Annotated in this window: 54 protein-coding genes (1 of these 54 running past the window's edge); 37 read left to right on the plus strand and 17 right to left on the minus strand. The window is 59.8% G+C overall.

What is annotated here, in order from left to right; all coding sequences use genetic code 11:
- Positions 1–171: 171 nt before the first annotated feature.
- From yncE to ACTJJ1_RS12015, 3 genes are all read right to left on the minus strand, one after another.
- Positions 172–1,248 carry a 7-bladed beta-propeller protein YncE gene (yncE, locus tag ACTJJ1_RS12005; protein WP_440833824.1) on the minus strand — a complete coding sequence of 359 codons (1,077 nt, stop codon included), beginning with the start codon at positions 1,246–1,248 and terminating at the stop codon, positions 172–174.
- A gap of 356 nt (positions 1,249–1,604) precedes the next feature.
- The gene (locus ACTJJ1_RS12010) at positions 1,605–2,156 is read right to left on the minus strand and encodes an NADPH-dependent FMN reductase (RefSeq protein ID WP_004949810.1); all 552 of its coding nucleotides are present in this window, start codon (positions 2,154–2,156) and stop codon (positions 1,605–1,607) included.
- Between the two features lie 264 nt (positions 2,157–2,420).
- Positions 2,421–3,239 (minus strand): AraC family transcriptional regulator, encoded by an 819-nt coding sequence (locus tag ACTJJ1_RS12015; RefSeq protein ID WP_172458751.1) that lies wholly within the window; start codon positions 3,237–3,239, stop codon positions 2,421–2,423.
- Between the two features lie 114 nt (positions 3,240–3,353).
- Between ACTJJ1_RS12015 and ACTJJ1_RS12020 the strand changes: the two genes are divergently transcribed.
- The 8 genes from ACTJJ1_RS12020 to ACTJJ1_RS12055 all read left to right on the plus strand — a co-directional run bounded on the left by ACTJJ1_RS12020 (position 3,354) and on the right by ACTJJ1_RS12055 (position 11,532).
- The gene (locus ACTJJ1_RS12020; RefSeq protein ID WP_440833826.1) at positions 3,354–4,232 is read left to right on the plus strand and encodes a helix-turn-helix domain-containing protein; all 879 of its coding nucleotides are present in this window, start codon (positions 3,354–3,356) and stop codon (positions 4,230–4,232) included.
- 174 nt (positions 4,233–4,406) lie between these two features.
- Positions 4,407–5,327 (plus strand): L,D-transpeptidase family protein, encoded by a 921-nt coding sequence (locus ACTJJ1_RS12025; protein ID WP_004949814.1) that lies wholly within the window; start codon positions 4,407–4,409, stop codon positions 5,325–5,327.
- Positions 5,328–5,620: 293 nt separating this feature from the next.
- A complete protein-coding gene (locus ACTJJ1_RS12030; protein ID WP_110605903.1) occupies positions 5,621–5,944 on the plus strand; it encodes a helix-turn-helix domain-containing protein in 324 nt (107 codons plus the stop codon).
- A gap of 234 nt (positions 5,945–6,178) precedes the next feature.
- Positions 6,179–6,586 (plus strand): ExbD/TolR family protein, encoded by a 408-nt coding sequence (locus ACTJJ1_RS12035; protein ID WP_004949818.1) that lies wholly within the window; start codon positions 6,179–6,181, stop codon positions 6,584–6,586.
- A gap of 1 nt (position 6,587) precedes the next feature.
- Complete coding sequence (locus ACTJJ1_RS12040; RefSeq protein WP_440833829.1) at positions 6,588–7,334, plus strand: energy transducer TonB; 747 nt, start codon at positions 6,588–6,590, stop codon at positions 7,332–7,334.
- 41 nt (positions 7,335–7,375) lie between these two features.
- Positions 7,376–9,619 carry a TonB-dependent receptor family protein gene (locus ACTJJ1_RS12045; RefSeq protein WP_006323436.1) on the plus strand — a complete coding sequence of 748 codons (2,244 nt, stop codon included), beginning with the start codon at positions 7,376–7,378 and terminating at the stop codon, positions 9,617–9,619.
- A 19-nt stretch (positions 9,620–9,638) separates the two neighbouring features.
- Positions 9,639–10,289 carry a MotA/TolQ/ExbB proton channel family protein gene (locus ACTJJ1_RS12050; RefSeq protein ID WP_004949824.1) on the plus strand — a complete coding sequence of 217 codons (651 nt, stop codon included), beginning with the start codon at positions 9,639–9,641 and terminating at the stop codon, positions 10,287–10,289.
- Positions 10,282–11,532, plus strand: a complete 1,251-nt coding sequence (locus tag ACTJJ1_RS12055) for a phospholipase D-like domain-containing protein (protein ID WP_440833832.1) — start codon at positions 10,282–10,284, stop codon at positions 11,530–11,532. The genes ACTJJ1_RS12050 and ACTJJ1_RS12055 overlap by 8 nt, the downstream gene beginning before the upstream one ends.
- 40 nt (positions 11,533–11,572) lie before the next feature.
- Here ACTJJ1_RS12055 and ACTJJ1_RS12060 read toward each other — a convergent pair whose 3' ends face one another.
- The 4 genes from ACTJJ1_RS12060 to ACTJJ1_RS12075 form a co-directional block, all read right to left on the minus strand.
- Positions 11,573–12,682: a DmpA family aminopeptidase gene (locus ACTJJ1_RS12060; protein ID WP_208904595.1), complete on the minus strand. Its 1,110-nt coding sequence runs from the start codon at positions 12,680–12,682 to the stop codon at positions 11,573–11,575.
- A 2-nt stretch (positions 12,683–12,684) separates the two neighbouring features.
- Positions 12,685–14,061 carry an APC family permease gene (locus ACTJJ1_RS12065; protein ID WP_062869496.1) on the minus strand — a complete coding sequence of 459 codons (1,377 nt, stop codon included), beginning with the start codon at positions 14,059–14,061 and terminating at the stop codon, positions 12,685–12,687.
- Positions 14,062–14,224: 163 nt separating this feature from the next.
- Positions 14,225–15,733, minus strand: coding sequence for a CoA-acylating methylmalonate-semialdehyde dehydrogenase (locus ACTJJ1_RS12070; protein ID WP_440833835.1), 1,509 nt, complete (start codon positions 15,731–15,733; stop codon positions 14,225–14,227).
- Between the two features lie 12 nt (positions 15,734–15,745).
- Complete coding sequence (locus tag ACTJJ1_RS12075; RefSeq protein WP_006323443.1) at positions 15,746–17,086, minus strand: aspartate aminotransferase family protein; 1,341 nt, start codon at positions 17,084–17,086, stop codon at positions 15,746–15,748.
- Between the two features lie 259 nt (positions 17,087–17,345).
- Between ACTJJ1_RS12075 and ACTJJ1_RS12080 the strand changes: the two genes are divergently transcribed.
- Entirely contained in the window at positions 17,346–18,275 is a 930-nt protein-coding gene (locus ACTJJ1_RS12080) for a LysR family transcriptional regulator (protein ID WP_440833837.1), read from the plus strand.
- 258 nt (positions 18,276–18,533) lie between these two features.
- On the opposite strand, the gene ACTJJ1_RS12085 is transcribed toward ACTJJ1_RS12080, so the two are convergent.
- Positions 18,534–19,661, minus strand: coding sequence for an iron-containing alcohol dehydrogenase (locus ACTJJ1_RS12085; RefSeq protein WP_440833839.1), 1,128 nt, complete (start codon positions 19,659–19,661; stop codon positions 18,534–18,536).
- A 276-nt stretch (positions 19,662–19,937) separates the two neighbouring features.
- Here ACTJJ1_RS12085 and ACTJJ1_RS12090 point away from each other — a divergent pair, with 276 nt between their 5' ends.
- From ACTJJ1_RS12090 to ACTJJ1_RS12100, 3 genes are all read left to right on the plus strand, one after another.
- On the plus strand, positions 19,938–20,696 hold the full coding sequence (locus tag ACTJJ1_RS12090) for a response regulator transcription factor (RefSeq protein ID WP_004949839.1): 759 nt from the start codon (positions 19,938–19,940) through the stop codon (positions 20,694–20,696).
- 100 nt (positions 20,697–20,796) lie between these two features.
- Positions 20,797–22,098, plus strand: coding sequence for an NAD(P)/FAD-dependent oxidoreductase (locus ACTJJ1_RS12095; protein WP_325987327.1), 1,302 nt, complete (start codon positions 20,797–20,799; stop codon positions 22,096–22,098).
- A gap of 21 nt (positions 22,099–22,119) precedes the next feature.
- A complete protein-coding gene (locus ACTJJ1_RS12100; RefSeq protein WP_004949842.1) occupies positions 22,120–22,485 on the plus strand; it encodes a cupin domain-containing protein in 366 nt (121 codons plus the stop codon).
- A 41-nt stretch (positions 22,486–22,526) separates the two neighbouring features.
- Here ACTJJ1_RS12100 and ACTJJ1_RS12105 read toward each other — a convergent pair whose 3' ends face one another.
- From ACTJJ1_RS12105 to ACTJJ1_RS12120, 4 genes are all read right to left on the minus strand, one after another.
- Positions 22,527–23,333, minus strand: coding sequence for an alpha/beta fold hydrolase (locus tag ACTJJ1_RS12105; protein WP_208904604.1), 807 nt, complete (start codon positions 23,331–23,333; stop codon positions 22,527–22,529).
- An 89-nt stretch (positions 23,334–23,422) separates the two neighbouring features.
- Complete coding sequence (locus tag ACTJJ1_RS12110; RefSeq protein ID WP_440833843.1) at positions 23,423–24,535, minus strand: class II histone deacetylase; 1,113 nt, start codon at positions 24,533–24,535, stop codon at positions 23,423–23,425.
- Positions 24,536–24,549: 14 nt separating this feature from the next.
- The gene (locus tag ACTJJ1_RS12115; protein ID WP_440833844.1) at positions 24,550–25,719 is read right to left on the minus strand and encodes an MFS transporter; all 1,170 of its coding nucleotides are present in this window, start codon (positions 25,717–25,719) and stop codon (positions 24,550–24,552) included.
- Between the two features lie 141 nt (positions 25,720–25,860).
- Complete coding sequence (locus ACTJJ1_RS12120; RefSeq protein ID WP_006323452.1) at positions 25,861–26,508, minus strand: response regulator transcription factor; 648 nt, start codon at positions 26,506–26,508, stop codon at positions 25,861–25,863.
- Positions 26,509–27,071: 563 nt separating this feature from the next.
- On the opposite strand from ACTJJ1_RS12120, the gene ACTJJ1_RS12125 reads away from it, so the two are divergent.
- The 5 genes from ACTJJ1_RS12125 to ACTJJ1_RS12145 are packed head-to-tail and all read left to right on the plus strand — an operon-like array spanning position 27,072 to position 31,502.
- A complete protein-coding gene (locus ACTJJ1_RS12125; RefSeq protein ID WP_004949851.1) occupies positions 27,072–28,565 on the plus strand; it encodes an APC family permease in 1,494 nt (497 codons plus the stop codon).
- Positions 28,540–29,127, plus strand: coding sequence for a DUF3156 family protein (locus tag ACTJJ1_RS12130; protein WP_440833847.1), 588 nt, complete (start codon positions 28,540–28,542; stop codon positions 29,125–29,127). Before ACTJJ1_RS12125 ends, ACTJJ1_RS12130 begins: the two co-directional genes overlap by 26 nt.
- Positions 29,120–29,902: an SDR family NAD(P)-dependent oxidoreductase gene (locus ACTJJ1_RS12135; RefSeq protein ID WP_409443567.1), complete on the plus strand. Its 783-nt coding sequence runs from the start codon at positions 29,120–29,122 to the stop codon at positions 29,900–29,902. The genes ACTJJ1_RS12130 and ACTJJ1_RS12135 overlap by 8 nt, the downstream gene beginning before the upstream one ends.
- A gap of 10 nt (positions 29,903–29,912) precedes the next feature.
- Complete coding sequence (locus tag ACTJJ1_RS12140; RefSeq protein WP_440833849.1) at positions 29,913–30,710, plus strand: MoaF C-terminal domain-containing protein; 798 nt, start codon at positions 29,913–29,915, stop codon at positions 30,708–30,710.
- Positions 30,711–30,713: 3 nt separating this feature from the next.
- Positions 30,714–31,502 (plus strand): SDR family oxidoreductase, encoded by a 789-nt coding sequence (locus ACTJJ1_RS12145; protein ID WP_421415117.1) that lies wholly within the window; start codon positions 30,714–30,716, stop codon positions 31,500–31,502.
- 239 nt (positions 31,503–31,741) lie between these two features.
- On the opposite strand, the gene hpaR is transcribed toward ACTJJ1_RS12145, so the two are convergent.
- Positions 31,742–32,194, minus strand: coding sequence for a homoprotocatechuate degradation operon regulator HpaR (gene hpaR / locus ACTJJ1_RS12150; RefSeq protein ID WP_006323464.1), 453 nt, complete (start codon positions 32,192–32,194; stop codon positions 31,742–31,744).
- 357 nt (positions 32,195–32,551) lie between these two features.
- Between hpaR and ACTJJ1_RS12155 the strand changes: the two genes are divergently transcribed.
- The 11 genes from ACTJJ1_RS12155 to hpaC all read left to right on the plus strand — a co-directional run bounded on the left by ACTJJ1_RS12155 (position 32,552) and on the right by hpaC (position 43,386).
- Positions 32,552–33,184 (plus strand): fumarylacetoacetate hydrolase family protein, encoded by a 633-nt coding sequence (locus ACTJJ1_RS12155; protein ID WP_440833852.1) that lies wholly within the window; start codon positions 32,552–32,554, stop codon positions 33,182–33,184.
- A complete protein-coding gene (locus tag ACTJJ1_RS12160) occupies positions 33,181–33,945 on the plus strand; it encodes a fumarylacetoacetate hydrolase family protein (RefSeq protein WP_004949862.1) in 765 nt (254 codons plus the stop codon). The genes ACTJJ1_RS12155 and ACTJJ1_RS12160 overlap by 4 nt, the downstream gene beginning before the upstream one ends.
- The gene (hpaE, locus tag ACTJJ1_RS12165) at positions 33,942–35,396 is read left to right on the plus strand and encodes a 5-carboxymethyl-2-hydroxymuconate semialdehyde dehydrogenase (protein ID WP_440833854.1); all 1,455 of its coding nucleotides are present in this window, start codon (positions 33,942–33,944) and stop codon (positions 35,394–35,396) included. Before ACTJJ1_RS12160 ends, hpaE begins: the two co-directional genes overlap by 4 nt.
- Positions 35,397–35,433: 37 nt before the next feature.
- Entirely contained in the window at positions 35,434–36,507 is a 1,074-nt protein-coding gene (gene hpaD / locus ACTJJ1_RS12170) for a 3,4-dihydroxyphenylacetate 2,3-dioxygenase (protein ID WP_095559005.1), read from the plus strand.
- A gap of 52 nt (positions 36,508–36,559) precedes the next feature.
- On the plus strand, positions 36,560–36,946 hold the full coding sequence (locus ACTJJ1_RS12175) for a 5-carboxymethyl-2-hydroxymuconate Delta-isomerase (protein WP_004949865.1): 387 nt from the start codon (positions 36,560–36,562) through the stop codon (positions 36,944–36,946).
- 10 nt (positions 36,947–36,956) lie between these two features.
- Positions 36,957–37,760, plus strand: a complete 804-nt coding sequence (gene hpaH, locus ACTJJ1_RS12180; protein ID WP_440833857.1) for a 2-oxo-hept-4-ene-1,7-dioate hydratase — start codon at positions 36,957–36,959, stop codon at positions 37,758–37,760.
- Positions 37,761–37,769: 9 nt separating this feature from the next.
- The gene (gene hpaI, locus ACTJJ1_RS12185; protein ID WP_020438406.1) at positions 37,770–38,570 is read left to right on the plus strand and encodes a 4-hydroxy-2-oxoheptanedioate aldolase; all 801 of its coding nucleotides are present in this window, start codon (positions 37,770–37,772) and stop codon (positions 38,568–38,570) included.
- 11 nt (positions 38,571–38,581) lie between these two features.
- On the plus strand, positions 38,582–39,952 hold the full coding sequence (hpaX, locus tag ACTJJ1_RS12190) for a 4-hydroxyphenylacetate permease (protein WP_004949869.1): 1,371 nt from the start codon (positions 38,582–38,584) through the stop codon (positions 39,950–39,952).
- 265 nt (positions 39,953–40,217) lie between these two features.
- On the plus strand, positions 40,218–41,114 hold the full coding sequence (gene hpaA, locus ACTJJ1_RS12195; protein ID WP_409443563.1) for a 4-hydroxyphenylacetate catabolism regulatory protein HpaA: 897 nt from the start codon (positions 40,218–40,220) through the stop codon (positions 41,112–41,114).
- A 179-nt stretch (positions 41,115–41,293) separates the two neighbouring features.
- Positions 41,294–42,856, plus strand: coding sequence for a 4-hydroxyphenylacetate 3-monooxygenase, oxygenase component (gene hpaB, locus ACTJJ1_RS12200; RefSeq protein WP_440833860.1), 1,563 nt, complete (start codon positions 41,294–41,296; stop codon positions 42,854–42,856).
- Between the two features lie 17 nt (positions 42,857–42,873).
- Entirely contained in the window at positions 42,874–43,386 is a 513-nt protein-coding gene (gene hpaC / locus ACTJJ1_RS12205) for a 4-hydroxyphenylacetate 3-monooxygenase, reductase component (RefSeq protein WP_004949872.1), read from the plus strand.
- Between the two features lie 32 nt (positions 43,387–43,418).
- On the opposite strand, the gene ampH is transcribed toward hpaC, so the two are convergent.
- Together ampH and ACTJJ1_RS12215 are read right to left on the minus strand one after the other, a co-directional pair.
- Entirely contained in the window at positions 43,419–44,561 is a 1,143-nt protein-coding gene (gene ampH, locus ACTJJ1_RS12210) for a D-alanyl-D-alanine-carboxypeptidase/endopeptidase AmpH (protein WP_122289173.1), read from the minus strand.
- Positions 44,562–44,791: 230 nt separating this feature from the next.
- Positions 44,792–45,550, minus strand: coding sequence for a FadR/GntR family transcriptional regulator (locus ACTJJ1_RS12215; protein ID WP_004949875.1), 759 nt, complete (start codon positions 45,548–45,550; stop codon positions 44,792–44,794).
- Between the two features lie 236 nt (positions 45,551–45,786).
- Between ACTJJ1_RS12215 and ACTJJ1_RS12220 the strand changes: the two genes are divergently transcribed.
- From ACTJJ1_RS12220 to fucP, 7 genes are read left to right on the plus strand one after another with little or no spacing between them, the layout of a single operon-like run.
- On the plus strand, positions 45,787–46,527 hold the full coding sequence (locus tag ACTJJ1_RS12220) for an SDR family oxidoreductase (RefSeq protein WP_004949876.1): 741 nt from the start codon (positions 45,787–45,789) through the stop codon (positions 46,525–46,527).
- A gap of 54 nt (positions 46,528–46,581) precedes the next feature.
- Positions 46,582–47,427, plus strand: coding sequence for a fumarylacetoacetate hydrolase family protein (locus tag ACTJJ1_RS12225; protein WP_004949879.1), 846 nt, complete (start codon positions 46,582–46,584; stop codon positions 47,425–47,427).
- Between the two features lie 14 nt (positions 47,428–47,441).
- Positions 47,442–48,719: an L-fuconate dehydratase gene (locus ACTJJ1_RS12230; RefSeq protein ID WP_122289174.1), complete on the plus strand. Its 1,278-nt coding sequence runs from the start codon at positions 47,442–47,444 to the stop codon at positions 48,717–48,719.
- A 14-nt stretch (positions 48,720–48,733) separates the two neighbouring features.
- Positions 48,734–49,573: an amidohydrolase family protein gene (locus tag ACTJJ1_RS12235; protein WP_004949883.1), complete on the plus strand. Its 840-nt coding sequence runs from the start codon at positions 48,734–48,736 to the stop codon at positions 49,571–49,573.
- Positions 49,574–49,596: 23 nt separating this feature from the next.
- The gene (locus ACTJJ1_RS12240; protein ID WP_004949885.1) at positions 49,597–50,373 is read left to right on the plus strand and encodes an SDR family oxidoreductase; all 777 of its coding nucleotides are present in this window, start codon (positions 49,597–49,599) and stop codon (positions 50,371–50,373) included.
- A complete protein-coding gene (locus ACTJJ1_RS12245; protein ID WP_004949887.1) occupies positions 50,370–50,729 on the plus strand; it encodes an L-rhamnose mutarotase in 360 nt (119 codons plus the stop codon). Before ACTJJ1_RS12240 ends, ACTJJ1_RS12245 begins: the two co-directional genes overlap by 4 nt.
- Positions 50,730–50,762: 33 nt before the next feature.
- The gene (fucP, locus tag ACTJJ1_RS12250; RefSeq protein ID WP_006323480.1) at positions 50,763–51,992 is read left to right on the plus strand and encodes an L-fucose:H+ symporter permease; all 1,230 of its coding nucleotides are present in this window, start codon (positions 50,763–50,765) and stop codon (positions 51,990–51,992) included.
- A gap of 45 nt (positions 51,993–52,037) precedes the next feature.
- Here fucP and ACTJJ1_RS12255 read toward each other — a convergent pair whose 3' ends face one another.
- Positions 52,038–53,231: an MFS transporter gene (locus ACTJJ1_RS12255; RefSeq protein ID WP_440833865.1), complete on the minus strand. Its 1,194-nt coding sequence runs from the start codon at positions 53,229–53,231 to the stop codon at positions 52,038–52,040.
- A 131-nt stretch (positions 53,232–53,362) separates the two neighbouring features.
- On the opposite strand from ACTJJ1_RS12255, the gene ACTJJ1_RS12260 reads away from it, so the two are divergent.
- Positions 53,363–54,274, plus strand: coding sequence for a LysR family transcriptional regulator (locus ACTJJ1_RS12260; protein WP_440834024.1), 912 nt, complete (start codon positions 53,363–53,365; stop codon positions 54,272–54,274).
- A 20-nt stretch (positions 54,275–54,294) separates the two neighbouring features.
- Here ACTJJ1_RS12260 and ACTJJ1_RS12265 read toward each other — a convergent pair whose 3' ends face one another.
- Complete coding sequence (locus ACTJJ1_RS12265; RefSeq protein WP_440833867.1) at positions 54,295–55,485, minus strand: MFS transporter; 1,191 nt, start codon at positions 55,483–55,485, stop codon at positions 54,295–54,297.
- A gap of 123 nt (positions 55,486–55,608) precedes the next feature.
- On the opposite strand from ACTJJ1_RS12265, the gene ACTJJ1_RS12270 reads away from it, so the two are divergent.
- Positions 55,609–55,962 carry the 5' portion of a TetR/AcrR family transcriptional regulator gene (locus ACTJJ1_RS12270; protein ID WP_440833869.1) on the plus strand. Its footprint extends 258 nt past the window's final position, so only the first 354 of its 612 coding nucleotides appear in the window; its start codon is at positions 55,609–55,611; the stop codon falls past the right edge of the window.

Here is a 55,962-nt window from a genome sequence, read left to right on the forward strand (position 1 = left end):
AAGCGCCCCTCCAGACGGCTGACCAAGCCCGTTATTAGGGAGAGCGTGCCGGAGGGGTCGTAACGGCCTTGGCCGTCGGAGCGCCCCTCGGTGCGCTAGGCCCGGGTATCTCGGGCTCAAAGACAACTTTGTCATCAACCTCAAGGGGCGCCGAAGCACCCCCGTTCTTGATTATTTCAATGCTATGCGAATCACGTCATCCGGATCCGTGGCTTCTTTTTCGCGGCTGGAAGCCTGTTTGACGCTGACATACAGCGTCTGGCCATCCGGTGAAAGCGCCAGGCTGTTCGGGTGGGTCGGCGTCTTGAGGGTGTTCAGCAGCTTGTAACTTTTGGCGTCGATCACGCTCACTTCGCCCGCCTTGCGGTGGGTCACGTAAACTTCATTGCGCGCCGGGTTGAACAGCACCGCCAGCGATTCCGGCACATCGATTTTGCTCAGGATAGCGCCGTTGCGGGTGTCGACGACCAACACCTGCGCCTGCTTGGAGTCGGTGATAAAGGCGCGGTGGGTGGTCGGATCCAGGCTGATGTTCAGGAAGAAGTGCTCTTTGGATTCATCCAGCTTTTTGCGGGTGAGCACTTTGTTGGTTTTGGTGTCGATAGTCACCAGCTCGCCGTCGGCGTTGGTCACATACAGGCGGCCGGCTGCGGCGTCCAGCGCCAGGCCGGTGCCGTATTTGCCGGTATCGGTGATGGTGGTGCGCAGGGTGAGATCTTTACCGTCTACCACCCAGACCACGCTGGATTCGCCCAGCCCGGTAATGTACAGCGTGTCGGTCGTGGCATCGGCCACCAACTCACGCGGCGCCAGCGGTTTTACCGTCTCGGTGCGTTGGCGGGCATCCAGCACCAGGCGGCCTTTCACTTCGCCGCTCTTGGCGTCGATAGCGGTCACCGAGTTGTTTACCGTGTTGCCGAAGAACAGCGTATCGGTCTTGCCGTTCATCGCGGCGCCGAAGGGTTTGATGTCGTTGTGAATCACCTGGGTGATGTCCAGCGTCTTGGGATCCAGCCGATAAACCACGCCGCCCTTGTCCAGCTTACGGCTTTGCGAGGTCGCCAGATACAGCGCGTTTTCGCCCTGGCTGTACACCATCTCGTAAGCGCCTTTACCGACCGGTTTGCGCAGCAGCTCAGGCTCGCTCTGGGCCAGCAGCGGGGCGGAAAACAGCATTGACGTGAGCAACAGCAGCGGGAAGGTGGCGCGTGCGCCAAAGCGGCGGCTGGTGGTGGTTGCAGAATTCATAACCTCTCCATGGAGTTAAAAAAGCCTATCGCCACAGGGCGGTTGCCCTGGAGCCAGGAACGCTCAACATTGAATAAAGGGAAAATCCGAAATCCGGCCGGTCGCGTCGTGGCGCGCCGATCCTTTTAGTTGCGAATAATAATCATTATTCATGCCGGAGGGGAGCTATTTCGGCAGGGGGTGGGGGGAAAATCACAATGTGGAGGGGGGAGGGGCCGTCATTGAGCATCTTCCCCGGTTACCTGTTAATCCCCCGTTCGCCTCATTAATGCAAATGCAGCGGCGTTATTGCCTGCCCGGCGCAGGAATAAAGTGCGTTGGTTATCCGTTATCATCGTCCCTCGCACCCTGTCGTTTTAGTGCGATTCGGACAGACTGAGTTCAATGTTGCGCCACAGAGCCTTTAGCCGTGGACCTATGTCGGGATGGTCGACCAAAGTGCGTTCATCGGCCTCCGACAAGACATAAGGCGCTGCGAGGGTAGCGCAGGGGATGCAGGATTCGATCAGGCGGCAGCCCATGATTTGCAACGTTTCCGCCAACTGCGACTGCGCCAGCTGTGCGCGTACGGAAATATTGGGGAAAGCCAGTGGCTTGTCCATGAGTTCTCCACTGCCGACGATCCAGTCCAACGCATTCTTCATCACGCCGCTCACGCCGTGCGCGTATTCCGGGCTGGCCAACAGCACCAGATCTGCCTGCGCCAGTGCGGATTGCCAGTGGGCGACGGCCGGATGGCCCAGTTGTTCATGGTCTGGGTTGAATAAGGGGATGGCGCCCAGGTGCGAGTAAATCTCGAACTGCACGCTGTCGGGGCTCACCAGCGCCATGGCGCGTAAAAACAGGCTGTTCAACGACGCGGCGCGCAAGCTGCCGGAAATGCCCAAAATGCGAAATTTGTGTGCCATAAAATTATACTTTCCAACCCGCTAGCGGGCATTGCGGTGAAGCTGAGGTGCTACACGAAAGATACCGATCGGTTGGCACGTTCATGACGGCTGCCGGGAAGCGCGTTTCCGCTGCCAATAGCCAGAAAAATTCCTCCCCGAAGCGGCTAAAGTAAAAAAGGCGGTGATCGCCATCGGCGCGAATATAAAGATCGGCGCCGCCACTATTGAAGTTAAAGCTATTTTTACCGCCGCAATTAGAATTTAGTGCTTAACCGCCGCCCGCTACATGGCAATGCCGCTCCCTGCCGCCTGCCCCGCGGCGCTTCTCTCCGCCAGATAGCGCGCCGGCGGTTTGCCCACCGCTTTGCGGAACATGGTGACAAAGCCGCTGGCGCTCTCATAGCCCAGATCCAGCGCTACCTTCTGCACGCTGTCGCCCTTGGTCAGCCGTTGCAACGCCAGCATCACGTGCAACTGCCGCCGCCAATGGCCGAAGCTCATGCCCATTTGTTGTTGCAGGGTGCGATTGAGAGAGCGCTCGCTCATGCCGATGCGCTGCGCCCATTGGTTCAGGGTGGCTTTGTCCGCCGGATTGGCCAGCAGGCGTTCGGTCAGTTGGCGAATGCGCGCGTCCTGAGAGACCGGCAAATGCAGGTTTTCGATCGGCGCATTAACCACCTGATCCAGCAGCACGGTGGTCAGCCGTCCTTCCGGGCCCTGTTCGTCATAGAGCGGATCGAACCCGCTGGCCTGCAACAGCAGCTCGCGCAGCAACGGCGACACCGCCAGCGTGCAGCAATGGGTGGGCAGGCCGGCGATAGCGTCCTGATCGACAAACAGGCAATAGCATTCGGTGTCGCCGGCCCCCTGGGCGTTATGCAGCACGTTGCCCGGCATCCAAAGCGCGCATTGCGGCGGCACCAGCCACAGGCCGTTTTCCGCCTCGCAGCGGATCATGCCGCGGACCGTATAAATCAGCTGCGCCTTGCGGTGCCGGTGAGGGGCCATCTCCCAATCGCTGCTGATGGTGGAGCCCTGTACGGCAAAAATCGCCCGCGGTACCTGATCGATATCGAAACGCGGTTCGGTGATAACTGGCATGAGAATTATTCTCAATTTGGCGTGATTGAAAAACATTATGTCCTGATTGTGCAATGTGGTCTAGCGCGTTAGTCGATAAAGTAAGCGCCAGATTTAGCACTCTGAGGGGGCGCAATGTATCAGCAACAGGTAATCACTCAACTGCTGGCCTGGATTGAGCAAAACCTCGACCAGCCGCTGACGCTGGACGATATCGCCGCCAAATCCGGCTATTCCAAATGGCATTTGCAGCGGCTGTTCAAGCAGTTAACCGGCCACGTTCTGGGGACCTACGCCCGGCGCAGAAGGTTGAGCGCCGCCGCGCGCGAGTTGCGGCTCACCCACATCAGCGTGGCCTGCATTGCCGATAAGTACCAGTTTGATTCCCAGCAGACCTTCACCCGCTGCTTCAAGAAGCAGTTCGGTTTGCCGCCGGCCGGCTATCGCCGCAGCCCGGATTGGGCCAGCCACGGCATGCAGCCGCCGCTGCGTTTGAGCGAAGGGCCGTTGCCGCAGGCGGACATCGTTACCCTGCCTGCCATGCAACTGGTGGGGCGCTCCCAGCGGGGCAACTGCACTCTGGGGCAACTGCCGCATTCTAAACACGAGCTGCGTCAACACGCCTGGCGCCAGATGGTGCGCACGCAAGCCGAGCCGCCGGCGGTGGTGTACGGCCTCACCAGCCTGGAGGCGGACAGCCGCCAACGCGGCGGCAAGCGCATTGTCTATACCGTGGCGCTGGCGGATGAACAGGCGGAAGGCGAGAGGGTGCTCATCGAGCAAGGCGACTACGCCAGTTTTGTTTATCAGGGCAGGGTGGAGGAATTACAAAACTTTATCGCCCGCCTGTACGATACCGCGATCCCGATGATGAAAGCGGTGCGGCGGCCGGGGCAGGATATCGAGCGCTTTTACCCGGCGGCGGGCGGCGTTTGCAACGGAGCAAGCACGGCGATCCGTTGTGAATACCTGATCCCCATACGCCGAATTACGCCGCCAGACGTCGCGCTTTAGCGGCATTTTTTACAGTAAGTCATCTTCATACCGCAGCAGGTTACAAAAAAGTGCGTCATGACACAGGGAATGTTTCGCACTTAGGTCAATGTGCACATATAATGCGCATCCGGTCATTTATGGCCGAAAATAACCTATATCAATAATCTGCCAGTGGCCACGACCAACACGAAGATGAAAATGAACATTCGCGCGTTATTAACCCTGTGTACGGCGCTGGTTGCATTCAGCCAGTCTGCCTTCGCCGTCGTATACCCTTTGCCAGCCAAAGACAGCCGTCTGGTCGGTGAAAACATCCAAATCACCGTACCCGAAGACAGCAAGCTGCCGCTGGAGAGCTTTGCCGCTCAATACCAGATGGGCCTGAGCAATATGCTGGAAGCCAACCCGGGCGTGGATCCGTTCCTGCCGAAAGCGGGCAGCACCATGACCATCCCGCAGCAGTTGATCCTGCCGGACGCACCGCGTGAAGGCATCATCATCAACAGCGCCGAGATGCGTCTGTACTACTACCCGAAAGGCAGCAACACCGTGGTCGTGCTGCCAATCGGTATCGGCCAGTTGGGTAAAGACACCCCGCTGAACTGGATTACCTCGGTGCAGCGCAAAAAAGACGGCCCAACCTGGACGCCAACCGCCAAGATGCGTGAAGAATACGCGGCAGACGGCGAGATCCTGCCAGCGGTGTTCCCGGCCGGTCCGGACAACCCGATGGGCCTGTATGCGCTGTACGTTGGCCGCCTGTATGCGATCCACGGCACCAACGCCAACTTCGGTATCGGCCTGCGCGTGAGCCACGGCTGTGTGCGTCTGCGTGCTGACGACATCAAATACCTGTTCGACAACGTGCCGGTCGGCACCCGCGTGCAGTTTATCAACGAGCCGGTGAAAGCCACCGTCGAGCCGGACGGTTCCCGTTACGTGGAAGTGCACAACCCGCTTTCCGCTAACGAAGAAGAGCTGAAGTCCAAAGATCCGGTGCCGTTAACCATTTCTGCGCCAGTGGGCAAAGTGGTGATGGATCCTGCCGTTAACCAGAGCGAAGTGGACGCGGCGATCAAAGCCCGTTCCGGTATGCCGGTTAAAGTGAACTGATTGATTCAGTGATCTGAAAAAGACGCCTTGGGGCGTCTTTTTTTTGGCTGAAAATCGCTATTTTGCGTACTGCGCCGCAACTATTTTTTTCTCGTTACTTCTACGGATTTCAACGCTCGACACCTCAGGCAATTCTAGATTTTACTCGTTGCCGTCATCCGGTATTGCGACGATTTTGGTAAACCCGGTTGCACTTGGGAAGTCTATCACTAAGTGCTATATTTTTTATGACCAACTGAGCGTTGGAACCATCGCCACACGGATAGAACAAAACGAATGGGTGGAGATTTGCCATGAAAAAAAAATCTGATTTTCGCAGCACTGCCTTTGAGGCTATCCATCGCGCCGCTGAAGGTTTACATCAGGTTGGGGCTATTTCACAGGAAACCATGCGCAGTTTCGATGAGTCTTGTCTGGTCCCGCTGGAAGAGTTGCAACCGAAAGAGATCAAGGCGCTTCGTGAACAGTTGCATCTGAGCCAACCGGTTTTTGCCCGCTATTTAAATACCAGTCTTTCAACCATTCAAAAATGGGAGTCCGGTGCGAAACTACCGGGAGGCCCATCCCTTAAACTGCTCTCCATCGTGCAAAAACACGGCCTGAAGATCTTGCTGTAATCTGTTAGGTTAATTACATTCATCCCCCGTTATTTTTCCTGCCTCTCATGCACATTTGCGACAGATTAATAAAAAATATCAGTTAATTAATTGGTTATATAACCAGTCTGGCCAGTTGCTGTCTGAAACAATTCTCGCAAAATACCCTCTCTGTGATAATAAGATCACAAAAGCGTAACGAAAGGTAAACAAAGGCCTCCTATATTGGCTGCTTTGCTTTTGGGAGGGAGTGCCATGCGTAACTGGAACGAACCGAAAAAGAACAAGGCGCACATCGAGTTGATCCCCATGATCGACGTGATGATGTTTTTGCTGGTGTTTTTTGTGCTGATTAGCCTGAACGTGATCCCGGCGCTGGGGCTGAAAACCCAGTTGCCGTCTGCCGGCAGCGCTCAGCAACTGAAGCCGCAGAAGAAAGCGATCATCACGCTGGGGGCTGAAGAACAATTGCAGTTGGACGGCCAACCGGTGGCGCTTAACGCGCTGGTCAGCACGCTCAAACAGCAGCAGCAGGAAAACCAGACCACCACCATTATCGTCAACAGCGACAAGGGCGTTGCGGTGGAGCGACTGGTGGCGGTGATGGATAACCTGCGCCAGGGCGGATTCTATTCCGTCTCGATCGCTACACGGAAGCTGTGACATGTATCTGCTCTATCGTTCACGTCACCTTTTCAGCTGGCTGCCGGCGCTGATCGTGGCGGGCTGTTTACTGTTCGCCAGCCAGCAGGCTGCGCTGAAAATCCAGCCACGCTATGACGACACTACCATGGAACTGGCGCTGGTCGAGCCGGAGCCTGAACCTCAGCCTCAGCCGGAACCGCCGGTGGAAATCCCGCCGCAACCCGAACCCCCGCCACCGGAGCCGCAACCCGTTCCTGAACCCGTGGTGCCGGCCCCGGAGCCGATTATCGAGGCCAAGCCGGTTCCCAAACCGCAGCCCAAACCCAAGCCCAAACCGGTGAAAGAGAAAGCCAAACCGGTAGAAAAGGCCAAACCGGTATCCGCACAGCCTGCGCCGAAAGCGCTGGTCAGCAAGCCTGTACCCACGCCGGCCGCACCTGCCGCGCCGAAGGTCAACGCCCAGGCGATCGAAAACGGTTATTTGCAGGCACTGCGCCGCGAACTGGAACAGCGCAAGCGCTACCCGAGCGGACGGCAGGCATCGCTCGAACGGCCGCAGGGCAATGTCGAGGTCTGGCTGGAGGTCGATCGCAGCGGCCGCGTGCTCTCTTCCGGCATCGCCAACAAGGCTGCCAGCATGCTGCTGAACCGCGCGGCGATGGGCAGTTTACAAAGCATCAGCCAGGTGAAGGCGTTCCCGAGCGACGCTTTTGCCGGGCAAGCAACCAAACGATTTTCAGCCACGTTCAATTATCAGGCGCCGTAGCGACCTGGCATAACAGTTTGATTTTTTAGGGGATGGAAACAATGAAGTCTTTCAATCGATCTGGGATTTATCTGGCGGTGATGTCGGCGATGCTGCCGGGCGCGGCGCTGGCGGCGGACACCACCGACGTCGGTACCATCAGCGTGAAGGGGCAGTCGCTGGGCGGCGGCATGATGGTGCAGGACGACAGCGCCAAGGCGCGCTCCACCGTCACCAAAGAGGCGATGGACAAAATGCCCGCAGCGGCCAATGCCATCGACAAGCTGAAATACACGCCAGGCCTGAACGTCAACAGCAACGACGCCAGCGGCCTGAGCGGCGTCGATTACACCATGCGCGGCATGAACTCGGATCAGATCGGCCTGTCGATGGACGGTATCCCGATCAACGACTCCGGCAACTATGCCGTCTATCCGAACCTGCTGGGCGATTCGGAGAACCTGGAGGAAGTGTTCGTCACCCAGGGATCATCCGAGGCGGACGGCCCGCACATCGGCTCCAGCGGCGGCAATATCGGCATGGTGACGCGCCGCCCGGCAAAAGATTTCGGCGGCTTCGTCAAGCAGACGCTGGGCAGCAACAACCTGAGCAAAACCTTTGCCCGTTTGGAAACCGGCGAGTACAACGGTTTCAGCAACTGGCTCTCCTACTCACACACCGAGGCGAAAAAGTGGCGCGGGGAAGGGCGCGAATATTCCAACAAGTTCGAAATGAACTCGCTGTACGAAGACGGCAACGGCAACAGCAGTAACCTGATCATGAAGTACAACCGCCAGCAGAACGTCAACTACAACACCCTGAGCAAGGCGCAGTTCGAAAACGACGGGCGCGATACCGACTACGCCACCACGCCGGAATACAACAGCAAGGGCCAGTTGAACAAGTACTACAAACTCAACCGCAACCCGTTCGATACCTTCACGCTGTCATTCACCCAGAAGCTGCAACTGCGCGACAATCTGTCGCTGACCCTGCAGCCGTATTACTACTGGGGCAACGGCGGCAGCTTTACCGGCCAGACGGCGTCGGTGCTGTCCAATACGTCGGACAAGGCCGGGCAGTACGATCTGAGCAATCTGAAGTCCAACACCTATTACCGCCCTTCCTGGACCCAGACCTGGCGCCCCGGCATTACCACCAAGCTGAAGTGGGACATCAACGATCAGCACAGCCTGGATATCGGCTACTGGTATGAACGTGCGCGTCAGCTACAGACCCAGCCGTTTATCGGCATCAAGGACGACGGCAACCCGGCGCAGATTTCGGGCAAACCGGGCGGTTCCGATCAGGTGCAGGACGCCAACGGCAAGACCGTGCAGGGGCGTAACCAATACACCATCACCCCGGCGCAGAAAGTGTGGCTGCAGGACACCTGGTACGCCACGCCGGACTGGACCTTCGTCGGCGGGCTGGCCTATCAGTACGTGGAGCGTAAAGGGGACAACCGCGGCAGCCTGTACAACGTGCCGGAGAAGCGCGATGCCACTTACCACGAATTCCTGCCTAACTTCAGCGCCAGCTACAAGCTGAACCAGGAAAATCAGGTGTTCTATAACCTGACGCGCAACATGCGCACCCCACCGAACTACGTGCTGTACAACGTCGGCGACTCGATCAGCACCAAGCCGGAGCTGAGCTGGAACCACGAGCTGGGCTGGCGTTTCCAGCAGGAAGACATGCTGATGAGCGCCACGTTGTTCTATATGCGCTACAGCGATCGTCAAGTCTCCACCACCAACTCGTCCGGCGATTACGAGATGATGAACATCGGCAACGTGGAGAACAAAGGGCTGGAGCTGGAGTGGAGCGGCCAACTGCCGCACAACTTTAACTACTACACCTCATACACCTATACCCAGTCGAAGCAGAAGAACGACATTGTCAGCAACGGCGGGCTGCCGCTGCCGACGTCCGGCAAAGAGGTGCCGAACGTGCCGAAAAACCTGCTGAACATGACGCTGGGCTACGACGACGGCCTGTATTACGGCAGCGTCAGCGGCAAATACGTCAGCTCGTTCTACGGCGATCTGACCAACGACGAGAAGATCGGCGGCCGCACGGTGTTCGATCTGGCGGCGGGGGTGCATTTGCCGGTGGACAAGAAAATCATCAAAAGCGCAGCGCTGCGCTTTGGCGTCAGCAACCTGTTTGACAAGGAATACCTGACCTCGGTGCGTACCACCACCTTCAACGCCGCGCCTTATGGCGGCGTGAAAGCCAGCACGCCGTATTACAACGTCGGGGAAGAGCGCACCTTTAGCGTGTCGCTGGAAGCCACCTTTTAACTAATCTGAGGGGTATGTTATGAATGCCAATTTATTGCACGACATTATTTTCTACGTAATGTACGCCGCGCTGGCGATTGCGCTGGTGATCATTATCGAACGCGCGCTGTATTTCGCTTACACCCAGCGCCAGGCCCGTCGGTTGGAGCAGGCGCTGACGCCGGACGTGCACCGCGCCGCCGATCTGCCGGACGAACTGACCCAGCGCAACAGCCTGCCGCTGGCGGTGATCGCGCCGGTACTGGAGCAGAAGCACCGCGCCGGTGACCGCGAAGCGATAGGCGATTTGGTCGACGCGCAGTACCTGTTGAGCAAACCGCTGATGGCGCGTGGCCTGTGGCTGTTGGAAACCATCGTCACCGCCGCCCCGCTGCTGGGGCTGCTGGGCACGGTAATGGGGATTATCGAAACCTTTAAGGCGCTGGCCGCTTCCGGGGTGTCGGAGCCGAGTTTGGTGTCTGCCGGCATGGGCACCGCGCTGTACGCCACCGGGCTGGGGATCGCCATTGCGCTGCTGTGCCTGGTGGGCAACAACTACCTGCAAAGCCGCATGGAGCGCATCAACGAACTGCTGAAGGTGCTGTTGATCCGCGCCGGTGCGCCGGCCAGCCGCCCGGAAAACGGCAGCCGCGAGCAATGGGTTGACAGTGAGGCACCGCGCTATGCCTAATGGCCGTCAACCACGGCGGCCATTAGGCCGCCTTTACACTGCGTTATGGGGTGGCTGTCTGTTGATGTTGAGCCAGAGTGCGGCGGCGCGTTTTGCTATTCCCGGCTACGAGCTGGTGTATACCGCGCCGGTGGAAACCGCGTTGCAGGCGGATGACCTGCGTAACACCGCCGAGGTGTGGCAGCAGATGTTCGATGCGGCGAAAACCCGCATCGATCTGGGTCAGTTCTATGTGGCGAACCAACAGGGCTCGCTGCTGGACGGCGTGCTGCAACACCTGAAAGCGGCGGGCGAGCGCGGGGTGAAAATCCGTTTTCTGATGGAAGAGAAGGGGATTCGTATATCCACCCCGGAGACGCTGGAACAGCTGAAGGCGATCCCCAACCTGGAGCTGCGGATTATTCCTTACCAGCGGTTGAGTGGCGGCATTCTGCATGCCAAATACCTGCTGGTGGACGGCGAGCAGGCGTTTGTCGGCAGCCAGAACTTCGACTGGCGGGCGCTGGAGCATATTCATGAAACCGGGCTGCGCATCAGCGATGCCGGGGTTGTCGGGCAGATCCAGGCGATCTTCGAGCAGGACTGGCGGGCGCAGGCGTTGCTGACGGCGGATAAACCGGTGCCGCAGCTGGCGTATCAGCCCACGGCGGCAACGCCGCAGGGCAACTATCTGATCGCCAGCCCGCGCGCCTATAACCCGGCCGGCGTGATTGACTCGCAGGTTGAGTTGCCGCGTCTGCTGGCGAGCGCCAAACAGCGGGTGCGGGTGCAGGTGATGGACTATGCGCCGTTGTCTTACGGCCCCGAACGCAGCCGGCCTTATTACGCGGTCATCGACAATGCCCTGCGCAGCGCCGCCGCGCGCGGCGTGCAGATCGAGCTGATGGTGGCCAACTGGAACACCAAAAAGCCCGATATCGCCTGGCTGAAAAGCCTGGCGCTGGTGCCGAACGTGCAGATAAAGGTGGTGACCATTCCGCCGGCCAGCCAGGGGTTTATCCCGTTCGCGCGGGTGATCCACAGCAAGCTGATGACTATCGACGGCGAAACCGCCTGGGTGGGCACCAGCAACTGGACCGGCGGCTATCTGGATAACTCGCGCAATCTGGAACTGGTGCTGCACAGCCCGGCGATGAGCCAGCGGCTGGACACACTCTACAGCCAGCTGTGGGACAGTGTTTACGCCGAACCGCTGAAACTGGATTACGACTATCCGGCACCCAAACCGGGCGGCGAATCCTGATTTATCGTGGGCGCGGGCAACCCGCGCCCAGGATACCCTTTCACCGCCGCCAGCCGGCCTTCTCCAGGGCGATAAGCAACTGCTCCGCGCTTAGCCCTTCCGCCCGATGGCCATTGCCGGAAACGGTATTCGCCGCCAGCAGGGCATTGATAATCGCCTCTTCCACCGCTTCGGCCGCCGCCGCAAACAGATCGGAAATGTAATCGTTATTCACCATGCGCAACGGGGTAGTGAACGCGCCCTTGTTGGCATAGTCGGCGGGGGGCAGGCCGTCGTTGCCGGTGGCGAAGGCGAGAAAGATATCGCCGCTCGAGTCCTCGGTGCCGCCGCCGGTACGGGCGATGCCGATACTGGCGCGTTGGGCCAGGCGGGTACACTGATGCGGTAACAACGGCGCGTCGGTAGCCAGCGTGACGACGATCGACCCCATGCCCGGATGCGGCAGTTGTGGGGTGAACGGCGAGGAGATATGGTCCAGATGGCGGCCTACCGGGTAGCCGCCGACCAGCAGCGACTGGCGTTTACCGTGGTTGGCCTGCACGATGGCGCCAACCGTCCAGCCGCCGCGTTCGGCGGGCAGGCGGCGCGAAGCGGTGCCGATGCCGCCTTTGAACTCATGGCAGATCATGCCGCTGCCGCCACCTACCGCTCCTTCCTGCGGCAGCCCGTCATGCGCTGCCTGCAAGGCCTGCCGAACGTGATCGGGTTTGACGTGAAAACCGTTGATGTCGTTCAGTAGGCCGTCGAAGGTTTCCATTACCACCGGCATGCTCCAGTACACCGCGTCGTCGCCCGGCGGCAAGGCTTCGCGCTCCAGCGCGATCAGGCTGTCGCGCACGACGCCGACGCTGTGGGTGTTGGTGAAGGCGATCGGGCTGGTGAGCAGGCCGGCTTCGCGGATCCACTCCAGGCCGGTGGCGTCGCCGTTGCCGTTAAGCACGTGAACGCCGGCAAAGCAGGGAGACTGCCGCGCCTGGCCGGGACGGGGTTCTATCACCGTGACGCCGGTACGGACGCTGCGTCCATCGGCCAGATCGGCGTGGATGCCGGCGTGGCCTACGCGCACGCCGGGCACGTCGGTGATGGCGTTCAGCGGACCGGGTGTGCCGTGGCCGATGTTAATACCCAACTCCTGAGCGCGTTGCGACATGGCTATTCTCCTTCAATCGAGGGTTCAACAAGGGGGGCGGCCTGCCGGTTGCGCATATAGCTCAGCGTCAGACCAAAACAGAGGATGCCGGCAATGATAATAAAGTCTTTCAGGCTGCTGGCGATTAAAATTGTCCACAGTACATACAGGCAACCGATCAGGGCGATCGCCACCGGCAACGGCCACAGCGGCATCAGGTACGGGTGGTGGAAGCGCGTCCGGCGGCGGCTGATCAGCGCGGCTACCGCCATGATGATGTACACCAGCAGCAGCAGGATCACGGTAAAGGAGGTCAGATCGCCAAGGTTGGAGCAAAAGGCCAGCAGCGCCGAGGGGATGCCGAACAGCAGGGTGGCGATCCACGGCGTACCGAAGCGAGGATGGATTTTTTTCAGGGCCCGATTCACCTGCGGCAGCCAAAAACCGTCACGCCCGCTGGAGAACATCATGCGGCTGAACTGCGCCACGATGGCGATAATGGCGTTGAACACCGACAGGTAAATGGCGCCGCTGACCACCCGCGCCAGCGTCGGCCCACCCAGTTGGCTGACCACATAGCCGACCGGATCGGCCTGTTTGGCCATGTCGGCTAACGAGGGGGCGCCGATCAGCAGGGCGGTGAAGGGCAACAGTTCGACCAGCACCACGATCGCCAGCGTCAGCATGATGGCGGTTGCCATAGGTTTCCCTTGTTCGCGCATATCCTCCGCCATATACACCGCCGCCCCGTAGCCGTTGTAGGAAAACAGCGCGACGCCGACCATGGCGACGATCAAGGGCATGGAGACCGGCGCCAGCACGCCTTGCGGGTCCAGCATGACCGGTGCGGTGAAGATCTCCGTGCTTTGGTGCGGGTGACTGAACCCCAGCCAGGCGATTAAACCCAGCACCGCGATCTCGACCACCAGGAAGGTGCCGGTCAGCAGGGCGTTGGCTTTGATATTGAAAATAGCGCAGCCGCCGCCGATCAAGATGGTGATCATGCCGGCGGTGGAGGCGTCAAATTGGGTACCCAAGGCGGTGTTCAGATAGGGCACTGCGCCGGTGGCCAGCACTGCCGGCACAAACAGCGCGGCGCTGAGGATAAACAAATAGGTTTGCAGCCCGCACAAGGTGCCGAACAGCCGTTTGATAATACTGTATTCGCCGCCGGCGCTGGGATGGGCGGCACCCAGCTCGGCATAACACAGGGCGATGGTCGCGGCGATAAAGGCGGCGATCAGGAATGAGATAAAGGCACCGCTGCCGGCGCTGGCGATCGCCAGGGGGGCAATGACGAAGATCGAGCTGGCCGGCGTGACGCCGGAAGCGGTAATCATCACCACGTCGAGGACGCTGAGATTGCCTTTGAATTTATGTTCTGGTGTGGGCTCTTTCATTCAATACCCCATTAACAACGCGTAAGTGAGTGATGTTGCGGGCGGCGATCGTGCGATAGAACATTGCGATGGCATGCCGCTGCCCGGGCCTGATTAAATGGAGCGCGTGGAAAAAGAGGGCGAATGTCTTCGCCCCCATAACATCATTATTTTTATGATGAAATTACCCCTGCCCGGACGGGAAGCTGAAGGTGGCATGTTGGGCTTCGCTGGACGAAGGCCAGCGCTGGGTGATGGTTTTGCGTTTGGTGTAAAACCGGACGGCATCCGGGCCGTAGGCGTGCAGATCGCCAAACAGCGATCGCTTCCACCCCCCAAACGAGTGGTAGGCCACCGGCACCGGCAGCGCGACGTTGATTCCTACCATGCCGACCTGAATATGGCTGGAAAAATAACGCGCCGCCTCGCCGTCGCGGGTGAACAGGCAGGTGCCGTTGCCGTATTCGTGGGCGTCAATCATCGCCATCGCCTCCTGCAGCGTGCCGACGCGCACCACGCCCAGCACCGGGCCAAAGATCTCCTCCTGGTAAATCCGCATGCCGGGGCGCACGTTATCGAACAGTGTGGGGCCGAGGAAATAGCCCTGGCTGATTTGCCCGTCGTCATCCCGCACCGCCAACGTACGGCCATCGACCACCAGGGTTGCGCCTTCGTCAACGCCTTGTTCGATATAGCCTTTCACTTTCTGATAATGCTGTTGAGTGACCAATGGCCCCATGTCGTTGCGGTTGTCGCTGCCGATGCCGACACGCATGGCGGACATGTGCTGCCGCAGCCCGGCAATCAATGCGTCGGCGGTATCATCCCCCACGGCGACCACCAGCGGGATGGCCATGCAGCGCTGGCCGCAGGAGCCGAATGCCGCTCCCATCAAGGCGTTGACGCTGCCTGCGATGTCGGCGTCCGGCAGCACTACCGCGTGGTTTTTCGCGCCGCCCAGTGCCTGCACCCGTTTATTTTGGCCGCAGCCGGTATGGTAGATGTGCTCCGCTACCGGTGTCGAACCGACAAAGCTCACCGCCTTGACGCGCGCATCGTGCAGCAGGGTGTCTACCGCTTCGCGATCGCCGTTGACGACGTTCAGCACCCCAGGCGGCAGCCCGGCTTCGGAAGCCAACTGGGCGATATACAGCGTGGAGGAGGGCACGCGTTCGGACGGTTTCAGCACAAAGGTATTGCCGCACACGACCGCCATCGGCCACATCCACAGCGGCACCATTGCCGGGAAGTTGAACGGCGTGATGCCCGCCACCACCCCCAGCGGCTGGAACTCGCTCCAGCTGTCGATACCCGGTCCGGCGTCCTTGCTGTGCTCGCCTTTCAGCAATTCCGGCGCATAGCTGGCGTATTCGATATTCTCGATGCCGCGCTGCAATTCGCCCATGGCATCGCTGAGTACCTTGCCGTGTTCAGCGGTAATCAGCCGGCAGATATGCTCTGCGTGCTGTTCCAGCAGCGCTTTCAGGCGAATCATGATCCTGGCGCGCTTCAGCGGCGGGGTGTCTCGCCAGGCTGGGTAGGCCCGTTCTGCGGCGTCGATGGCGCTTTCCACCGTGGCGGGGTCCGCCAGCAGCACCTGCCGGTGCGACAGCCCGGTAGCCGGATCGAACACCGATTGGCTGCGGGTGCCGCCGGCGGCGGGCTGGCCGTTGATCCAATGTGAAATGGGCATGGCATTCGCTCCTTATTCGGTTGCGTTGAGGGCGTCGCCCAGGGCGTTGATCAGCGAGTCGATCTGCGCCTCGCTGCTGATAAACGGCGGGGCCAGTTGGAGGGTGTCGCCGCCATAGCGGACGTAAAATCCGTTTTCCCAGCAGTGCATCGCCGCTTCATATGGCCTGCGCGCCGCTTCCCCTGGCCGCGCCGCCAGCGTGATGCCTGCCGCCAGGCCAATATTGCGGATATCGGTGACGTGCTTGCAGCCTTGCAAGCCATGTACCGCCTGCTCGAAATAGGGGGTAAGCTGCCGTACCCGTTCGATCATCTGTTCGCGCTCGATGATGTCCAGCGTCGCCAGCCCCACGGCACAGCTGACCGGGTGGGCGGAATAGGTATAACCGTGCGGGAATTCGAGCAGATACTCGGGCTCGTCGGTGTGCATGAAGGCATCGTAAATCGCCGGTTGGACCACCACCGCGCCCATCGGCTGCGCGCCGTTGGTCACCTGCTTGGCGATATTCATGATGTCCGGCGTGACGCCGAACGCCTCGGCGGCGGTCAACGCGCCACAGCGGCCGAAGGCGGTGATCACTTCGTCAAAAATCAGCAGAATGTTGTTTTGGCTGCAAATTTCTCGGATGCGTTGCAGATAGCCGATTGGCGGCACTATTACACCGGCGGAACCGGAGAAGGGCTCGATAATCACGGCTGCGATGGTCGACGCATCGCGCAGCGCGATAATTCGGTTCAGCTCTTCCGCCAGTTCGGCACCCTGAGCGGGCATGCCGCGCGAAAAGGCGTTACCCGCCAGCAGGGTATGCGGCAGGTGGTCCGCTTCCGCTCCTGCGCCAAAAGCCTTGCGGTTACCGGCGATGCCGCCTACCGAAATACCGCCAAAGTTAACGCCGTGGTAGCCCTTTTCACGGCCGATAAAACAGGTTTTTCCTGCCTGGCCTTTGGCCCGCCAGTAGGCGCGCGCCATTTTTAACGAGGTGTCCGCCGCTTCTGAGCCGGAGCCGGTAAAAAATACATAATCCAGCCCGGCTGGCGTCATGGCCTTAATTTTATTCGCCAGTTCGAAGGATAATGAGTGGCCGAATTGAAACGCCGGGGAATAATCCAACCGAGAAAGTTGACGGTGGGCCGCATCGGCAATTTCCTGGCGCCCGTGGCCTAATCCGCAGCACCATAGGCCGGATAAACCGTCAAAGATTTTACGCCCATCCTGGCTGGTATAATAAGCGCCTTCAGCGTGACTTATCATTCGCGGGTTGGCTTTAAAATTACGGTTGCCGGTAAATGGCATCCAATGTGCTTCTAACCATTCACGATCGGGTTTATTTTCGCGGTGATTTAAATCAGCCATTTTTCCCTCCGAGGGGGAGAATAGGTGCGGTTAATTAAATATACCCGTCATCTTTTAAGTTACAGCGTTGTTATCTGCATTCGCTCACCCCAGTTACTTACTTGAGTAAGCGCCTGGAGTGAGCGAGCTGGCCGCCTGGCCGCAACTTAAAAGCCATAGGGTATAAATAAACGTGTTAATGAATTGTTGAGTGAAATTGACTATGTTCCGCTTCTTCACTAATGTGAATAATCATATGTCGAAACTTACTTAAGGTTTTATGCAAGTAAAAAAGCGCGCGCTTTTAGGGCAGTTGTCGGATATGGATCTGCGGTTGCTGCGGGTGTTTAAAGCGGTGGTCGACTGCGGAGGAATGAGCGCCGCCGAGCTGGAGCTGAATATCAGCCTGTCGACCATCAGCAAACATATCAAGGATCTGGAGCAAAGGCTGGGGCTGACGCTGTGCCAGCGCGGGCGGGAGGGCTTCGCCGTCACCGACGAAGGGCTGTTGATTTACCAGGAAACCACCAACCTGCTGGCGGCCACCGAGGCTTTTCGCCGTGGGGTGGATGACGTGCATCGACGCATGGGCGGCCAGCTGCACGTGGCAATATTTGATCATACGGTCAGTAATCCGCAGGCGCACATCGGCCGGGCAATTGCGTTATTCAGCGAGCGTGCGCCGGACGTGTCTTTGCAAATGTACGTGGAGCCGATAAATACCATTGAGCGCGGCGTTATTGACGGGCAGTTTCAGATTGGCGTTATTCCAATGCACCGCAGTGCGGAAAGTTTATCTTATAGTTCTTTATTCAATGAGAGGATGTTCTTATATTGCGGTGCGCAGCATGAGTTATTTTCCGCTCATCACGACATGCTGAATTGGGATCTGTTGCACAATTATGCCTTTGCAGGATTGGGCTACCATTCGCCGAATATGGCGTTAAGTTTGCAGCAGCATTTGCAGCGCAAGGCGACGGGTTTTGCTCAGGAATCGATAGCGACCTTAATCCTCTCCGGCAAGTATGTCGGCTTTCTTCCCGACCACTATGCGGCGTTTTTCGTCGCACAGAATATGATGCGGGCGATAAAACCGGAGCTGTTCCGCTACCACTGTGAATATTCCTGCGTGGTACGGCGTTCACCCAGCCCGCAACGGGTGGTGAAGGTGTTCCACGAGTGCCTGCTGGCGGCGCATGAGGGGGGATGAACGCTTATTCCTGGCCTTCGGCACCTTGCCAAAAATCGCCGATCAGTTGCTCAAAACCGCCGTTACCTGCTGCGTAAAGACGGTTTATTCGAACAGGCTTTCGGCGCTGCCGACCTTTAAAATCCGTTTACTGCTTTTTCTTCCTACTGAAGATTTTAAGCAGTACGCCAACCAGAATGCCAATGGCGATGCCGGTGAAAATCCAGCCGATGATACCCATTTCCGATCTCCCGCTATTGCTTTGATCTCATTATATTATCATTCGACGCGGAATGCGCCTTCGATCATCAGTTGCCGTTGCGCGGCGGTATAGTCGATCAAGGAGTTCTTGCTGTTGGATTTTTCCAGCGTCACCGCCAGTTCGTCGCCGGAAATCGGCAGGTCATCCTGCCAGAACGGCGCGATGGCGTTGCGGGTAATAAACTCGATCAGATAGCGTTCCGGGCTGTCTTGCTGTTCGGGGAACAGGCGTGCGGCCAGATCGCTCATCAGCGCGCACTGTTGCGGCTGCTCGCTTTGCGCCAGCAGTTCGAGGAACGGCAACAGCAGGCGGCCGCAGACCTGGCCGTGGTGGTAATCGTGCAGCGCGCCAATCTCGCCGGCAATGCCGTGGATCACCCCCAGCCCGGCGGCGCTCAGCGTCAGCCCCCCCAGGTACGAGGCCTGCATGATGGCTTCACGGGCGCGATCGCTGCGGTTGAGCGCCGGCCAGGCATCCAGGAAATGGCGGATGCCGGTCAGCGACATCTCGCGCGTCATGGCGCTGGCGGCTTTGGACAGATAGGCTTCGAACAGGTGGGTAAAGGCGTCGATGGCGCAGTAAGCCAGTACTTTGTCCGGTGCGCCCTGCAGCAGTTGCGGATCCAGGATGGCAGTATGCGGCACGAAGTTGTTATGGCGCAGCGAGGCTTTCACCTTGCTGATCCGGGTATCGGTGATCACTGCGTTTTGGGTCACTTCACTGCCGGTGCCGGCAGTGGTCGGGATGGCGATCAGCGGCAGGGTGGCGCCGCTGATTTTGGTGTCGCCGATCTTTTCCATATAGCGCAGGGTCGGCAGCGGATGTTCCACTAAAGCGGCAAACGCCTTGGCGGCATCCAGCACGCTGCCGCCGCCAATGGCCACCACGCGCAATGCCTTGCCGCGCCAGCGCGCGACCCAGGCGTCGATCTCCTGCGGCGAGGCTTCGTGGCTGACGATCTCGGTGCCGATCAGCAGCGGCGTCAGGGCATCTGCCAATGAGGAATATACCGCGCCATTGAGGAATGAACGGCAACTGAACAGCAATGTCGGCTGGGGATCGGCGGCCAGTAATGGGATCAGTTGGCTAATACTGCCGTGGCCGAACCAGGTATGCCGGTTGGCGATCGTCAGGCTGGTGGTCATGTTCTCTCCTTGGCGCGGTAAAACCACAGCATAAGCCAGCCTCGTCGGAGGAACCACTGCTTTTCACTGCCGGAAACCCATTCATTAACATATTAACCAGGCCCGTGGGTGACGGGGTGCCATAATCTGGCGAAGCTGTGATTTGTTTAACATGCAAGCAAGCGAAACCTTGCATTTGGCGCTGTTGAATGCTTTTTATAACAAGCGGGCCATGGCGCTGCCGGTTTTATCCGAAACAAGGTAATTGTTAATTTATTAATGATGGCGAGGGCGGATATGAGTATTCAGGTCGAACGGTTATCGGCGGTGATTGACGCGGTTGCGACACCCAGGTTTTATCCCAGCCTGCTGGCCTGGATGGAAGCTTTCTTCGCCTTCGACAACGCCATTGTTTATGCCTTCGAACGAGGCCGTGCGCCGCGTTGCCTGCTCAAAACCGAGCAAGAAAACAGCGATGCGGTCAACCAAATCTACCAGCGGGGCGCTTACCTGCAGGATCCCTTTTACCAGATGCTGAACGGTGGCGGCGGCGGCGAGGTGTTTTCGCTGCGTCAGTTGGCGCCATGCGGTTTCTATCACACTGACTATTACCGTAATTTTTACCGTAAAACCGGTTGGCACGACGAGGCCGGCGTGCTGCTGCCACTGACGCCGGAACGCGGATTGGGGGTGTTTTTCGGTTCGGCGCGCCAGACGGTGGGGATGCGCTATCCGCAACTGGCGGAGTTGAGGAGTGCGTTGACGCTGCTCAAAAGTATCGCGCGCCTGCATGGCGAAGTGGTCGCCGCGCCGGTATCGCCGGATACGGCGGAGGACAAAACCCGACAGGTGCGCTATCTGTTGACCCCGCGAGAACGCGAAATTGTCGATCTGATCCTGAGCGGCTGTGGCTCGCAACAGATTGCCGACCGGCTGTTCATCAGCCTGGGGACGGTGAAAAACCATCGCAAGAACATCTACGGCAAGCTGGATATCGGTTCGCAGGCCGAACTGTTCAACCTGCTGTTGGCCGGGCCGAACCGCCGCAGCGCATAATGTTAATTTTTTGTAGCAAATGTCCCTAAGGGGACATGGCGGCTTTGCCGGCCGCTCCCGATAATCCGCTGTAGGGCATAGGGTCTTCGGGAGTGCGGCAGTGAACAATAATATCGAATCGTTAACTTACTACGCGGCAACCAAAAAGTACGATCTGCGCTTCCCGACGCTGGAAGACGATCTGGACGTTGACGTGGTGATCATCGGTGGCGGCTTCTCCGGTATCAATACCGCGCTGGAGCTGGCGGAGCGGGGCATCACCAACATCGCCATTCTGGAGGGGCGCCATTTGGGCTACGGCGGCACCGGGCGCAATGGCGGGCAGGTGATGGCCGGCATCGGTCACGATCTGGAAAAAATCAAACGTCACGTCGGCCCATCCGGGCTGGAAACCATCTTCAAAATCAGCAACCTCGGCGCCGGCATTATCCGTGAGCGCATCAAGAAATACGCTATCGACGCCGATTTCCGCTTCGGTTACGGCTATCTTGGCAGCAATGCGCGCCAGGAGAAAACCCTGCGCAGCTGGTTGAAAGAGTTCAAGGCGGTATCGCCAAATGAAGAGATCGAACTTTATACCGGCGCGGAAGTGAAGCAGGTGGTGGGATCCGATGCCTACACCTGCGCATTGAAGCACATGGGCGGCGGGCACGTGCATTCGCTCAACCTGCTGTTGGGCGAGGCCAAGGCACTGAGCGGCTACGGCGTGAAAATTTTCGAAAACAGCAGCGTGCTTAACGTCGAGTACGGTTCGCGCATTAAGGTTCGCACCGCCATGGGCTCGGTGCGCGCCAACAAGATGCTGTGGGCGTGCAACGGCTTTCTCAACGGCATGGAGCCGTTTATCCATAGTAAAACCATCAACACCTACGCTTTCCAGTTGGCAACCGAACCGCTGCCCGAGGAGTTGATCCGGCGCATCAGCCCGATCCGCGGTGCTTACAGCGATATTCGCCCGGTGATCGATTACTACCGTGTCACCAATGAAAACCGCCTGCTGTTCGGCAGCGCCACCCGCTTGATCGAATACATTCCGGCGGATCTCAAAGCCTGGAACCGCAACCTGATGCTGAAAGTATTCCCGTACCTGCATGACGTGAAGATCGATCTGGCCTGGGGCGGGCCGCTGTGCTGCAGCGCCAACCTGTTCCCGCAGATCGGTACCTTGCCGCAGCACGACAACGTGTTCTACGTACAGGGCTATTCCGGCTTTGGCGTAACGCCAAGCCATATCGTCTGCAAGGTGCTGGCGGAGGGCATGAGCGAAGGATCCGATCGTTACGATCTGATGAGTTCGATCCCGCACGTCAACATCTTCGGCAAAGATCGGCTGCGCCGGGTGATGACCACCGCCGGCAAGGCCTGGCACCAGACATCCGGCTACTGGAAAGGCCGCCGTTAATTCTTATCAGAGGAGAAAGACATGAAACCATTACTGCTTAAGCAGCCGCTGCCTGAACTGCTGGAGATTGGCAGCGTCAGCAACCTGGGTGCCAGAGTGATCGCAGGCTCGCCCAACGTCGGGGTAGCGACTCTTTTCGGTGAGCCGACCGATAACCTGAACTGCGGCGTTTTCAGCTGTACGCGCGGCACCTTCGTGATGGAGTATCCGTTTGCCGAACACGCCACCGTGTGGGAAGGGACCGCGACATTGACCGATGAGAACACCGGGAAGTCCGTGCAGTATCAGGCCGGGGATTCGTGGTTTGTCGAAAAGGGCACGCCGGTGCGCTGGGAAATCACCTCCGATCGTTTTGTAAAACACTATCTCGCCATCGTCGAAGGTTGATCTCACCGTTAGCCCCTCTCCGCCGGGAGAGGGGAAATCCGCTATCCCAGCACCCGCTCGATAAAGTCGGTGACCCGCTTCAATATCTGATCTTTGTTGGTTTCGTTAAAACTCTCATGCCGCCCGCCGGGGTTGATCATGGCGTCGAAATCGCTGCCTTTCAGCCGATCGATGGCGGTCTGCGATTCGGCCATCAGCACCAGCCGATCGTCATCGCCGTGTATCCACAGCGTAGGTAGCGTACCGAAACCCGGCCCTGCGTTGATTTTTGCCAGGATCTGCTGCATGGCGCGCAGCGTCGGTCGTTTGAATGGCCCGTGCCACACCAAAGGATCGGCCTGATAGGCTTCGCCAACGGCCGGATCGCGCGACAAAGTGGCGGTATCCAGCGGTTCGTTCGGGATAGCGGGCAGATCAAGCAAGTCGGAGATCAGGGTTCTTTCGCCGATCAGCGGGCCGGATAGCACCAGTGCGCGGATACCTTCGCGATAACGCTGGGCATAACGAGTGGCGATCATGCCGCCCATCGAATGGCCGATGACCACCAGCGGCACGTCTGGGTGTAGCTGCTGAAAATGCTCTACTACGCGGCGAACATCGTCGACTACGGCGTCGTAATCCTCAATCAATACGCGCTCGCCCTGCGACAACCCGTGGCCGAGATGGTCGGGGCCAAACACGCGTGCGCCCTGTGCCGCCAGCGTACGCGCCACGTATTGATAACGGCCGAGATGCTCGCCGTAACCGTGTACCAGCAGCGCCAAAAAGCGCGGCCGATCGCGGCTCCAGTCATGCACGGCAATATCGCCATGGCCACCTTTGATAAAGCTAATCTTTTGTTCAGACATAATATTTTCTCGTCGGCAGGATAACGGAAACCCTATTCAGCGTAGCGGCAATGGCGTAGGGGCACAACCTGCGGCGCCTCAGAGGGAAACTACAGTTTGAACTGCTGCGCCAACCGATCGATGGCGTCGCGTTGAAACAGGTTGAAGGCGTCACGCGGCTGCTGTTGCCGGATAAAATCCAGCAGCGGATCCTGCACTTCGGTGCGAATGCCGCTGAGCTGTTCCATCACCGCCAGGCCGCAGAACGGCACGTAGGATTCGGCGTAGCCGCCCTCATGAACCATCACCAGTTTGCCGCCGCACAGGCGATCGGCGGCGTCTTGCGCCAGCGCGGTCATGCTGCGAAAGCTGTCGCTGTGCAACTGCATGCGCGCCAGGGGATCGATGGCGTTGGCGTCGTAACCGCAGGCAATAATAATCAGTTCAGGCTGAAACTGTTCCAGCGCCGGGATCACTATCCGTCGCAGAGCGTAGAGGTAGCCGTCGTCGCCGGTACCGGCCAGCAGCGGAATGTTGATGTTACAGCCTTCCCCCGCGCCTGCGCCGCGATCCTGCTCGCCGGAATAGCCGGCCGGGAAGCAGCCGTCCTGATGCAACGACAGCGTCAGCACATCATCTCGCTGCCAGTAGATATGCTGGGTGCCGTTGCCGTGATGCACGTCCCAGTCGAGCACCGCCACCTTGCCCAGGCCGTATTGGGCCTTGGCGCGCTCGATTGCAATCGGGATATTGGCCAGAAAGCAGAAACCCATCGATTGGTCAGGCAGGCAGTGGTGACCCGGCGGGCGCGACAGCGCATAGGCGTTGTCCAGCTCAGCTTGCAGCACCGCCTCGACCGCCGCGCAGGCCAGCCCGGCGGACAGTTTCGCTATTTCATAACTGCCCGGGCCCAGCGGGGCTTCTTCCCCCAGCATGCCGCCGCCGTTGTCGCTTAACTGTTTGAAACGTTGCAAATAGTCGGCCGGGTGAATGCGCAGCAGGTCTTCGTCAGTGGCCAGTTCGGCGCTCAGCAGCCTGAGCCGGCGCGACAGGCCGGAGACGTCCATCAGGTTTTTCATCCGCCGTTTGGTTTCCGGCGATTCCGCATGGCCCGCCCCCGAAGGGGGTTGAACCCAACCGCCGACCGGCAGCGTAGTGGCATGCAGGCCGGTACTGTGCCAGAAACAGCGTTCATCAAAGAAGAAACCGGTTTTTCTTTTCACCTTTTTACTCCTGGTCAATGGCGCGGCGTGCGCGGTGAAGCTAACAAAATCAATAACAGCGACAGCAGCGCGCAGCCCAGCGCGCCGATCAACAGGGCGTCGAAGCCACCCGAAGATTCAATCAGGTAGCCGGCCAGCGTTGGGCCAATCGCCATGCCGCCGCCAATCACCAAATTGATGTTATTCATCAGCTTGCCGTTATTATCCAGCCCGGCGACGCGGGCCAGAATAAACGGCAGGACAAAGGTCCAGGTAAACTTGAACAGCACCGCCGCCACCGCGAAACGCAGCAGCAAGGGGTCACGGATCAGCAGCGCAATGCCGGCGATCAACAGGCCGTAGCCCAGCCAAATCAGTCCGTTGCCACGGCGGCGTGCGCTGATAAACGCGGCACTGCCGGCGCCGACGATGCCAAACAGGGTGGCGGCAGCCAGCACCTGGCCGCTGTTGACCGGCGAAAGGCCGGCCGCGGCGGCGATACTGCCGATAAAGGTCCAGACCGCGCTCAGGCTGATATAAAAGCTCAGTACCGCCATCACGGCGAAAACTTTGCGGAACCAGGGAGAGGCGGCGGAGCGCAGCGCTGCGTGCGTCGGGTGAAACCCGGCTGGGAAGGCGCGGATCAGGGGCAGGCAGCACAGCATGATGGCCGCCAGAATCAGATACACCGCCATCAGGCCGAAATGAGCGAACAGCGGGGGCAGCACCAGTAGCCCGACCGCACCCAGCACCAGTTGGCCCAACACCCAGAAGGCGTAGACCCGGCTGGGGTTGGCGGTGCCGCCCGCGCAGGTGATGCACAGGATCATCAAGGTGCCGCCCGCCATCGAAGCGATAAAACGCAGCCCCAGCAGCAGGGTGAAATCGCCGATGAGCGCCGAGGCCAGATTGCCGGCGATAAACACCGCTGCCGCCAACGCAGCGACCCGGCGCCAGTTAACGCGGCTTATCCACCACCACGCGGGCAAGGTCGCCAGGCTCATGGCACCCAATTCGGTCGAAAACAAGTGGCCGATTTGCGCTGGGGTGAGCTGCCACTGGCCGGCTAACTGCGCCGCTATCGCCGGGGCGGTCATCAGGATGCCCGGCGCAATGGCGGCAAAAATAATAATGGCGGTCAGCAGCCGTGGCGGGCAGGGGATAGCCGCCCCGGTTGAGGGTACAGAAACTGAATCACTGGACATAATAATTATCCCCGCAGGTTAAACCTGAATCAGATATCGCCGCGATGCCGTATTTTGGGCAGGCGGAAACCGCGCCATGGATAGCGAATAATTAACGAGTTTATTTTTACCTGTTATAAGCCATCGTTATGGCTGTATTCATTAACCCAGGGCAATAAAGCTGCTGGCCACCAATTCGGTGCGGTTTGCTACCTCGGTTTTGGCAAAGATATTGCGCATATGGGTTTTCACCGTCGAAAGTGAAATGCCCAGCTTCAGGGCGATGCGTTTATTGCTGGCCCCTTCGCGCACCATATTGACGATCTCCTGCTCCTTGGCGGTCAGCAACTGGGCTTCGCCGCCGGGCAGCAGATCGCGCGTCGCCAGTTCTATCAGCGGCAGTACCGCCCGCAGGCGGCCACGCTCCACCTCGGTAAAGGGCGTATCGCGGATCAAGGACACCCCGGCGATAATGCGTTTACGCTGGCGGATAAAAATCTCCGTCATATCGCGCATGTCATTCGGCAGCATAAAGTCATGATAATAATGGCGGTTATTGGCGATCGCCGCCGGGCTCATGCCGACCATGCTGATATCCTGCTGATGGAAATTGGCGGGTTTGAGCGGATCAATCTGCTGAAAATGGGTCAAATACTGCTGATGCGTCTTATCGGAAATGCCGTGCAGAATATAGTGGTCTGGCCGCAGATCTTGATTGACCAGGTAAAACACCCCGGCGGACACCGGGATCAAATGCGCAATGGTGGTCAGACAGCTGTTGATAAAGGCATCGGATGATGTGCTGTGCATGATTCATTTCCCTCCTTTACCTACCCTGCGTTCTGGAGAATGCGTCGTTCAATATATGAACGATTCCAGCATAGTTGTAGCAATTCGGTAACACAATAAGAACATATTAACAACGTGAGCCTGATTGCAATAAAATACATAAATAACAAGGCAACGCCCCCCGTTTGGCTGGGGAATGGGCGGCCTTGCGTCAATATTTAGTTAATATATTAACGAATGGTATGCCTCCTTCCCGCTGAATTTAAAGTGATTTCCCCTGCCAGGGGGACGGCGCTGCGCGTATCGCCGGTTGGCGACCCCTCTTCGCTCGCTGCCGGCGGCTCGTTCCTAAGAACGATGGACAGACGCGCTATTCCCCGCATTCTCTCGAAAATCCCCTCCGCGAGATTCAAACCATAACGGTTGGCCGGGCTAAAAAGATAAGAGGAAAAAGCTATGGTTCGGCCTCGTCCTTAAGGACGATAGCCAGTATTTTCCTTTCCTCTCTATAGTGAGATCACCGCTAATTGCGGCGTAAACCTGCACAAACAACACCAGGGCAAAAACTATAAGAGGAACTACCCATGAACCTGTCGTCGCGGCTTCATGCCCACCTTGAACGGGGCAAGGTCGGATTCCCCACTACGCTGGCCAGCTCGGTCGGGGTGATTATGGCCAGTCCGGTGATCCTCACCGTCACCAGCGGTTTCGGTATTGGCGGCGATACCTTCGCGCTGGCGATGCTGATCGCCTTTATCATGATGCAAGCCCAGCTCACCACTTTCTCGGAGGCGGCGGCGATGCTGCCGACCTCCGGCTCGGTGTATGACTATATCGCCTGCGGCATGGGCCGCTTTTTTGCCATTACCGGCGCGCTGTCGGCCTATCTGATCGTGCATATCTTTGCCGGCACCGCCGAGACCATTCTCTCCGGCATCATGGCGCTGGTGAATTTCGAACACCTCAACACCCTGATGGAAACCCACAACGCCTCCTGGATGATTGGCGTCGGGTTGGTGATCCTGTTCGGTCTGCTCAATGCGTTTGGCATCGAGGCGTTCGGCAAGGCGGAGATCGTGCTGACTTTCGCCATGTGGAGCACTCTGGTGATTTTCGGTATCGCCGGGCTGCTGTCGCCGCATGCGGTGCCGCTGGAAGGCTGGTTCGGCAGCACGCTGAGCCTGAGCGATCCCTTTGCGGTGTTCAGCCTGATCGGCATGGCGATGTTTATGTTCGTCGGCTGCGAACTGGTGACGCCGATGGCGCCGGAGATCAAAGGCTCCGCCAGAGTGATCCCGCGCGCCATGTCGCTGGGGCTGTGCGGCGTGGCGGTCTGCATGGCGCTTTACGGCGCCGCGCTCAGCCATCAGGTGGAGAACGTGGTGGTGGATGCCGCCAACGGCGTTCACTTGCTGGACACGCCGATGGCGATCCCGGCCTTTGCCGGGCAGGTGATGGGCGAGTTCGGCAAATATTGGCTCGGTATCGGGCTGCTGCTGGCCGGGGCGGCGACCATTAATACGCTGATGGCGGCGGTGCCGCGCATTCTGTACGGCATGGCGTTGGACGGCGCGCTGCCGCGCATCTTCGCTTATCTGCACCCGCGCTTTAAAACCCCGGTGGTGGGCATTCTGGTGGCGGTGCTGATCCCCTGCGTACACGCCTTCGTCATTCAGGGCAATCTCGAGCGCATTCTCCCGCTGGTGCTGGCGGCGGTGTGCGCCTGGGGTGTGGCCTACTTGCTGGTGACCTGCTCGGTGGTGATCCTGCGTATTCGGCGGCCGGATCTGCCGCGCGCCTACAAATCGCCGTGGTTCCCGCTGCCGCAAATCGTCTCCAGCATCGGCATTGTGCTGGCGATTATCTACATCACTCCGCCGGGCATGAACCCGCGCGACGTTTATATCCCCTTCAGCATCATGATCGGCCTGACCGCCGCCTATGCGCTGTTCTGGACGCTGTGCGTGCAGAAGGTCAACCCGTTCAAACCGGTGCCGGTCGAACAGGTGCTGGAAACTGCCTTCGCCAAAACGGAAAACGAGGAGGCGCAGTTTGATCGGCTTACTTCCCTCACTTAATCGCGTGTGGCGGCGGCAGCCGGCGGGTTATCAGCCGGGGGTGACGCTCACTCGGCTGGCGCAAAATCTTCAGCCCTATGCCTGCGAACGCCTGGCGCCGTGCCAACTGCGCTTGACGCTGCCGCAGGGGCCGGTGATTGAGGTCAGCGAACGGGTTAGCGCGCTGTTTATGGCGCATATCGTCAGCCACCGCTTCCGCCTGCAGGGGGCAAGCACGTTGGCCGAGCCGCTGACGCTGCGCATCACCGCCGGTGGTTGGCTGCGGCGGCGGGGCGTGGTTTATCGCGCCACCCGCGACAATGCCACGGCGCAGCGGGTGATCGACGCCTTGCAGCGTTATCCGCAGATTGGCCAGACGCTGACGCAGCTCGATTTCCGCAGCATCCAACTGAGGGTGGCCGACAGCCGCTGGTGGCTGGATATCGAACATTTTGCCGCGTCTGAAGTGGTCAGCCGGTTGCCGGCCGGCCGTCGCTACCTGCGGCTGGAGCCGGAACAGCGGAGGTTGTTGCTGAGCAGCCTGCTGATGATCGGCCAACTGATGGAGAAACTGGATGAATAGAGTGGTGGTGATTACCGGCGGCGGCACCGGCGTGGGGGCTGCCTGTGCCCGGCGGCTGGCCGCTCAGGGCGACAGGGTGTTTATCATCGGCCGTCGCCGCGAACCGCTGGCGCTGCTGGCCGAGGAAATCGGCGCCGTGGCGCTGGTGGGCGACGCGTCGAGCGGCGAAAGCTGGAATACCATCCTGCTGCCGGCCATTTTGCGGCAGGGCGGGCGCATCGATTGCCTGATCGGCTGCGCCGGCGGCATGGGGGTTGGGCGCATTACCGACACGAGCGACGCGCAGTGGCAAGGCGCGTTGGACAGCAATCTCAACAGCGCTTTCGCCAGCGCGCGCGCCTGCCTGCCGGAACTGGTGAAAACCGGCGGCAACCTGCTGTTTGTCGCCTCTATCGCCTCGCTGGCCGCCGGACCGGAGGTGTGCGGTTACGTCACCGCCAAGCATGCGCTGATCGGGCTGATGCGTTCCATCGCCCGCGACTATGGCCCGCTCGGGGTACGCGCCAATGCGGTGTGCCCCGGTTGGGTGACGACGCCGATGGCGGACGAGGAGATGCAGCCGCTGATGGATGCCCATCGGATCTCGCTGGAGCAGGCTTACCGGATGGTGTGCCGCGACGTGCCGCTGCGTCGCCCGGCCAGCGCGGAAGAGATCGCCGGCGTCTGCCGTTTTCTCTGCTCGGCCGAGGCGTCAATCATTACCGGTGCGGCGCTGGTGGCCGATGGCGGCTCTACCATCGTCGACGTGCCGACGTTGGCTTTTACTTCCCTTTAAGGAGAATCAGATGAGTACAGAGGCGGTATTTATTCAGGTTGGCGCACTGGCGGAAGGCTTTGCGCCGCACAGCAACACGCTGGAACGGCAGCTCGGGCTGAGCGGCAGCACGCTGACATTGCATTTTGCCGATGGCGAAACGCTGAAGTGTCATTTTACCGATGATCAAAGGCTGAACTGGGGCGCGCGCACGGGTATTGCTTATCGTGCCACCAGCATTCGCTCCGGTATTTTGTTTATCGATTTTCTCGATCCTTCGCAAGACAACGCCAGCATGACGCTGGTGTGCGATCGCAATCAGGGCAATTTCACCCTGGTGTACGGCCAATTGCCGGATGAACGGCAAACCCGGCTGGATGCTTTCAGCCGCGTTGAACAAGGCTTGCCGCTCACGGCGGTCAACGCCGAATTCCGCTTCGGCACGCTGGATAATGCGGCGGCCGCGTTGCCGCATTTCACCGACGAATTGATCGGCATGCGCAATATGTACACCTACAGCCCGACCGAACGTTACGAGCACATCTACCTGAACGACAATTTTTACGCCTGGCAGTGTCTGGACGGCGTAGAGAAAGGGCTGGCGGACGTCGATCGTTGTCATTATGTGAAAGTCGCCGAGCAGCTTTACCTGTTCGTGTGGCGCGAGAAGATCGTGCCGACGCTGGGCGTGGTGATGATCGATCTGCAGGCGATGCGGACCGACGGCAAGATCCTCGGCTATCAGGGCAGCGACTTCAGCGCGCTGAGCAATTTTGCGGTGGGCGCTCATGCGCAGGTGCTGAATACCACCCGTCATCCCAGGGGGTAGCCGATGAACGCAACCTATGCGGCCGATGCCTTCAGTGGCCAGGTGGTGTTGGTGACCGGCGGCGCTCAGGGCATCGGGCTGGCGATTGTCGAAGCTTTTGCCCGCCTGGGCGCGACGGTGGTGATGGCCGATCTGCAACTGCGCAAGGCGCAGGACGCGGCGGAGAGCTTGCAGCGGCAAGGTTGGCGGGTGCAGGCCGTGGCCTGCGATGTGGCCGACGCGGCGCAGATTGCCGAACGGGTCGCGGCGGTGGGGGAGCAGTATCGGCGGCTGGACGTGGTTGTCCACAATGCGGCCTACTTCCCGCTGACGCCGTTTGCCGACATTGACGCCCCGCTGTTGCAACGCACGCTGAGCGTCAATCTGATGGCACCGTTCTTTCTGGCGCAGGCGGCGCTGCCGTGGATGCGCCGCCAGGGCGGCTGCGTGCTGGTGACCTCGTCGGTGACCGGGCCGCGGGTGGCTTATCCGGGGCTGGCACACTACGCCGCTTCAAAGGCGGGCGTGAACGGGTTTATTCGTGCGGCGGCGCTGGAGCTGGCGCCGGCGGGCATTCGGGTTAACGGCGTGGAGCCGGGGATGATCCGCACGCCGGCGATGGCCAATTTGGGCGGCGCGGCAGTCAATCAGGCGATTGCCGCCGCCGTCCCGCTCGGGCGGCTGGGGGAGCCGGAAGACATCGCTGCGGCGATGGTGTTTCTCGCCTCGCCGGCGGCGGCCTATATCACCGGCCAGACGCTGGTGGTGGACGGCGGCGCACTGCTGCCGGAAGCGAATTCTCTTCTTGCTTGACGCTGCAGCGTGGTTGGCTGCAGGCGTAACTAGCTGCGCCGAATAGTGCTACAGGTGGGGGTCATGCAGAACGCCGACGCGCCGTGAACCCGTCCCTGGGGGCTCGTATCGCGCATCCCTGCGCTCAACGGTCGGCTAACCTGCCATGACGCCCACCAACCTCAAGCTTAGGGTGTAGCGGTATTAAACACAGCTATTTAGCTGCAACGCCCGTTCATTGAGGACGCCGATTCATTGAATCATTTCTTGGTGGGATGGGCCGTCACGTTGGCCGGCAGTTTGTCGCCCAGGGTGATCAGCTCGTCCAGCAACGTCATCAGTTGATCCATCTTCTGCTGCGAAAACGCGGCTTCAATCTCGCGGTAACCCTGTTCCACCTGATGGCGTGCCACGTCGTACAACTCCTGGCCCGGCTGGGTCAGCGAAACGTACAGCTTGCGCTGATCGTTGACCGGCTTCAGGCGGAAAATCAGCTTATCGCGCTCCATGCGCGACAAAATGCCGGTCAGGCTGGGGCGCAGGATGCAGGTCTCCGCCGCCAGTTCGTGGAATTCAATCGAACGGCTGTCGGCCAGCACGCGGATGATGCGCCACTGCTGTTCCGTCAGATTGTGGCTTTTCAGGATCGGGCGGAAAAACCCCATGGCGGTTTCACGCGCCTGCAACAGGGCAATGGTTAAGGATTCATGCATAGATTTGGCCTTTACTGTCAAGGTGTTCGGTATGTCGGCCCTGATTCTGGGGCCCCAGCATGCTGGGACCACGAGCGCAATAGAGTACGCCCCTGCCAGGCCTGATTTATTAATAACTTAATAATAGCCAGATTTACCCCAACGTATAAAGCGAAAAAGCGGCTGGCGGGTAAAAATACGCCAAAAAATGATTAATTATTTGAATAATAACGCCAATGTTCCGCAGTTGTGAATATTTTGTTATCAGGATCACAAATCAATCCAACCGCGTTGCGTAAATCGTAAACAGCGTATAAAACTAATCGTTAATATATTAATGAATGCCGGTTGTCATGTTCTGTCACGAGAGGAGTTTGCATGAAAGGCACCGTATTTTCCGTCGCGTTGAACCACCGCAGCCAGATTGACGCCTGGGATCAGGCGTTCCATCAGCCGCCCTATAACACCCCGCCCAAGACCCCGGTGTGGTTTATCAAACCGCGCAATACCCACCTCGCCAACGGCGGGGCGATCCCGTTCCCGGCCGGTGAGAAGGTGCAAAGCGGCGCTACGCTGGCGGTGGTGATCGGCGATACCGCCCGCAAGGTACCGGCCGAGCGGGTGGCGGACTATCTGGCGGGCTATGCGCTGGCCAACGACGTCAGCCTGCCGGAAAGCAGCTTCTACCGCCCGGCGATCAAGGCCAAGTGTCGCGACGGTTTTTGCCCGCTGGGGGATATCGGCCAGCTGGCGGCGACCGGCAAGCTGGAGATCGTCACCGAAATCAACGGCGTGGAGCGGGATCGCTGGTCGACGGCCGATCTGGTGCGCTCGGTGCCTGAACTGATCGCCGCCATCAGCGATTTCATTACCCTGCAACCGGGCGACGCGGTGCTGATTGGCACTCCGCAGCAGCGGGTGGATCTCAACCCGGGGGATGAAGTGACGGTACGCGCCGCCGGGCTGCCCACGCTGACCAACCGCGTGACGCAGGCAGGAGAATTATCATGAGACACGCCCGTATTCGCCATCATGGCCAGATTGTTAACGCCCGCGTGGATGACCAACTGCGCGTTACCCTGCCGGACGGCACTGTGTTGCAGGAACGGGACGCCGAGTGGCTGCCGCCGGCGCAGGGCACGGTGTTCGCCCTGGGGTTGAACTACGCCGATCACGCCAGCGAGCTGGAATTCAAGGCACCGGAAGAACCGCTGGTGTTCCTCAAGGCGCCGAACACCCTGACCGGCCACCGCCAGGTGTCGGTACGCCCGGCCGGCGTGGCGTATATGCACTACGAAGCCGAGCTGGTGGCAGTGATCGGTAAAACCGCCCGCAACGTCAGCCGCGAACGGGCAATGGAGTACGTGGCGGGTTATACGCTGTGCAACGACTACGCCATCCGCGACTATCTGGAAAATTACTATCGACCGAACCTGCGGGTGAAAAGCCGCGACACCCTGACGCCCATTGGGCCGTATATCGTCGATCGCGATGACATTGCCGATCCGCACCGCCTGGCGCTCAGCACCTACGTCAACGGCGAGCTGCGCCAGCGTGGCAGCACCGCCGACATGATTTTCGATATCCCGTTCCTGATCGCCTACCTGAGCGAATTTATGACGTTGCAACCGGGCGACATGATCGCCACCGGCACGCCGAAAGGGCTGGCCGACGTGCAGCCGGGCGACGAGGTGGTGGTGGAAATCGAGGGCATCGGCCGTCTGGTTAACCACATCATCAGTGAAAAAGATTACGAGGAGAGCCTGCGATGAAAACCATCAACCATTGGATCAACGGCAAGAACGTCGCCAGCAAAGAGTATTTCACCACCTGCAACCCGGCCAACGGCGAGGTGCTGGCGGAGGTGGCGTCCGGCGGGCAACGGGAGATCGACCAGGCGGTGGCCGCCGCCAAGGCCGCGTTCCCGAAATGGGCCAATACGCCGATGAAAGAGCGTGCGCGTCTGATGCGCCGTCTGGGCGAGCTGATTGACGAGAACGTGCCGCAGATCGCCGAGATGGAAACCGCCGATACCGGCCTGCCGATCCACCAGACCAAAAACGTGCTGATCCCGCGAGCCTCGCATAACTTCGAGTTCTTCGCCGAAATCTGCCAGCAGATGAACGGCCGCACCTACCCGGTGGACGACAAAATGCTCAACTACACGCTGATCCAGCCGGTCGGGGTGTGTGCGCTGGTGTCGCCGTGGAACGTGCCCTTCATGACCGCCACCTGGAAAACCGCGCCCTGCCTGGCACTGGGCAATACTGCGGTATTGAAAATGTCCGAGTTGTCGCCGTTGACCGCCGATCGCCTGGGCGAACTGGCGCTGGAAGCCGGCATCCCGGCCGGGGTGCTCAACGTGGTGCAGGGCTACGGCGCTACCGCCGGCGACGCGCTGGTGCGCCATAAAGACGTGCGGGCGGTGTCCTTCACCGGCGGCACCGCCACCGGCCGCCGCATCATCGAGAGCGCCGGGTTGAAGAAATTTTCCATGGAGCTGGGCGGCAAATCGCCGGTGCTGATTTTTGAGGATGCGGACATCGAACGCGCGCTGGATGCCGCGCTGTTCACCATCTTCTCGATCAACGGCGAACGCTGCACTGCCGGTTCGCGCATTTTCATTCAGGAAAGCATTTACCCGGAATTCGTCAAACGTTTCGCCGAACGCGCCAACCGCCTGCGCGTGGGCGATCCGCAGGATCCCAACACCCAGGTGGGGGCGCTGATCAGCCCGCAGCACTGGGAAAAAGTCTCCGGCTATATCCGCCTGGGGGTGGAAGAAGGGGCGACCCTGTTGGCCGGCGGCCCGGAAAAACCGGCCGGGCTGAGCCACGGCAACTTCCTGCGCCCGACGGTGCTGGCGGATGTCGACAACCGGATGCGCGTCGCGCAGGAGGAGATCTTCGGGCCGGTGGCCTGTCTGCTGCCGTTCAAATCGGAAGAAGACGGCCTGTGCATGGCCAACGACGTGGAGTACGGCCTGGCGTCCTACATCTGGACGCAGGATGTGAGCAAGGTTCTGCGTCTGGCCCGCAATATTGAAGCGGGCATGGTGTTCGTCAACACCCAAAACGTACGCGATCTGCGCCAGCCGTTCGGTGGCGTGAAATCCTCCGGCACCGGCCGCGAGGGCGGCGAATACAGCTTTGAGGTGTTCGCCGAGATGAAGAACGTGTGCATTTCCATGGGGGACCACCCAATCCCGAAATGGGGCGTCTAAGCCTCAGGCCACAACAAAAACGAAAGAGATGAGAACGATGACGATAAAACTTACCACCCATGCTGTCCCTGCTCCCGACGTTGTGCGCTGTGCCTATATGGAAATTCAGGTAACCAACCTTAAAGCGGCGCGCGAATTCTACGTCGACATCCTTGGCCTGGTGGTTACCGCCGAGGATGAGAAAACCCTGTACCTGCGTTCGATGGAAGAGTTTATTCACCATAACCTGGTGCTGCGCGAAGGCCCGGTGGCCGCCGTTGCGGCCTTTGCTTTCCGCGTGCGCACGCCGGAAGACGTCGACCGCGCCGAAGCCTATTTCAACGCCTTGGGCTGCCGCACCGAGCGCCGGGTGAAGGGCTTCGTCAAAGGCATCGGCGATGCGGTGCGGGTTGAAGATCCGCTCGGCTTTCCGTACGAGTTTTTCTACGACGTGCAGCACGTCGAACGCCTGGCCTGGCGTTACGATCTCTACACGCCGGGTGCGCTGGTGCGCCTTGATCACTTTAACCAAATTACGCCCGACGTCCCGCGAGCTGTGGAATACATCCAGGGGCTGGGTTTTCGCGTGACGGAAGATATCCGCGATGAAAACGGCGTGGTTTACGCCGCCTGGATGCGCCGCAAAGCCACGGTGCATGATACCGCGATGACCGGCGGGGCCGGGCCGCGCATGCATCATATCGCCTTCGCCACCCATGAAAAGCACAACATTCTGGCCATCTGCGACAAGCTCGGCGCGCTGCGTAAATCCGATTTGATCGAACGCGGCCCCGGCCGCCACGGCGTCTCCAACGCCTTCTATCTCTATCTGCGCGATCCCGATGGACACCGGGTGGAGATCTATACCCAGGACTACTACACCGGCGATCCGGATAACCCGACCGTGACCTGGGATGTGCACGACAACCAGCGCCGCGACTGGTGGGGTAACCCGGTGGTGCCGAGCTGGTACACCGAAGGATCGCAAGTGTTGGATCTCGACGGCCGGCCGCAGCCGGTCATCGAACGCAGTGCGCCAAGCGAAATGGCCGTCACCATCGGCGCAGACGGTTTTTCCTACACCCGCGAGGGCGACAAGGAAAAAGGCTTCAAGCTCGGCAACACCCTGTAACCACCGCCGCGCGGGCGGCTTGCCCGCGCAAATTCGCCGTTCGGAGATTGCTATGCCGCATTTTTATGCTGAATGCACCAACAACATCCGCGAAGAGGCCGATCTTCCCGCCTTGTTCGCCAAGGTCAATCAGGCGCTGGCGGACACCGGCATCTTCCCGCTGGCCGGGGTACGCAGCCGCGCCCTCTGGCTGGACACCTGGCAGATGGCCGACGGCAAGCAGGATTACGCCTTCGTGCATATGACGCTGAAGATCGGCCACGGCCGCAGTCTGGAAAGCCGCGAGCAGGTCGGCGAGATGCTGTTTGCGCTGATCAAGGAACACTTTGCCGCGTTGATGGCCAGCCGTTATCTGGCGCTGTCCTTCACCCTTGAAGAGCTGGATCCGGTGCTGAATTACAAGCAGAACAATGTCCATGCGCTATTTCGCAAAGAGTAAGGGGCCGTAAATGTTGGATAAAGAGCTGATTAGCCGCGCCGTGCAGCGCTTGCACCAGGCGGAACAGAGCCGCGAACAGATCCGCGCGCTGTCGCTGGATCATCCCGAGATCACCCTTGAAGACGCTTATGCCATTCAGCGGCAGTGGGTGGCGCTGAAGATCGCCGAAGGTCGTACGCTGAAGGGCCATAAGATCGGCCTGACCTCGCGCGCCATGCAGGTCAGCTCGCAGATCACCGAACCGGATTTCGGCGCGCTGCTGGACGACATGTTCTTCAACGACGGCAGCGACATTCCAGTCGATCGTTTTATCGTGCCGCGCGTCGAGGTGGAGCTGGCGTTCGTGTTGGTCAAACCGCTGCGTGGGCCGAACTGCACGCTGTTCGACGTGTACAACGCCACCGATTACGTCATTCCGGCGCTGGAGATCATCGATGCGCGCAGCCATAACGTCGATCCGCAGACCCAGCGGCCGCGCAAGGTGTTCGACACCATTTCCGATAATGCCGCCAACGCCGGGGTGGTGATGGGCGGCCGGCCGATCAAACCGGACGCGCTGGACCTGCGTTGGATCAGTGCGTTGCTGTACCGCAACGGGGTGATCGAAGAGTCCGGGGTGGCGGCGGCGGTGCTCAACCACCCGGCCAACGGCGTCGCCTGGCTGGCCAACAAGCTGTTCCCGTATGACGTAGAGCTGGAGGCCGGACAGGTGATCCTCGGCGGTTCCTTTACCCGGCCGGTGCCCGCGCGGCGCGGCGATACCTTCCACGTTGATTATGGCCCGATGGGTTGTATCAGCTGCCGGTTCGTTTAAGGGGGTTCAATGTTAACCAACCATTTCAAACGGGCATTGCAGGAAAAGCGCCCGCAGATTGGCCTGTGGCTGGGTCTGTGCAGCAGTTACAGCGCGGAACTGTTGGCCGGCGCCGGTTTCGACTGGTTGCTGATCGACGGCGAACACGCGCCCAACAACGTGCAGACGGTGCTGGGCCAGTTGCAGGCGATAGCGCCTTACCCGAGCCACCCGGTGGTGCGCCCGCCCTGGAACGATGCGGTGATCATCAAGCAGCTGCTGGACGTCGGTGCGCAGACCCTGCTGATCCCGATGATTCAGAATGCCGAACAAGCGCGCGAGGCGGTGCGAGCCACCCGTTATCCGCCGCACGGCGTACGTGGCGTCGGCAGTGCGCTGGCGCGAGCTTCTCGCTGGAATCGGGTACCGGATTATCTGCAGCAGGCCGATGCGCAGATGTGCGTGCTGGTGCAGATCGAGACCCGCGAGGCGGTGAAAAATCTGGATGCCATTCTGCAGGTAGAAGGCGTCGACGGGGTGTTTATCGGCCCGGCGGATCTGAGCGCCGACATGGGGTTTGCCGGCAACCCGCAGCACCCCGAAGTGCAACGCACCATTGACGACGCCATCGCGCGCATCAGCGCGGCCGGCAAAGCGCCGGGCATCCTGATGGCCAATCCGCAGTTGGCGCAGCATTACCTGGCCTCCGGCGCGCTGTTTGTCGCCGTTGGGGTGGACACCACCTTGCTGGCGCGTGCGGCGGAATCCCTGGCGAGCCGTTTTAAACAGGATCTGCCGCCGGCGCAACCGCAATCCCCGGGCGTTTATTAATCGGAGCTACCATGAGCAACGTCGATTCGCTGCCGCCGGCCAACCCGGCGCAGCAACATAAAGCGTTAACCGCCGCCGAGCAATCGGTGATTAAAAAGCTGTTTCGGCGACTGATTATTTTCCTGTTCGTGCTGTTTGTTTTCTCTTTCCTCGACCGCATCAACATCGGTTTCGCCGGGCTGACGATGGGCAAGGATCTCGGCCTCAGTTCGACCATGTTTGGCCTGGCGGCGACGCTGTTTTACGTCACCTATGTGATCTTCGGCATTCCCAGCAATATCATGCTCGGGATCGTCGGCGCGCGGCGCTGGATCGCTACCATCATGGTGCTGTGGGGCATTGCCTCGACCTGCACGTTGTTCGCCACCGGCCCGACCAGCCTTTACGTATTGCGCATGATCGTCGGCATCACCGAGGCCGGTTTCCTGCCCGGCATTCTGGTGTATCTCACCTACTGGTTCCCGGCCTTTTACCGCGCCCGCGCCAACGCGCTGTTTATGATCGCCATGCCGGTGACCATGGCGATCGGTTCCCTGGTATCGGGCTACATTCTGGCGCTGGACGGGGTGATGAACCTCAAGGGCTGGCAATGGCTGTTCCTGCTGGAAGGCATTCCTTCGGTGTTGCTGGGCGTGGTGGTGTGGTTCTATCTCGACGATACGCCGGCCAAGGCCAAATGGCTGACCGACGAAGAAAAAACCAGCCTGAGGGCGATGATGGACGCCGACAAGCTGCAACTGGTGCAGCCGAATGGACCGCGCAGCCACCGGGCGATGCAGCAGCGCAGCCTGTGGCGTGAGGTGTTCACTCCGATCGTACTGATGTACACGCTGGCCTATTTTTGCCTGACCAACACCCTGAGCGCCATCAACATCTGGACGCCGCAGATCCTGCAGAGCTTCAACCAGGGCAGCAGCAATATCGTGATCGGCATTCTGGCGGCGATCCCGCAGATCTGCACCATCGCCGGCATGGTGTGGTGGAGCAAGCGATCGGATCGCCTGCAGGAGCGCAAGCGGCATACCGCGCTGCCCTACCTGTTTGCCGCCGCCGGCTGGTTGCTGGCCTCGGCCACCGATCACAGCCTGATCCAACTGCTGGGGATCGTCATGGCTTCGGTGGGGTCCTTCACCGCGATGGCGATCTTCTGGACCACGCCGGATCAATCCATCAGCCTGGAAGCACGCGCGATAGGGATCGCGGTGATCAACGCCACCGGCAATATAGGATCGGCGCTCAGCCCGCTGTTGATCGGTTGGTTTAAGGATCTGACCGGCAGCTTTAACGCCGGGCTGTATTTCGTGGCGGCGCTGTTGGTCATCGGGGCGTTGATCGTCTGGCGCATTCCGATGCAGGGCTCGCGTCCGCGGGCCACGCCATAGGCCTGATAAGGCTTGAGTTTGATGACAAAGTTGTTTTTGAATCCGAGATACCCGGGCCTAGCGCACCGAGGGGCCATTATGGGACACATTCGTGTGTCCCACCCTACGGGCCGACATGGAGTCGTTCCAATTTGCTCCCGGCAAATTGGTCGGTGGGCAAGCCGCTACGACCCCTTCGGCACGCTCTCCCTAATAATGGATTTTGTCAGCAGTCTGACGCCTAATAAAAGGCTTATCACGGATCTCATCGCTGAGGGAGGAGGATGTGCAGAAAAGTACCGGTTTTATCGCCAATATCGACATCTGCAAAGAGTACGATGCGCGCTACGCCGCCGATGAGGTGCACTACGAAACCTTTGCCGGTCTGGCGGCGTTTTTTGGCCGCGACATGCAGGTGCATTGGCACGACCGTTTCTTCCAGGTGCATTTTCTGGAGACCGGCAAGATTGAGTTGCAGCTGGACAGCCAGCACTATTCGGTGCAGGCGCCGCTGTTTATCCTGACGCCGCCCTCGGTACCACATGCGTTCTTCACCGAGCCGGTCAGTGACGGCCACGTGCTGACGGTGCGCCAGGAGCTGATTTGGCCGCTGCTGGAACGGCTGTACCCCGGCAGCAATCTGGCGCTCGATATGCCGGGCATCTGTCTGTCGATGGCGGACGCCCCGCAGGAGCTGGCGGCGCTGAGCCATTACTGGGCACTGATCCGCCGTGAATTCGGCCAGCAGCTGGCCGGCCGCGAGCAGACGCTGGGGCTGCTGGCGCAGGCGGTGTTTACCCTGCTGCTACGCAATGCCGCGTTGGAGGATACCGCCACCGGCGGGGTGCGCGGCGAGCTGAAATTGTTCCAGCGTTTCAACAAAATGGTGGATGAACGCTTCCGCGATCATCTGTCGGTACCGGACTATGCGCGGGCGCTGGGGGTGACCGAATCACGGCTGAACGACCTGTGTCGCCGTTTCGCCAACCAGCCCCCCAAACGGCTGATCTTCGACAGGCTGCTGCGCGAGGCCAAGCGCATGCTGCTGTTCAGCGCCTGTACCGTGCATGAGACCGCTTACAGCCTCGGGTTCAAGGACCCGGCCTACTTCGCCCGTTTTTTCAATCGCCTGGAAGGCTGCTCGCCTTCGACCTACCGCGCCGCACAACATCCCCTTTCGTAACCTGGATCACAATTCGCAGCCATTGCGGCCAATCCGCCTGAAAAGTACCGGCGATTGCCGCAAAAGTCTCTTCTCGAAATCGGCGTTGGCAGCTTCAATTAAGCAACCAAAAAGAAACATATATTTAACAGATGACCGAATCCAGGGTCTGGAAAATGCCGATTACGAGGAAGACTTAAATGAAACCAGAAGACTTTCGTGCCGACAGCAAACGCCCGTTCACCGGCACCGAATACCTGAAAAGCCTGCAGGATGGCCGCGAAATCTATATCTACGGCGAGCGGGTGAAGGACGTCACCACCCACCCGGCGTTCCGCAATGCGGCGGCTTCGGTCGGCCAACTGTACGACGCGCTGCACGATCCGGTCAGCCAGGATCGCCTGTGCTGGAATACCGACACCGGCAACGGCGGCTACACCCATAAGTTCTTCCGCTACGCCCGCAGCCCGGAAGAAATGCGCCAGCAGCGTGACGCCATCGCCGACTGGTCGCGCCAGACCTACGGCTGGATGGGGCGCACCCCGGATTACAAGGCGGCCTTCGGTTGCGCTTTGGGGGCTTACCCGGAGTTTTACGGTCAGTTCGCCGATAACGCCCGCCATTGGTACAAGCGCATTCAGGAAACCGGCCTGTACTTTAACCACGCCATCGTCAACCCGCCGATTGACCGCCACAAGCCGGTCAACGAAGTGAAAGACGTTTATATCCAGGTGGAGAAAGAGACCGACGCCGGCATTATCGTCAGCGGCGCCAAGGTGGTGGCGACCAACTCGGCGCTGACCCACTACAACTTTATCGGCTTCGGCTCCGCCCAGGTGATGGGCGATAACCCGGACTTTGCGCTGATGTTTGTGGCGCCTATGGATGCCGAAGGGGTGAAGCTTATCTCCCGCGCCTCCTATGAGCTGGTGGCCGGCGCGACCGGATCGCCGTTCGATTACCCGCTCTCGAGCCGTTTTGACGAGAACGATGCGATCCTGATTATGGATCACGTATTGATCCCCTGGGAAAACGTGCTGATTTACCGCGATTTCGATCGTTGTCGCCGTTGGAGCACCCAGGGCGGCTTCGCCCGGCTGTTCCCGCTGCAGGCCTGCGTGCGCCTGGCGGTGAAGATGGACTTTATCACCGCGTTGCTGCAAAAGAGCCTGTCCTGCACCGGCGTGCTGGAGTTTCGCGGCGTGCAGGCCGATCTCGGCGAAGTGGTGGCCTGGCGCAACCTGTTCTGGTCGCTGAGCGATGCGATGTGCGCGGAGTCCACAAAATGGGAAAACGGCGCCTATCTGCCGGATTCCGCCGCGTTGCAGACCTACCGCGTGATGGCGCCGATGGCCTACACCAAGGTGAAGCACATCATCGAAAAGAACGTCACCAGCGGGTTGATTTATCTGCCGTCCAGCGTGCGCGACATGAACAATCCGGAGATCGACAAATACCTGGCGCGTTACGTGCGCGGATCGGACGGTATGGATCACGTCGAGCGCATCAAGATCCTCAAGCTGATGTGGGATGCGATCGGCAGCGAGTTCGGCGGCCGTCATGAGCTGTATGAGATCAACTATGCCGGCAGCCAGGATGAGATCCGCCTGCAGTGTCTGCGCCACGCGCAGGGATCCGGCACCATGGATCAGATGATGCAGATGGTCGACAAGTGCCTGTCCGATTACGATCAGCACGGCTGGAAAGTGCCGCACCTGCATAACAATGGCGATATTAATCAGCTGGATAATCTGCTGAAGTAATTCAGGAGGAGGGTTGTATGTCTCAGGAAAATGAACACCGTCTGCGGTTTCGCGACGCCATGGCCAGCCTGTCTGCGGCGGTGAATATTGTGACTACCGACGGCCCGGCGGGGCGCTGCGGCATCACCGCCACGGCGGTCTGCTCGGTGACCGATACGCCGCCGACGCTGCTGGTATGCATTAACCGCAACAGCGCGATGAACCCGGTCTTCCAGGAGAATCAGCGGCTGTGCGTCAACGTGTTGAACCACGAGCAGGAGCTGATGGCGCGCCATTTCGCCGGCATGACCGACGTCAGCATGGAGGATCGCTTCCGGCTGGAGGAATGGCAAAGCGGCCCATTGGGCCAGCCGGCCCTGCGCAATGCGCTGGCCAGCCTGGAAGGGGAGATCGCGCAGATCCAGAGCATCGGCACCCATCAGGTGTATCTGGTGCAGATCCGCCAGATCCTGGTGAGCGCCGCCGGTAACGGCCTGATTTACTTCAAACGCAATTTCCACCCGGTGATGCACGAAATGACTTTGGCCTGAGTGTTGTCGGGGCGAGCCTGCTCGCCCCGATGCTAGCTTTTGTTGGCCGCCAAATCCCCCACCAGCCGGTTAACCGGATCGCTCATATTGGTGAATTTGGTCAGTTCTGAACGGGTTACCACCACGAAGACGCCGATATTTTTCTGCGGGATCATCGCCATATAGGTAATAAAGCCACCGCCGCCGCCGGTTTTCTGAATAATGCCCGGCAGGCCGTCCTTCGGCGCCATATACACCCAACCCAATCCCAACGCGCTTGCTTCACCCGGTACGTCCATGCCTTTCAGCGACACCAGATCGCTGCGCTGGAAGTACATGGTTTGTTCGCTGGCCGCCGTCGATTTGCGTGCGCCGGCGGTGTTGGAAGAGAGGAACTGTTGCATCCAGCGCTGCATGTCGCGCGGGGTGGAATAAACCCCGCCGCTGCCGGCTGCTGCGGTGGTATCGCGACAGGCGCTTGGCCCGGCGGCCGCCACCATCAGGCGCGAACACTGTTCGGCGCTGGGGGTAAGGGTGGTGTCGACCATGCCGAGCGGCGCGGTGATTTTTTCGCGCAGCAGAGCGCTATAAGGTTTGTTTGCCGCTCGCGATAAGGCATCCGCCAGCAGATCATAGGCCAGGTTGGAATAGGCGGCGCGCACGCCCGGCGGCACTGTGACATTGGCGTGTTCGAGCCACTGCCAGCGCTGTGCCTTGGTCGGCCAGGTGAACACCGGCGTTTTCGCCGGTTTTTGACCCGGTTGCTCGCGCGGCAGCGAGCTGGTGTGGGTCGCCAGGTTCAGCAGGGTAATGGGTTGGCGCGAATTATAAGCCGGCACGAAGGCGCCCGGCGGGGCGTATTTTCGCAGCGGATCGGTCAGCTTGACCCGGCCTTCCGCCGCCATTTTGACCATCACTTCGCTGGTCATCAGCTTGGTGATCGAGGCGATGCGGATCAGCGAATCCGGGCGCGGGCGCAGATCGTTGCCCGGCTTGGTATCGCCAAAGCTGCGGTTAACCACCTGATTGTTATCAATCACCACCAGCGCCATGCCGGTGGCGCCGCTGTTGAAGAAAATGTGTTCGGCATACTGGTCGACGATTTGCGAGGCCAGTTGCGGGTCGGCGGCTTGAGCGGCCAGTGGCGCGGCGCACAGGCTCAGCGCCAGCAATGAAGCGCGGAAAGAGTTCTTCAACGATCGTTATCCATGTTAAAAGGCTGCAGGGAAAGGGCCCGGGCCGTGGCGTGATACGGCCTATACCCGTCGTCTTTCACGCTGCGGCGTTGTTACCTGCGCTCGCTGCAACTTGAAAGCCATAGGGTGCAATATGCTGCCAGTGTAATGTGCCTTGGCCCCTGCTGCATGTGGAAAAAAGAGCGGTCCGTCAAAAATTTTTACCCTTGCCCCCGCCGTACCGAAACGGCCTATTGCGCGCGGGTAAAGATGGCGATCACTTCATCCAGATGCGCTTTCATCGCCTTGCGTGCGCCGCGCACGTCACGCGCCTCGATCGCCTCCAGGATCGCCCTATGTTCCTGTTCTGAACGGTGCGGCATATCGTCCGGCGTATAGTGACGTTGCAGCACGCGGAACATGCTGCCGTAGCGGTGGCCGAGCAGGTGGCCGATAACGAACGCGTAGGCCGGGTTGCCGCTGGCCTGGGCAATGCGGATATGGAACAGCCGGTCGCCGGGGTGGGTGGCCGATCCGGCGCGGTTATCGCGGCAGTTTTGCTCATAGGCAGCCCGAATGCCCGCCAGTTCTTCGTCGGTGGCATGGCGCGCCGCCAGTGCGGCGGTTTCCGGTTCGATCAACAAACGGGTTTGCAGCAGCGAGAACGGCGGCAACTCGGCGTTAAAATCCAGCTCGATATTCAGTTCGTCATCGATTTCCGCCCATTGGTCGCGCCCGGCCTGCGCCATTACCGGTTCCTGCGAGGCTAAAATCGGCGCCTGTGCCCGAACGATCACCCCGTTACCGACTTTTACGTCGACCAGACCAATCACTTCCAGCGCAATCAGTGCCTCGCGTACCGAGGCGCGGCTGACCTGTAACTGCTGGGCCAGATCCCGCTCGGACGGCAGGCGGCTGCCTGGGGGGAATTCGTTGTTTTCGATGAGCCGCTTTAATTGATCGGCTATCTGTCTGTAAATACGAGGATTTTCCAGTCGGGTAATGGGCATGGGTTACCTTGAGCTGTTTAGCGATAAGTGATTCAGCGCACAGTTATTAGTCAACTCGCTTGAGTAATGGTTAATCAAGTGTAAAAAGTTGGTTAATCAAAAATGCTGTTTTAACTGTGTCTCATAACATTCTCACCAAACGATAACGCGTAAAGCGTCTTTTGTCATGTTAAAGGCCTGACCTTTAACTGCCTTTAATGGCCTGACCATTGGACCTTTAGGCCAAGGGAGCGAAAATGAATTTAACCGGGAAACGCGTACTGATCACCGCCGCCGGACAGGGGATCGGTTTCAGCACCGCCAGGCTGTTCGCCGAGGCGGGCGCGGAAGTGATCGCCACCGATATCGACACCGGCCAACTGCAGGGGCTGCCCGGCATCCAGGCGCTGACGCTTGACGTGACCGACCCGGCCGCGATAGCCGCGGCGGCGGAAACCCTCGGACCCGTCGACGTATTGTTTAACTGTGCAGGCGTGGTGCACAGCGGGTCGATTTTGGCGTGCAGCGAAGCGCAGTGGGCGTTCGCCACCGAGCTAAACGTGACGGCGATGTTCCGTATGATCCGCGCCTTCCTGCCCGGCATGCTGGCGCGTAAAAACGGCTCGATTATCAATATGTCTTCGGTCGCCTCAAGCGTGAAAGGGGTGCCGAACCGCTTTGCTTACAGCACCACCAAGGCGGCGGTGATCGGCCTGACGCGTTCGGTGGCGGCGGATTACGTTACCCAGGGCATCCGCTGTAACGCCATCTGCCCCGGCACGGTGGAATCGCCGTCGCTGCGTCAGCGCATTGCCGAGCAGGCGCGTGAACAGGGGCGCAGCGAAGAAGAGGTGTATCAGGCGTTTGTCGCCCGCCAGCCGATTGGCCGCATCGGCACTACCGCCGAGATTGCCCAGTTGGCGCTGTATCTGGCCTCGGACGCCAGCTCTTATACCACCGGCACGGTGCAGATTATCGACGGCGGCTGGAGCAACTGATTTTTACGTTTTGCGGCGTCGTCGAAGGCGCTTCTATGGAGGATTGAGGAATCTATGAAACTTTTACGCTATGGCGCACCGGGGCAAGAGCGGCCGGGGGTGTTGGACAATAACGGCCAGATCCGCGACCTTTCGCAGCATATCGCCGATGTCAGCGGTGAAGCGCTGCTGCCGGCATCACTGGAAAAGCTGCGTGCCTTGGATATCAACCAACTGCCGCTGGTCGAGGGGCAACCGCGCCTGGGGCCGTGCGTCGGCCAGATCGGCAAGTTTATCTGCATTGGCCTCAATTACGCCGATCACGCGGCGGAAACCGGTGCGGCGATCCCCGGCGAACCTGTGGTGTTCAACAAATGGACCAGCGCGGTGGTGGGGCCAAACGACGACGTGCAAATTCCGCGCGATTCGGTCAAAACCGACTGGGAAGTGGAACTGGGCGTGATCATCGGCCAGGGCGGGCGTTACATCAGTGAGCAGGATGCCCTGCGTCACGTCGCCGGCTACTGCGTGATTAACGACGTTTCCGAGCGTGAATTCCAGATTGAGCGCGGCGGCACCTGGGACAAGGGCAAAGGCTGCGACACCTTCGGCCCCACCGGCCCCTGGCTGGTAACTGCCGATGAAATTGCCGACCCTCACCGCCTGAACCTGTGGCTGGAGGTGGACGGCAAACGCTATCAGGATGGCAACACCGGCACCATGATCTTCCGCATTCCGCACATCATCAGCTACCTGAGTCGCTTTATGAGCCTGCAGCCGGGCGACGTGATCTCCACCGGCACGCCACCGGGCGTGGGCATGGGGCAGAAGCCGCAACCCATCTACCTGAAGGCCGGGCAGACGATGCGTCTGGGTATCGAGGGATTGGGTGAACAGCGTCAAACAACCGTACAGGCCTGATGGGGAGCCGCACCATGACGACGATTACCGCACTGCGGGTTGAAGATATTCGTTTCCCCACGTCGCTGGGGCTGGACGGATCCGACGCGATGAATCCGGATCCGGACTATTCGGCGGCGTACGTGATCCTGGAGACCGACCACGCCGATCTGCGCGGCCACGGGCTGACCTTCACCATCGGCCGCGGCAACGAGATCTGCTGCGCGGCGATCCGCGCGCTGGAGCATCAGATTGTCGGCGTTCGGCTTGAGGATATCGCCGCCGACATGGGCGCGTTCTGGCGGCGTTTTACCGGCGACAGCCAACTGCGCTGGATTGGGCCGGACAAGGGCGCGATTCACCTGGCGACCGGGGCGGTGGTGAATGCGGTATGGGATCTGTGGGCCAAATCCGTGGGCAAACCGGTGTGGCGGCTGGTGGCGGAGATGACGCCGGAGGAGCTGGTGCGCTGCATCGATTTCCGTTACATCACCGACTGCATTACGCCGCAGGAGGCGCTCAACCTGCTGAACCAGCGGGCCGAGGGTAAAGAACAGCGTCTGGCGCGGCTGCTGGAGGAAGGCTATCCGTGCTACACCACCTCCGCCGGCTGGCTGGGTTACCCGGACGACAAGCTGCGTCGGCTGTGTCAGGAGGCGGTCGACGCCGGTTTCTCCTACCTGAAGCTGAAAGTGGGCCGTGACCTGGAAGACGATATCCGCCGCGTGCGCATCGCTCGCGAGGTGATTGGCCCCGACCGCCAACTGATGATTGACGCCAACCAGGTGTGGGAAGTCAACGACGCCATTCCGTGGGTGAAGCACCTGGCATTCGCCAAGCCCTGGTTTATCGAAGAACCGACCAGCCCGGACGACGTTGAGGGGCATCGCCGCATCCGCGAAGGGATCCATCCGGTCAAGGTCGCCACCGGCGAGATGTGCCAGAACCGCATTATGTTCAAGCAGTTCATCATGCGCGGGGCGATTGACGTGGTGCAGATCGACGCCTGCCGCCTTGGCGGGGTCAATGAGGTGTTGGCGGTGATGCTGATGGCGGCGAAATACAACTTGCCGGTGTGCCCGCATGCCGGTGGCGTAGGGCTGTGCGAATACGTGCAGCATCTGTCGATGATCGATTACCTGTGCATCGCCGGCACCCACGATGGGCGAGTGATCGAATACGTTGACCACCTGCATGAGCATTTTATTCATCCTTGCGATATCCGGGGCGCGGCCTACATGCCGCCGCAACACCCTGGGTATTCGATCGAGATGCATCCTGCGTCGATCGAACAGTATCGGTTCCGCGGTTGAAGCGGGAGCACGGCATGCTGCGCATCGACGCTCACCAACACTATTGGCGCTACCGGCCGCAGGAGTATCCGTGGATTAGCGAACAGATGGCGGTGCTGCGCCAGGACTACGGTCCGGCGCAGCTCGAACCGCTGCTGGAACGCCACGGATTCGATGGCGCACTGGTGGTGCAGGCCCGCCAGTGCGAGCAGGAAACCCGGACGCTGCTGGCGCAGGTGCAGCAAAGCCGTGGCGTATCCGGCGTGGTGGGCTGGCTGGATATTGCGTCGCCACGGTTGCCGCAACGGCTTGATGAACTGCGCCAACAGCCGCTGCTGCGCGGCCTGCGCCATCTGGTTCAGGATGAGCCGCAACCGGCGGCCTGGCTGGAGCGACAGGCGGTGCGGTGCGGCATGCAGGCGCTGCAGCGGCACGGTTATGTCTACGACATTCTGGTCACTCACCGAGATCTGGCGGCCGCGGCGCAGTTTGCCGCCCGGCACGACGATTACTGGCTGGTGCTGGATCATCTCGGCAAGCCGGATATCGCCCGGGGCGCGCAACATTGGGCGCAGCAAATCAAGCCGCTGGCGGCGTTGCCCCACGTGGCCTGCAAGCTGTCCGGGTTGATTACCGAAGCGCCAGGCGGCGGTTGGCAGGCGCAGCAGCTGTTGCCGTTTTTTGAGGCGGCGCTGGAGGCATTCGGCCCGCAGCGGCTGATGTTCGGCTCCGACTGGCCGGTGTGCCTGCTGGCCGGCGATTACGGCCAGGTTTATCGCCTGTGCGAACAGGCCGTCGCCGCGCTGAGCCCCGCACAGCAGGCGGCAATTTGGGGCGGGACGGCCAGCCGCGTTTACAGCCTGGCTATGGGCTAGCTACGGATTAACGGAGTTGAGTGATGGATTTGTATCTGAAAGAGAAAGTGGTGATTGTCACCGGCGGCGGTTCCGGCATCGGCGCGGCCATTTCCCGCCTGCTGGCGGAAGAAGGGGCGATTCCGGTGATTGTCACCAACGCGGAGCCGGAGGCGGATTTCCTGACGGCACTGCGCCGGTTGCAGCCGCAGAGCGAAGTGATCATCACCGATCTCTGTGAAGAAAACGACTGCCGGCGAGCGGTGGCGCAAACCCTGGCAACCTTCGGCCGCCTCGACGGGTTGGTGAATAACGCCGGAGTGAACGATGGCGTCGGGCTGGAGGCGGGGCGAGAGGCGTTTGTCGGATCGCTGGAGAAAAACCTGATTCATTACTATCTGATGGCGCACCTGTGCCAGCAGGCGTTGCAACGCAGCAAGGGGGCCATCGTCAACATCGCCTCCAAAACTGCGCTCAGCGGGCAGGGCGGCACCAGCGGTTATACCGCCGCCAAGGGGGCGGTACTGGCGTTGACGCGCGAGTGGGCGGTATCTCTGCGCCATGACGGGGTGCGAGTGAATGCCGTAGTACCGGCGGAAGTGATCACGCCGCAGTATCAGCGCTGGATCAATACCTTCGAACAGCCGGAGCAGCAGCTTGAGAAAATTACCGCGCGCATTCCGTTCGAACAGCGGATGACCACGCCGCAGGAAATCGCCGATACCGTGGTGTTTTTGATCTCATCGCGGTCGTCGCACACCACCGGGCAGTGGCTGTCGGTGGACGGCGGCTACCTGCACCTTGATCGGGCACTCACATGAAGGGCTCTGCGGGTTTGCCGCGGCGCTTTTGCCAGGCGCTCGATCTGGTCGATTCACCGGCGCTGATTGAGGAGTATCAGCGCCACCACCAACGCATCTGGCCGGAAATTGCCGAACATCTGCGTGAGCACGGCATCCTGGATATGGAGATTTACCGGCTGGGCACCCGGCTGTTCATGATCGTCGAGGTCAGCCCGGCGTTCGATGCCGGGCAGTTTGACGCCGCCGGTCTGAGCAATCCCCATGTGCAGCGCTGGGAAGCCCTGATGTGGAAATACCAGGTGGCCACCCCCTGGACGCCGCAGGGCGAAAAATGGGTGGCGATGGAGCGGATATTCTCTTTGCAACAGCAATAACAACATCTCACTACCCTACCCGAGGATATATCAATGCTTGCTGAAAAAAGTGCGGCCCCGCCACAGCTGGGCGTCAAGGCGACCTCCAATTTACGCTGGGCCTTTATCCTGGTTACCAGCCTGTTCTTTATGTGGGGGCTGTCGTATGGCCTGTTGGACGTATTGAATAAACATTTTCAGGAAACCCTGCACGTGACCAAGGCGCAGTCGGGGTTATTGCAGGCGGCGTATTTCGGCGCTTATTTCCTGGTGGCGCTGCCCGCCGGCTATTTTATGGATAGGAAAGGTTACAAGGCCGGCATTCTGGTGGGGCTGTGCCTGTATGCGCTGGGGGCGCTGTTGTTTGTGCCGGCGGCCTCCGCCAACAGCTTCGGCGCCTTCCTGTTTGCGCTGTTTGTCATTGCCTGCGGCCTGGGTTGCCTGGAAACCGCGGCCAACCCTTACGCTACGGTGCTGGGCGATACGCAGGGCGCGGAACGGCGGCTCAACCTCGCCCAGTCTTTTAACGGCCTGGGGCAGTTCATCGGGCCGATGATCGGCGGTACGCTGTTTTTCTCCGCAACCCAGGGGGCAAGCGGCGGTGACCAGAGCGCGGTGAAGGTGACTTATGTGGCGATCGCCGCGCTGGTGCTGCTGATTGCCTTGCTGTTCAGCCGCACCCGGCTGCCGGATATCCGTGAGGAAGAGCGGCCGGAACAGGGCGAAATCGCGCAAGGCTTGTGGCAGCACAAACACTTTGTCGGCGGGGTGATTACCCAGTTCTTCTACGTGGCGGCGCAGGTCGGCGTGGGGGCGTTCTTTATTAACTACGCCACCGAACACTGGAGCGACGTTTCCAACCAGAGCGCTTCCTACCTGCTCTCCATCGCCATGATTTGTTTTATGATCGGGCGCTTCTTCAGCACCTGGCTGATGGGCAGAGTGAAACCCGCCACGTTGCTGATGCTTTACTCGCTGATCAATATTTTGCTGTGCGGCGTGGTGATGCTCAGTATCGACGGGATCTCGGTGGTGGCGCTGATTGGCGTGTTCTTCTTTATGTCGATCATGTTCCCGACCATTTTCGCCCTGGGGGTGAAAAATATGGGTAAACACACCAAGCGCGCCAGTTCCTTTATGATCATGGCGATCGTCGGCGGCGCCATCATGCCTTACTTTATGGGGGCGCTGGCGGACAGGTACAGTACGGCGCTGTCGTACCTGCTGCCGTTGCTGTGCTTTGCCGTGGTGTTTGTCTACGGCATGCAGCAGCGCCGCCGCTAGACCCACGGCCCGCCGGCTCGGGCAGCGGCGGGCCGCAGGTTGCCATCAGGGTGTAGGTTCAGCCCTGATTTTTACCCTCGCGATAACCAGCAATGCCAGACCTGTGGTGGCGCCGGCCATCAGGGCGTTGGTTACCAGACCATATTTATCGACAAGTTGCCCTCCTGTTACGGCGCCGAGAGAAATACCGATATTAAAGGTGGCGATATAGAGAGAGGTGGCGACCTCGATTGACCGGGGGGCTGCGATCATCATCCAGGTCATCAACGATACGGAAACCCCGCCATAGGCAAGCCCCCACAGCAGGGTAATAAGACCGCCGCTTACGGCGGTTGCTCCCCACCAGGAAAACAGGATGACGGCGGCAGTTAGCCCGAGGGCGATCAGCGCCAGCGTCGGGCGAAGGTGTTTTTCCGCTGCGCTGCCGGCAAGAAAATTCCCGGCAATGCCGGCGAGGCCGTAGGCGAACAGCAACGGGCCAATCCAGTTGTCGTCAAAATGGGATACCGCCTGCAGCAGCGGTCGAATAAAGGTGAAAGCCATGAAATGGCCGGCGACCAACAAGGCTGTGACCAGGAGCCCCGCAAGTAGCTTTGGGTTTGCCAGTTGTTCGGCGAATTGCCCTAAAGTGACAGCCTGTTCCGCAGGCACCGATGGGAAAGACCTGATGAGCAAGATTAGCGCCAGTAGAGCTAAAAGGGCCATCGCCAGAAAGGCGGTACGCCAGCCGAATGCATCACCTATAAATGCCCCTAAGGGCACGCCCAATACCGAAGCGGCCGCGACGCCGCCAAAAATTATCGATATTGCCAGCCCTATGGAAGCTTGCGGGACCAACCGCCCCGCAATGCCCCCGGCAATGGCCCAAATTCCACCCATGCAGAAACCGACGACGACGCGAGCGGCCAACAGCCCGTTCATGCTGGCTGCCGTGGCCGAAGCAATATTAGCCGCAATCAGCAACACCAGAAGCCAGCGGAGGATCGTCCTGCGGTTAATCCCTCCGGAGGCGAGAACAACCAGTGGGGCAAAAAAGGCGGCCAGTAGGGCCGGCAATGAAATCATCAGGCCCGCCCTGCCAACCGTGGCGTTTAGCGTATCCGCAATGGGATTCAACAGGCCGACGGGTAACATTTCGGTGGTGACGACGGAAAATGTGGCGAGCCCGATTGAAAATACCGCCAACCAGGGGCCTGGGACGCTTGCCGGTTGCCCGGCGGCCTGGTGAGATGTGCTCATTAAATGTCCTCGTTTACTGGGTTTGATAGGGGGGCATGGGTGGACAGAACACAGTGTATACGCGCACTATCGGGTGATAAACTGGCCTTAATGAGCAACATTGGGGACAAAACGTGGCTAATTTACTGGCGATGCCGCTTGATAACCTGTCCGATCTGCTGGTGTTTGTGCGGGTCGCTGATGCGCGTAGTTTTACTCTGGCGGCCGAGAGGCTCGGCATATCCCGCTCGTCGGCGGGGAAAAGCGTCAATCGGCTGGAAGAGCGGTTGGCCACCCGGCTTCTGCACCGGACGACGCGCAGCGTGAGCCTGACCGAAGAAGGTCTGGTGTTTTATGAACATGCGCTGCGGATTCTGGCGGAGGTCGACGAAGCGGAAACGGCGATAAACCAGCGGCATCAAACTCCCAGAGGACGCTTGCGTATCGATCTTCCCGTCGCCTTTGGCCGTTTGCATATTTTACCGATTTTGAGGGATTTCCTGCTCCAATGGCCGGAAGTGGATGTAGAGGTGACGTTCTCCGATGACTACAGCGATCTGGTGCGCGAGGGGATCGATTTGGCTATCCGCATTGGCGGTAACGATGACAGCCGGCTGGTGCGTAAAGTCCTCGCACCGAACCGGCTGATAACCTGTGCTTCACCGCGCTATTTGGATAACCATGGCGTGCCTCAGACGCCGGACGATCTGATTGATCACCATAGGTTGGTGTTCTCGCACCAGGGAATGCCGGTTCCCTGGCGCTATCAGGTAAATGGACAACATCGCGACGAACCTGTCGGCGGAAGAATGCGTTTCAATAACACCGAAGCACTGCGGGATTCGGCACTTGCAGGTTTGGGTTTGTGCCAACTCGGCGCTTTTCTGGTTGGTGAACAACTCTCGGCCGGCACGCTTGTGCCGGTACTGGAGAAATATTGCCGGGCTGAAGCGCCCATATGCGCCGTTTATCCCACCCGGCGCTATCTGTCGCCTAAAGTGAAACGATTCGTGGGGGCGATAGAAAGCCGATGGGGCGGCAAGGCCATTTGGGAACTGGCCTGACGCCAGCCGGCCATTTCCCGTCAGGCCGCATGCACGGATTTTTGCAGCAGACGGTAACCGCCGACGGCGACCAGCAATACCACCAGGCCGGCAGATATCGTAATGATGAACCCCGCTTTTACCCCGGCCTCATCGACAACCCATCCCGCCAGAGCGGCGCCGAGCGCTACGCCAATCCCCAGCCCGGTAATCATCCAGGTTAACCCTTCCGTTAACCGGGAGGGCGGAACGATATTTTCAACCAACCCCATCGCAATGATCATGGTCGGGGCAAAGAACAGGCCTGCGACAAATACCGTGGCCGCCAGCGTGAAAATATCCTCAACCAGCAGCAAGGGCAATGCGGTCATCGCCGTGGCCAGAGCGGCGTATAAAAACAGGCGGGGCAGGGAAACCGGGATTTTCATGGCACCGAAAACCAACCCGGCCAGGCAAGACCCGATGGCGTAAACCGACAGCACCAGGCTGGCTGCGGCAGGTTGCCCAAGCTGTTCGGCAAAGGCGACGCTGATGACGTCGACGGTACCGACAATGGTGCCCAACGCGACTAACGCCAGCACCAGTATCTGCATCGGCACCTGCTTGATGACGGAACCGCGAGCCGCGCCGTCGTCCGAATAAACCGGCGGTTCGGAGCCGGTTTGCCAGACAAAGGCCGTGACGCCCATCGTCAGTAAAATGGCGGCGGCCAATGGCCCCGCCTCTGGAAAGATCGCTACGCTGAGGCCTACTGAAATGGGGGGGCCGATAATAAAACAGACTTCATCGAGCACGGACTCAAACGAAAATGCGGTGTGCAAGCGGGGTGTGCCACGCAAGATCTCAGTCCAGCGGGCTCTGACCATGGCCGGCATGCTGGGCATGCCGCCGGACACCGCCGCAAAGACGAACAGCGTCCAGTCGGGCGCCTGATAATGCGTACACAGCAGCAATGACAGCACGCCGGCTACGCTGACCGCGGTGACGCAGGGCAGCACGCGGCGCTGCCCCAGGCGATCAACCGCGCGTGAGATATGCGGCGCCAGCAGCGCCATGGAAAGCGCAAAAGTCGCCGCTACGGCTCCGGCCAGCCAATAAGACCCCCGCAATTGTGCGAGCATGGTGATGATGCCGATCCCGAGCATGGAGAGGGGCATGCGTGCGATGAGCCCGGCAAGGGAAAATGCTTTGGTGCCCGGTACGCTGAAAAGCTCGAGGTAAGGGTTGGCCATAAAAACTCCAGAGTATTGATGGGTATATTCGGCCTCATTGACATACGAGGCGTATGTAAACCTAATTGACATACGCTACGTATGTCAATTATAACGTCATGACCCTAAGCCCGGAGCGTCAAAATGGCACGTAAAGCACGAACGGAAATGATTGAGGAAACGCGCAAAAAGCTGGTTGCGACCGCGCGTCAGCAATTTGGCCGCGTTGGGTATGCCGACACGGTGATGGATGAGCTCACGGCGCAAGCCGGCATGACGCGCGGCGCGTTGTATCACCACTTTGGCGATAAAAAAGGGCTGTTTCTTGCCGTGGCGCAGGAAATCGATGCAGAAATGGACGCGCGCCTGGCCGATATTTCCGCCCATGCACCGGATAACTGGAGTGCATTCAAAGGGCGCTGCCGGGCCTATCTTGAAATGACGATGGAGCCGGAAGTGCAGCGTATTTTGCTGCGCGATTCGCCGTCAGTACTTGGT

Origin of the sequence: Serratia sp. 22264, assembly GCF_052045345.1 — a bacterium.
GTDB classification, from domain to species: domain Bacteria; phylum Pseudomonadota; class Gammaproteobacteria; order Enterobacterales; family Enterobacteriaceae; genus Serratia; species Serratia plymuthica.

Bases quoted from the DNA above. Each gene is read 5' to 3' on its own strand.
- ACTJJ1_RS12155 (WP_440833852.1), top strand. From the start codon at position 32,552: ATGAAAGGCACCGTATTTTCCGTCGCGTTGAACCACCGCAGCCAGATT.
- ACTJJ1_RS12245 (WP_004949887.1), top strand. From the start codon at position 50,370: ATGAAGGGCTCTGCGGGTTTGCCGCGGCGCTTTTGCCAGGCGCTCGAT.
- hpaD (WP_095559005.1), top strand. From the start codon at position 35,434: ATGACGATAAAACTTACCACCCATGCTGTCCCTGCTCCCGACGTTGTG.
- ACTJJ1_RS12040 (WP_440833829.1), top strand. From the start codon at position 6,588: ATGTATCTGCTCTATCGTTCACGTCACCTTTTCAGCTGGCTGCCGGCG.
- ACTJJ1_RS12100 (WP_004949842.1), top strand. From the start codon at position 22,120: ATGAAACCATTACTGCTTAAGCAGCCGCTGCCTGAACTGCTGGAGATT.
- ACTJJ1_RS12265 (WP_440833867.1), bottom strand. From the start codon at position 55,485: ATGGCCAACCCTTACCTCGAGCTTTTCAGCGTACCGGGCACCAAAGCA.
- ACTJJ1_RS12215 (WP_004949875.1), bottom strand. From the start codon at position 45,550: ATGCCCATTACCCGACTGGAAAATCCTCGTATTTACAGACAGATAGCC.
- ACTJJ1_RS12065 (WP_062869496.1), bottom strand. From the start codon at position 14,061: ATGAAAGAGCCCACACCAGAACATAAATTCAAAGGCAATCTCAGCGTC.
- ACTJJ1_RS12060 (WP_208904595.1), bottom strand. From the start codon at position 12,682: ATGTCGCAACGCGCTCAGGAGTTGGGTATTAACATCGGCCACGGCACA.
- ACTJJ1_RS12260 (WP_440834024.1), top strand. From the start codon at position 53,363: ATGCCGCTTGATAACCTGTCCGATCTGCTGGTGTTTGTGCGGGTCGCT.
- ACTJJ1_RS12045 (WP_006323436.1), top strand. From the start codon at position 7,376: ATGAAGTCTTTCAATCGATCTGGGATTTATCTGGCGGTGATGTCGGCG.
- ACTJJ1_RS12235 (WP_004949883.1), top strand. From the start codon at position 48,734: ATGCTGCGCATCGACGCTCACCAACACTATTGGCGCTACCGGCCGCAG.
- ACTJJ1_RS12035 (WP_004949818.1), top strand. From the start codon at position 6,179: ATGCGTAACTGGAACGAACCGAAAAAGAACAAGGCGCACATCGAGTTG.
- yncE (WP_440833824.1), bottom strand. From the start codon at position 1,248: ATGAATTCTGCAACCACCACCAGCCGCCGCTTTGGCGCACGCGCCACC.
- ACTJJ1_RS12120 (WP_006323452.1), bottom strand. From the start codon at position 26,508: ATGCACAGCACATCATCCGATGCCTTTATCAACAGCTGTCTGACCACC.
- hpaR (WP_006323464.1), bottom strand. From the start codon at position 32,194: ATGCATGAATCCTTAACCATTGCCCTGTTGCAGGCGCGTGAAACCGCC.
- ACTJJ1_RS12145 (WP_421415117.1), top strand. From the start codon at position 30,714: ATGAACGCAACCTATGCGGCCGATGCCTTCAGTGGCCAGGTGGTGTTG.
- ACTJJ1_RS12220 (WP_004949876.1), top strand. From the start codon at position 45,787: ATGAATTTAACCGGGAAACGCGTACTGATCACCGCCGCCGGACAGGGG.
- ACTJJ1_RS12090 (WP_004949839.1), top strand. From the start codon at position 19,938: ATGAGTATTCAGGTCGAACGGTTATCGGCGGTGATTGACGCGGTTGCG.
- ACTJJ1_RS12175 (WP_004949865.1), top strand. From the start codon at position 36,560: ATGCCGCATTTTTATGCTGAATGCACCAACAACATCCGCGAAGAGGCC.
- ACTJJ1_RS12105 (WP_208904604.1), bottom strand. From the start codon at position 23,333: ATGTCTGAACAAAAGATTAGCTTTATCAAAGGTGGCCATGGCGATATT.
- ACTJJ1_RS12050 (WP_004949824.1), top strand. From the start codon at position 9,639: ATGAATGCCAATTTATTGCACGACATTATTTTCTACGTAATGTACGCC.
- hpaC (WP_004949872.1), top strand. From the start codon at position 42,874: ATGTCTCAGGAAAATGAACACCGTCTGCGGTTTCGCGACGCCATGGCC.
- ACTJJ1_RS12125 (WP_004949851.1), top strand. From the start codon at position 27,072: ATGAACCTGTCGTCGCGGCTTCATGCCCACCTTGAACGGGGCAAGGTC.
- ACTJJ1_RS12030 (WP_110605903.1), top strand. From the start codon at position 5,621: ATGAAAAAAAAATCTGATTTTCGCAGCACTGCCTTTGAGGCTATCCAT.
- ACTJJ1_RS12080 (WP_440833837.1), top strand. From the start codon at position 17,346: ATGCAAGTAAAAAAGCGCGCGCTTTTAGGGCAGTTGTCGGATATGGAT.
- ACTJJ1_RS12255 (WP_440833865.1), bottom strand. From the start codon at position 53,231: ATGAGCACATCTCACCAGGCCGCCGGGCAACCGGCAAGCGTCCCAGGC.
- ACTJJ1_RS12020 (WP_440833826.1), top strand. From the start codon at position 3,354: ATGTATCAGCAACAGGTAATCACTCAACTGCTGGCCTGGATTGAGCAA.
- fucP (WP_006323480.1), top strand. From the start codon at position 50,763: ATGCTTGCTGAAAAAAGTGCGGCCCCGCCACAGCTGGGCGTCAAGGCG.
- ACTJJ1_RS12240 (WP_004949885.1), top strand. From the start codon at position 49,597: ATGGATTTGTATCTGAAAGAGAAAGTGGTGATTGTCACCGGCGGCGGT.
- hpaE (WP_440833854.1), top strand. From the start codon at position 33,942: ATGAAAACCATCAACCATTGGATCAACGGCAAGAACGTCGCCAGCAAA.
- hpaX (WP_004949869.1), top strand. From the start codon at position 38,582: ATGAGCAACGTCGATTCGCTGCCGCCGGCCAACCCGGCGCAGCAACAT.
- ACTJJ1_RS12075 (WP_006323443.1), bottom strand. From the start codon at position 17,086: ATGGCTGATTTAAATCACCGCGAAAATAAACCCGATCGTGAATGGTTA.
- ACTJJ1_RS12135 (WP_409443567.1), top strand. From the start codon at position 29,120: ATGAATAGAGTGGTGGTGATTACCGGCGGCGGCACCGGCGTGGGGGCT.
- ACTJJ1_RS12140 (WP_440833849.1), top strand. From the start codon at position 29,913: ATGAGTACAGAGGCGGTATTTATTCAGGTTGGCGCACTGGCGGAAGGC.
- ACTJJ1_RS12230 (WP_122289174.1), top strand. From the start codon at position 47,442: ATGACGACGATTACCGCACTGCGGGTTGAAGATATTCGTTTCCCCACG.
- hpaH (WP_440833857.1), top strand. From the start codon at position 36,957: ATGTTGGATAAAGAGCTGATTAGCCGCGCCGTGCAGCGCTTGCACCAG.
- ACTJJ1_RS12010 (WP_004949810.1), bottom strand. From the start codon at position 2,156: ATGGCACACAAATTTCGCATTTTGGGCATTTCCGGCAGCTTGCGCGCC.
- hpaB (WP_440833860.1), top strand. From the start codon at position 41,294: ATGAAACCAGAAGACTTTCGTGCCGACAGCAAACGCCCGTTCACCGGC.
- ACTJJ1_RS12225 (WP_004949879.1), top strand. From the start codon at position 46,582: ATGAAACTTTTACGCTATGGCGCACCGGGGCAAGAGCGGCCGGGGGTG.
- ACTJJ1_RS12025 (WP_004949814.1), top strand. From the start codon at position 4,407: ATGAAAATGAACATTCGCGCGTTATTAACCCTGTGTACGGCGCTGGTT.
- ACTJJ1_RS12115 (WP_440833844.1), bottom strand. From the start codon at position 25,719: ATGTCCAGTGATTCAGTTTCTGTACCCTCAACCGGGGCGGCTATCCCC.
- ACTJJ1_RS12015 (WP_172458751.1), bottom strand. From the start codon at position 3,239: ATGCCAGTTATCACCGAACCGCGTTTCGATATCGATCAGGTACCGCGG.
- ACTJJ1_RS12070 (WP_440833835.1), bottom strand. From the start codon at position 15,733: ATGCCCATTTCACATTGGATCAACGGCCAGCCCGCCGCCGGCGGCACC.
- ACTJJ1_RS12160 (WP_004949862.1), top strand. From the start codon at position 33,181: ATGAGACACGCCCGTATTCGCCATCATGGCCAGATTGTTAACGCCCGC.
- ACTJJ1_RS12085 (WP_440833839.1), bottom strand. From the start codon at position 19,661: ATGACCACCAGCCTGACGATCGCCAACCGGCATACCTGGTTCGGCCAC.
- ACTJJ1_RS12055 (WP_440833832.1), top strand. From the start codon at position 10,282: ATGCCTAATGGCCGTCAACCACGGCGGCCATTAGGCCGCCTTTACACT.
- hpaI (WP_020438406.1), top strand. From the start codon at position 37,770: ATGTTAACCAACCATTTCAAACGGGCATTGCAGGAAAAGCGCCCGCAG.